This is a genomic window from Phenylobacterium sp. (assembly GCF_036563385.1).
GTDB lineage: Bacteria > Pseudomonadota > Alphaproteobacteria > Caulobacterales > Caulobacteraceae > Phenylobacterium.
Genome location: NZ_DATCML010000011.1, coordinates 1 through 54564, shown reverse-complemented (window position 1 = coordinate 54564; position 54564 = coordinate 1). Strand labels below are relative to the sequence as shown.

Here is a 54564-nt window from a genome sequence, read left to right as displayed (position 1 = left end):
CGCCGCTTTCCCGCGGCATGGGGTAGCCCGCCAGCGGTTCCGTTTGCGGGGGTCCCCCGGCGTGGTTTAGAAGCGACTCCTCGCGTGGGGGCGCGCGTCTGTCCTTTGAGGTGAAGGTGTCTCTGCTTCGCAATTCGTGGGCTCGTCCGGCGCTCGTGGCCGGCGTCTGCGCCCTTGCCCTGACCGGATGCGCCGGCCGCCAGAAGAAGCCGCGTCTCGTCTACGAGGAGCGCCCTGTGGAGCTGCTCTACGCCACGGGCGCCGACCGTCTGGACCGGCGCCAGTGGGACCAGGCGGTCAACTACTTCCAGGAAGTGGAACGCCAGCACCCCTATTCGGAGTGGTCGCGCCGCGCGATCCTCATGCAGGCCTTCGCCCACTACCAGTCCAACGACTACGCCGAGGCGATCGCCGACGCCGACCGCTTCATCCAGCTCTACCCGGGCAACCCCGCGGCGGCCTACGCCCACTACATCAAGTCGATCTGCTACTTCGAACAGATCGTGGATGTGGGCCGCGACCAGGCCGCCACCGGCCAGGCGCTGGCCAATCTGCGTGAGGTGATCCAGCGCTATCCGCGGACGGAATACGCTGCCGACGCCCGGCTGAAGGTGGACATGGTCAACGACCAGCTGGCGGGCAAGGAGATGACCGTCGGCCGCTGGTACCTGCGCAACGGCGACACCCTGGCGGCGATCGGCCGGTTCCGCACCGTGGTCGACCGCTACCAGACCACCAGCCACACGCCGGAGGCGCTCTACCGCCTGGTGGAGGCCTATCTGACGCTGGGGCTGATGGACGAGGCCAAGCGCAACGGCGCGGTGCTCGGCCACAACTTCCCGGGCGACGCCTGGTACGGCGACGCCTACAAGCTGCTTACCTCGCGCGGCCTGCGCCCGGCGGTGGAGCCCACCGGCGCCTCGGGCCGGCGCGGCTTCCTGAAGATCCCGTTCCGCAAGAACAAGTCCGAGACGATCCGGCCGCCGGCCGCCGCCGCCAGCCCGGTCGCGGCCACCTCCACCGACGCCGCCGCGACCGCGGAACCTAAGGCGAACAACTAAGGCTTTCTCGGCGCCTGATTCCGGGCGATCTTCGCAGCCGTGCTCATCGGACTCTGGATCCGCGATGTCGTCCTGATCGAGGCCCTGGACCTGTCCATCGGGCCCGGCCTCACTGCGCTTACCGGCGAGACCGGGGCCGGCAAGTCGATCATCCTCGACGCGCTCGGCCTCGCCACGGGAGCCCGCGCCGACGCCGGCCTCGTGCGCCGCGGCGCGCCCCAGGCGGCCGTCTCGGCGGTCTTCGCGCCGTCGCCGGACCATCCCGTCTGGGACCTGCTGGAGGACAAGGGCCTCTCCTACGCCCGTGACGAGGACCTGGTGCTTCGCCGCACGCTCGCCGCGGACGGCCGCAGCCGGGCCTTCGTCAATGACCAGGCCACCGGCGTGGGCGTGCTGAAGGAGGTGGGGGAGCGGCTGCTCGAGGTCCATGGCCAGCACGAGACGGTGGGCCTGCTGGACGCCCGCACCCACCGCCCGCTGCTGGACGCCTACGGAGACGCAGGTCCCCTGGCCGCCGCCGTGGCCCAGCGCTGGCGGGCCTGGCGCGAGGCCCGCGAACAGGTGGACGAGCTGCGCGCCGTGGTCGCCCGCGCCGCCGCCGAGACCGAGGAGCTGCAGCTGCGCCTCGCCGAGCTCGACCGGCTGGACCCGCGGGAAGGGGAGGAGACCCGCCTCGCGGAGGAGCGCGCGGTGCTGGGCGCTGCGGAGAAGGCGCTCGCCGACATCTCCAGCGCCCGCGACACCTTCGACGGTCTCGGTGGCAAGGTGGCCTCCGCCATCCGCGCCCTCGAACGGGCCCGCGAGCGGGCGGTCACCGCCGGCGCCGCCGCCGACGGCGCGGCCGTCAGCCGCCTGACCCAGGCCGCTGAGGCCCTGGACCGCGTGCTTATCGAGGCCGGGGAAGCCGAGGCGGCCATCGACGCGGCCGCCGAGGCCTTCGAGTTCGAGCCGGACCGCCTGGAGAAGGCGGAGGAGCGGCTGTTCGACCTTCGCGGCCTGGCCCGCAAGCTGAACGTGGCGGTGGAGGAGCTGCCGCTGCTTCGCGTCCGCTTCGCCGAGCGCCTGCGGGCTGTGGAGTCGTCGGAGGACGCGCTCAAGGCCGCCGAGGCCGCCCTGCAGGCCGCGCGCCAGGCCTACCTCGCCGCCGCCGCCGAGCTCACCGCAGTCCGCCGCGGGGCCGGGGTGCGGCTGGCCGAGGCTGTCATGGCCGAGCTCGCCCCCCTCAAGCTTGAGAAGGCCCGCTTCCGCGTCGCCGTCGAGCCGCTGCCCGAGGACCGTGCCGGCCCGGCCGGCCTCGACCGCGTCGCCTTCGAGATCGCCACCAACCCAGGCGCCCCGTTCGGCGACTTGGGCGCGATCGCCTCCGGCGGCGAGCTTGCCCGCTTCGCGCTGGCCCTGAAGGCGGCGCTGGCTGGCCGCGGCGGCGGCCCCCAGCCGCTGATGATCTTCGACGAGGTGGACCAGGGCGTGGGCGGCGCCGTCGCCGACGCGGTCGGCTTGCGCCTCAAGAAGCTGGCCGCCAACGCCCAGGTCCTGGTGGTCACCCACTCGCCCCAGGTGGCCGCCCGCGCCGAGGCCCACTGGCGCATCTCAAAGGCCGGCGACGCCGACCGCATCCGCACGGCCGTGGAGATCCTCTCGCCCGAAGACCGCGAGGAAGAGATCGCCCGCATGCTCGCCGGCGCCCACATCACCGACGCCGCCCGCGCCGCCGCCCGCGCCCTCATCGGGGCCTGAGCTTATTCACGCTGCGGTGCGAGATCGCCGGGGTTGCCGCAGCTTCTCCCTTCCTCCTCGATGGAGGAAGGGCGGGGATGGTGGTGAGTGCAGTGAGCTGAATGTCAGTCTGTTGGGCGCCGCGCCACTCCCGCCACACGACGGCCGCTCTGCGTCCACAACCACCCAACCCTCCTCCATCGAGGAGGAGGGCTTTAGATCATCATCGTCTTCGTGGTTGCCGAGACCGGAAGAACAGGAAGGGCTCCACGTCCTTGCCCGTGCAAGTTAGACCTGCCCCATGGCCGCGACTCCGAAACCCGTCACCGACCTCACCGAAGCCGAAGCCGTCGAGGAGCTGACCCTCCTGGCCGACGAGATCGCGGCGCACGACATCCGCTACCACCAGGAGGACCAGCCCTCCATCTCGGACGCCGACTACGACGCGCTGAAGCAGCGCAATGCAGCGATCGAACAGCGCTTCCCGCACCTGGTCCGCGACAACTCCCCAAGCCTGCGGGTCGGCGCAGCGCGCTCGGAGCAGTTCGCGCCCGTGGAGCATGGCGTCCCCATGCTCAGCCTCGACAACGCCTTCTCCGACGAGGACGCCGCCGAGTTCGACGCACGCGTGAAGCGGTTCCTCAGGCTGGACGAGGATGTCGCCTACACCGCCGAGCCGAAGATCGACGGGCTGTCCTGCTCCATCCTCTACGAGCGCGGCGTGCTGGTTCGCGCGGCCACCCGCGGCGACGGCCGGGTGGGGGAGGACGTCACCGCCAATGTCCGCACCGTGGCCGAGATCCCCAAGCGCCTCTCCGGCTCAGGCTGGCCTGACAGCATCGAAATCCGCGGGGAGGTGTATCTGGCGAACGAGGAGTTCGCGGCCATGAACGCCGCGGCCGAAGCGGCCGGCCAGCGCACCTACGCCAATCCGCGGAACGCGGCCGCCGGCTCGCTGCGCCAGATCGATCCGAAGGTCACGGCCCAGCGACCGCTCCGCTTCTTCGCCTATGCCTGGGGGGCGGTCAGCGCGCCCTTCGCCGAGACCCAGTGGCAGGCGCTGGAGCAGCTCAAGGCCTGGGGCTTCCAGGTCACCCCGCAGAGCCGCCGGGTGGTGGGCGTGGCGGGCCTGCTGGAGGCCTACCGCGACATGGAGGCCGTGCGTCCGAAGCTCGGCTTCGACATCGACGGCGTGGTCTACAAGGTCGACCGCCTCGACTGGCAGAACCGGCTGGGCTTCGTGTCCCGGGCCCCGCGCTGGGGCGTCGCCCGCAAGTTCCCGGCCCAGCAGGCCCGCACGGTGCTGGAGGCCATCGACATCCAGGTGGGCCGCACCGGCGCGCTCACCCCCGTGGCGCGGCTCACCCCCGTGACCGTCGGCGGCGTGGTCGTCACCAACGCCACCCTGCACAACGCCGACGAAATCGCCCGCCTGGACGTGCGTCTCGGCGACACGGTGATCCTGCAGCGGGCCGGCGACGTGATCCCGCAGATCCTGGCCGTCGTGCCGGAGGAGCGGCCGAAGGACGCCACGCCCTACGAGTTCCCGCACGTCTGCCCGTGCCCCCTGCGCACTGAGGTCGTGCGCGAGACCACCTCCTCTGGCGCCGAGACGGTGGTCCGCCGCTGCTCGGGCGAATTCGCCTGCCCGTTCCAGAAGCTCGCCCACCTGCGCCACTTCGTCAGCCGCCGGGCCTTCGACATCGAGGGGCTGGGCGAGAAGCAGCTGGTGCTGTTCAGCGAAAAGGGCTGGCTCAACTCCCCCGCCGACATCTTTCGCCTGCACGAGAAGCGCGACGAACTGCTCGCCCTCGACCGTTTCGGCGAGACCAGCGTCCGTAACCTGCTCGACGGCATCGAGGCCCGCCGCGACATCGCGCTGGAGCGCTTCATCTACGGCCTCGGCATACGGCATGTGGGCGAGACCACCTCGCTCGCGCTCGCCCGGCACTTCGAGACGGTGGAGGCCTTCGTCGCCACCGCCCGGGCCGCCGCCGACCAGTCGGGCGGGGCCATGTACGCCGAGCTTGCGGAGCTGGAAGGCCTCGGCCCGACCGCGCTCGCCGCCGTGCTCGAGTTCGCCCGCGCCCGGCCCGCCCTGCTGATCCCGGCCAACGCCTCGCTGGAAGAGCACCTGCGGCTGGCGATCCCCAAGCTCAACGCCCGGAGCCGGTCGGCGCTGGCCGAGCGCTTTGCCGACTGGCCGACCTTCGAGGCCGCCGCCGCCGAGGCGCTCGCCCAGACCCCGGGCGAAGCCTTCCACGAGCTCTCGTCCATCGGGACGGTGGGGGTGGTCGCCGCCCGAATGATCGCGGCCTTCTTCGGCGAGGCGCACAACCGGACCATGGTCGACAGCCTGCTGGGCGAGCTGCGGGTGATCCCGGCCGAGAAGCCCAAGTCCGACACCGCCGTGGCCGGCATGACCGTGGTCTTCACCGGCGCGCTCGAGAAGATGACCCGCGACGAGGCCAAGGCCCAGGCCGAGCGCCTGGGCGCCAAGGTCTCCGGCTCGGTGTCCAAGAAGACCGACCTCGTCGTCGCCGGCCCCGGCGCCGGCTCCAAGCTGAAGGACGCCGAAAAGCACGGCGTGAAGGTGATCACCGAAGCCAAGTGGCTGGAGATGGTCGGCGGGTAGGGGCGGTCACTCGAGCGGAGGGCCGCGCTAAAAAGCCTTGCCCCCCCAAACCGCTCACCCCGGCGAAAGCCGGGGCCCAAGCGGACTCGGGCCCGCGGCTGGGTCCGTTCCTTGCTCAGCTTGGATCCCGGCTTTCGCCGGGACGAGCGGAGAGAGTGCAGTGGCCCACCGCTCAGTCCGGCGCCTTCAGCTCCGCGCACGCGGCCGGCTCGGCGGTGAACATCAGGCTGGCCACGCGCCAGACGCCGTCCACCTTCACCATGTCGAACACGTCCACCCCGCAGTGCAGCCGCTTGCCGCCCTGCTTGATGTCATAGGGCGCCCAGACCACGGCGATCGGCCCGCGGCGCATGACCTTCGGCGTCCAGATCCGCTCGTCGAGATCGGGGCTGGCCTTGATGCTCTCCAGCCAGGCGGTCACCGGCCGCCGCACGTGCCGCTCGCTGCCGTCCGGCGCGATCCGCACGATGGTCATCACCCCGTCGGCGTAGATCAGCTTCTCCAGCCCGGCCGTGTCCTGCCGTTTCATGGCGGCGAAGAAGCGGTCGATCTGCGCCAGGATGGCCTCCTGTTCCGGGTCCGCCCGCCGCTTGGCGGCGGCAGGGCCCGGGAAGGCCAAGGCCGTGCAGGCCAGCGCTGTGACCAGGATCCTCATGCGGGGTTCCGGGCGGTGACGATCCAGGTGGCGGAGGGCAGCTTCACCCCATCCGGTCCCTCATAGGCCGCCAGCGCGTCGCGCACCGCGGCCACCACCACGTCCCGCTTGTCCGGGTTTTCGCGCAGCATCATCCCGAGCGGCCCGATGCGCAGGGACAGGCCGACGGCGGTGCGCAGGTCCCCGCCGCCGATCGCCTCGTCGTGAGGCGCAAGCGCAACGTCGGCGAAGCCGGCCGCGCCCAGGATGCCGCGCACCCGCTCGGGATCGGCGAAGGCGAAGGGGCCGGGCGCGTGCGGGTCGCCGGGCGGAGCCGGCGGCGGCAGGTGCTGCACGGCCGCGGCCATCGGCGCGGTCATGATCGGGTTCTCCGCCAGAGAACGCCAGCAGACGAAGGCGAGGCGGCCGCCGGGCTTGAGGGCGCGACGGATGTTGCGGAAGGCGGCCGCCGGATCGGCGAAGAACATCACCCCGAAGCGCGAGAAGACTCCGTCGAAACTCGCGGGATCGAACGGATAGGCCTGGGCGTCGGCCTCCAGGAAGCTCACGCCGGCCGGCGCCGGGCGGGCGCGGGCCACGTCCAGCAGGGGCCGGGAGATGTCCACGCCGACCACCTCGCCCCCCGGCGCGGCCGCGGCCAGCTCCAGGGTCGTCTCGCCGGCGCCGCAGCCGATGTCGAGCAGGCGCTCGCCGGGCTTCGGGGCGAGCGCCGCCATGGCGGCACGGCCGAGGGGCCTGAGCTGCCGGTCCAGGGGCTCCTGCATCTCGGCCCAGGTCCGGCCCGCCGCGTCGTTCCAGTAGGCCTGCTGGGCCGCGTTGGGGGCGTCGCTCATCGGGTCAGACCGGCGCGCAGGCCTGCTCGAGCCAGGCGCGGACCTCCGGCTCGACCTGCGGGGCGACCACCTTCAGGACGCGCTGATGGTAGGCGTTGAGCTGGGCGCGTTCTTCCTCGGTGAGCAAGGCGGCCACGATCAGGCGTCGGTCGATGGGCGCCAGGGTCAGGGTCTCGAAGCCCAGCATCGGCCGCTCGCCGCCGGGGACGTCCTGCGGCGGGGTCACCACCTGCAGGTTCTCGATCCGGATCCCGTAGGCGCCTTCCTTGTAGTAGCCGGGCTCGTTGGACAGGATCATGCCGGGGCGCAAGGCGACCGTGTTCGGCGCCTTGGAGATCCGCTGCGGCCCCTCGTGGACGCCGAGGTAGCTGCCGACGCCGTGACCGGTCCCGTGGTCGTAGTCGAGCCCGTAGGCCCACAGCGGCGCGCGGGCGAGCGCGTCGATGGCCGAGCCCGTGGTGCCGGCCGGAAAACGGATGCGCGCCAGCGCCAGGTTGCCTTTCAGCACCAGGGTGAAGCGCTCGCACATCTCGGCGCTGGGCTCGCCGATCGCCACCGTGCGGGTGATGTCGGTGGTGCCGTCCAGGTACTGGGCGCCGGAGTCGACCAGCAGAAGCGAGCCCTTCTCGGCCCGCTTGTTCAGCCGCTCGGTGGGCCGGTAGTGGACGATGGCGCCGTTGCCGGCAGCGCCCGCGATGGTGTCGAAGGACAGGTCCTTCAGCGCGCCGGTCGCCTCGCGGAAGGCCTCCAGCGTCTTCACCGCGGTGATCTCGTCGGGCGGGTTGATCTGGCCCTCGGTGGCGAGCCAGTGCAGGAAGCGGGTGACCGCCGCCCCGTCCCGGGCATGGGCGTTGCGCGCGCCCTGGATCTCCACCTCGTTCTTGCAGGCCCGGGGCAGGGCGCAGGGATCGTCCGCACGGACCACCTCGGCGCCGCCGCCGCTCAGCGCCTCGAAATACCAGGCCGAGGACTGGCCGGGGTCGACCACCACGCGCTTGCCGCGCAGCTCGGCTAGGGCCTGGGGCAGGTCCTCCGGGGTCTCGAGCCGCACCTGGTTGCCGAGCCAGGCCGGCAGCTCCGGCGTCACCTTCTGCGGGTCGAGGAACAGCCGCGCCGTGCCGTCGCGGTTCAGCACCGCCTGGCCGAGCGGCAGGGGCGAGCGGATCACGTCGCCGCCGCGGATGTTGAACAGCCAGGCGATGGAGGCCGGGGCGGTCAGCACCGCGGCGTCAGCGCCGCCCGGCAGGGCCGCGCCCACCCGGGCGCGCTTGGAGGCTGAGTCCTCGCCGGCATATTCCAGCGGGTGCGGGACCACGGGGGCCACAGGTTGCGGCGGCCGCGCCTCGCCCCAGGCCAGGTCCACCGGATTGGGCGTCACCGGGCGCAGCTCGGCGCCGGCGCGGGCCGCCGCCCGCTTCAGGTGCTCCAGGGCGTCGGGGCTGTGCAGGCGCGGGTCGTAGCCGATCTTCTGGCCCCGGGCCGTGGCCGTCTCCAGGTAGGCGGGGACGCCGCCTTCCACGAGGTCGCGGATCTCGAAGGTGGCTTGGTCCACCTGGTCGCGGACCTGCAGGGTGTAGCGGCCGTCCACGAAGACGGCGGCCTTGTCCTTCAGGATCACCGCGGCGCCCGCCGAGCCGGTGAAGCCGGTCGCCCAGGCGAGCCGGTCGTTGGCGGCGGGCAGGTACTCGTTCTGGTGCTCGTCCTCGTGCGGCACGAGGATGCCGTCCAGCCCCTGCTGCGCCATGGCCTGGCGGATCAGCGGGACGTGCTTGGGGCCGAAGGAGCGATCGGTGGTCTCGTCGAAGGTCTGGCGCATGGAATGGATTTAGTCCCTTCCCGCGGCGCGGCAAAGGCGGCTATTATACCCGGGTGAAATAGGAGTTCCCATGGACCGCCAGGCCCGCCGCGACGCCATCCGCGACTACAAGGAGACGAAGCCGCGCTGCGGGATCTTCGCCGTACGCTGTACGCCCACCGGCGAGGCCTGGGTCGGCGCCTCCAAGAACCTCGACCAGCAGCAGAACGCCATCCGCTTCTCCCTGAAGACGGGTCCCGGCGGCCGCCTCCACCCCGACCTGCACAAGGCGTTCCGTGAGTACGACGCCGAGTCCATCGCCTACGAGATCCTCGAAGTGATCGACGACGAGGATCTCGGCGCCTACGGCCGCGACAGCCAGCTGAAGGACCGCCTCGCCCACTGGCTCGCGACCCTGAACGCCCGCAAGATCTTCGGTTAGGCCCGCTTCAGGACCAGGGTGGCCCACGCGTCGCGGTGCAGCCGGCGCACCAGCCGGAAGCCCTTCGAGGTATAGGCCGCGAGCACCCGCCGCTCCTGCGTCCTGAGCAGCCCCGAAAGGATCGCCAGCCCGCCGGGCTTCAGGGCCAGCTTGATGTCGTGGCTCAGCGCCACCAGCGGCGGCGCCAAGATGTTGGCGAACACCAGGTCGTAGGGGGCCTCGCCGCGCACCTTCTGGTCGTTCAACCCGCTTGCATGGACGAACCGCGCCCCCGCGTTGTTCAGCGTCGCGTTCTCGTTCGCGATGCGGACGGAGACCCGGTCGATGTCGGTGCCGATCGCGACCCGGCTGCCCGTCCGCGCCGCGGCGATGGCCAGCACGCCGGTGCCGCAGCCGACGTCCAGCACCTTGTCGAACCTCTGGGCCTTCAGCAGGTCGTGGAAGGCGAGGAGGCAGCCGACGGTCGTGCCGTGGTGCCCTGTGCCGAAGGCGGCGCCGGCTTCGATGCGCAGGTTCACCGTGCTGGCGGGCGCCAGGCCCCGGTCGTGGGCGCCGTAGACGAAGAAGCGGCCGGCGCGGACCGGCGGCAGGCCGGAGAGCGCCATGGCCAGCCAGTCGGCGTCGGCCAGCTTCTCGGTGCTGACGCGGAGCTCGGGATGCCCGGCGAGGACCTCCAGCAGGGCCGCGCGCTCGTCTTCCGAGGTGGGGAAGGCGTCGATCCGCCAGACGTCGTGGTCCTCGTCCTCCTCGAGGATCGAGTAGGTGAGGGTCTCGGTGGCCGGGGTCTCGTCGAGGACGGCGGCGGCGGCTTCGGCGTGCCGGCGAGGGCCGCGGGCGGTGATCTGGAAGGCGTCGTCGCTCATGCCGCGCCGTCTAGCGGGCGGGGGCGGGAAAGGCGAGGGGGATCAGCCGTCGACGGGGCGGGTGTCGCCGGTCGCTTCGGGCATGGCCTCGGCGTCGTACTCGTCCGAGGGGGGCGGGGGCGGGGCGTCGAGGCGCTCTGGGCCATAGGCGGCGCCGCCGGCGAGGGAGGGGAACTGGACCGGCTCGGGCGGCGGTTCGTCCCAGCGGGTCATGGCGTACTGGACGGGTTCGGGGGCCTCCTCGTCGGAGGCGATGTAGTCCGTATACGGAACGGCTTCGATGACGTCGGGCTCTTCGCGCCAGGCGATCTGCTGCTTCCAGTCGGTGCCGACCACGTAGTCGGGGATCTGGCCCTGCCAGTAGGCCAGCGTGAGGCCGTCGTCGAAGGGGCCGGTGGAGCGCGCGCCGGACCAGCCGGTGAAGATCTGCGGGCCCTCGGGGCGTTCGTCGCCGCGCAGGTTGGGCTTCATGGCGCCGCCGAACAGCAGGCCCGCCACGGCCGCCAGACCCACGCCGGAAAACAGCTTCTTGAGATCCACGGCCCTGCGCCTTTGATGTTCCAGTTCCAGGCCGCTAGAGCGCGCGACGGGCGGGTTGGTTCAGGGCCAAGGTGGCGCCATCTCACACCCTGAGCGTTGAGCCCGCGGGAGACGTCGCCATGAGCAAGTACCAACCGCTTTCGGAACGCCTGGCCGGCCACGAAGGTCCGGAATGGCGCGCCAGCTTCGCCGAGATCGAGGAGGTCCTGGGCTTTCCGCTGCCGAAGACGGCGCGCTCGGGGAAGACCTGGTGGTCCGGCGAGGACAAGCCGCACGCCAGGGCCTGGACGCAGCACGGCTTCGCGGCCGAGCCCGATCACGCGGCGGGCCATGTCACCTTCCGTCGCGGGGACATCCCGCCGAGCGCCGTGGAGGCGGTAGGCCAGGCGACCGAGCTGGTGGAACGGCCGGCGCAGGACGAGCCGCCGGCCTCGGCGACAGGCCGGAAGCTCCCGATGGGGGCCCTGGTGGCCGGCGGCGTCGCGGTGGCCGCGGGGCTGGGCGCGGTGCTGTTCCGGACGCTGCGCCGGAAGGGCTAAGGCTCAGCCCTTCTCCACGAAGCTGTCGAGGACCTTCTTCTCGCCGGCCTTGTCGAAGTCCACGGTGAGCTTGTTGCCTTCGACGCTGCGGACCTGGCCGTAGCCGAACTTCAGGTGGAAGACGCGGTCGCCGCGCTTGTAGTCGCTGGCCGCCGAGCTCTCGGACACCGCCACAAGGCGGCCCTCGCCCTCGATGACCTGCTGGCGGCCGGGATGGCTGCCGCGGTAGCCCGAGGCCTGGGCGCGCTTCCAGCCGGGCGAGGAGTAGCCGGCGCCGAACGATGGGCTCTCGTCCCAGCGGCTGCCGTGCTGCTGCATCCCAGGCCCGCCGCCGTAGTAGCCGGTCTCCGAGGAGGCCTCGACGTTGGCCGGCGGCAGCTCGTCCACGAAGCGCGACGGCAGCTGGCTGGTCCAGCGGCCGTAGACCTGGCGGTTGGCGGCGAAGGAGATGCGCGCCTCCTCGCGGGCGCGGGTGATGCCTACGTAGGCCAGGCGGCGCTCCTCCTCGAGCCCCTTCTCGCCCTTCTCGTCCATGCTGCGCTGGGAGGGGAACACGCCCTCCTCCCAGGCCGGCAGGAAGACCAGCGGGAACTCCAGGCCCTTGGCCTGGTGCAGGGTCATCATTTGGACGGCGTCGTCGCCGCTCTCGCGCTCCAGGTCGAGCACGAGCGAGACGTGCTCCAGGTAGGCCTCGAGGGTGTCGTGGGCCTGCATGGAGTTGACCAGTTCCTTCAGGTTCTCGAGCCGGCCCTGGGCCTGCGGGCTGCGGTCGAGCTTGAGCGCGTCGGTGTAGCCGCTCTCCTCCAGCACCTGCTCCATGAGGCGGGCGTGGTGGATGCGCTGGGCGTCGCCCCGCCAGCGGTCGAGGTCGCGCAGGAAGTTCGAAAGCGCCGTGCGGGTGCGGGCGGCGAGCTCGTCGGTCAGCACCACCTGGCGGGCGGCGTGGGTCACCGGCACCCCGTTCAGGCGGGCGATCTGCAGGAGCTTCTGAACGGTGGTGTCGCCGATGCCGCGCTTGGGGGTGTTGACGATGCGCTCGAAGGCCAGGTCGTCGTCCGGCGACTGGATCAGCCGCAGGTAGGCGTGGGCGTCGCGGATCTCGGCGCGCTCGAAGAACCGCTGGCCGCCGATGATCTTCAGCGGGATCTGCAGCAGGGCGAAGCGCTCTTCGAAGGCGCGCATCTGGAAGGAGGCGCGCACCAGGATGGCCATGTCGCGGTAGCGGCGGCCGGCCCGCTTGGCCCGCTCCACCTCGTCGGCGATCAGCCGGGTCTCGGCCTCGCCGTCCCAGATGCCCCGGACGATGACCTTCTCGCCGCCCTCGGCCTCGGTCCAAAGCGTCTTGCCCAGACGGCTCTTGTTGGCCGCGATCAGGCCCGAGGCGGCGGCCAGGATGTGGCTGGTGGAGCGGTAGTTGCGCTCCAGCCGGACCACCTTGGCCCCCGGGAAGTCGCGCTCGAAACGCAGGATGTTGTCGACCTCGGCGCCCCGCCAGCCGTAGATCGACTGGTCGTCGTCGCCCACGCAGCAGACGTTCTGGCGCTTCTGGGCCAGCAGCCTGAGCCACAGATACTGGGCGACGTTGGTGTCCTGGTACTCGTCCACCAGCAGGTAGCGGAAGCGGTCGTGGTACTCGGCCAGCACGTCCGGCTGGCTGGTGAAGATGGTGATGTTGTGCAGCAGCAGGTCGCCGAAGTCGCAGGCGTTCAGGACCCGCAGCCGCTCCTGGTACATGCGGTAGAGCGCCTGGCCGCGGCCGTTCGCGTATTGGGCGCTCTCGGCGGGCGGCACCTGGTCGGGGCGCCAGCCGCGGTTCTTCCAATGGTCGATGAGGCCGGCCAGCAGCTTGGCGGGCCAGCGCTTGGCGTCGATGTTCTCCGCCTCGAGGATCTGCTTGAGCAGCCGCTCCTGATCGTCGTCGTCGAGGATGGTGTAGTTCGACTTGAGCCCCACCAGCTCGGCGTGGCGACGCAGGATCTGCGCGGCCACCGAGTGGAAGGTGCCCAGCCAGCGCAGGCCCTCGGCCTGGCCGCCAATCATGTGGGTGATCCGCTCGCGCATCTCGCGCGCGGCCTTGTTGGTGAAGGTGACCGCCAGCAGCTCCCACGGCCGGGCCCGGCCGGTGGCCAGGATATGGGCGAGCCGCGTGGTGAGCACGCGGGTCTTGCCGGTGCCGGCGCCGGCCAGCACCAGAACCGGGCCCTCCACGGCCTCGACGGCCTCGCGCTGCTCGGGGTTCAGCCCTTCGAGGTAGTCGCCGGGTCGGCCATCAACGCGCGCCAGATCGCTGATGCGGGTGGCGGGCGGCTGGTAATCGGAATGGGATTCGGACGGAGACATCGGCGCCGGTTTAGCACGAAGGACGGCCGACGGCAGCCGGTGCGTTCGCGCTCCGTTCCTCAGCGGATCGCCGCAACCAGCGCGGCCAGGGCGGCGGCGAGGCTGAGCAGGCTCGGGACCAGCAGGCGCTGGGCGAGGGCCGGCGCGGGCGCCGCCTTGGCGACGGCGCCGCGGCGGCGGGCCGGACGATCGGGATAGGACATGGGTGGCTCCTTCGCCGGCGGAGATCGGCGTTCGTGACGCTCCGCGCAAGGGGAGGGCGGCCTCGGGAGGAACTTCGCCGCAGGGGCGCCGTTTGGCTGGCGAACCTAGCGGAGGCGCGAAGGGCCATGGCCGAGACGCAACGGGGGCGCCTGCCCACCTGGGCCGCGGTCCTGGTTGGCGCGGCGGCGGCGTTGTTGCTCGTGGCGCTCTGGACGGGCTGGTCGCGGACCCGCGGCGCGGCCCGGAACCTGGACGTCCGGATGGCGCCCGCCATGCCCGAGCTGCCGAGGCCGACGCTGCCGGACGCGCCGCGCCTGCCCGACGCGCCGCTGCCGACACCGAAGTAGAGAGGGAGAGCCCATGACCGACCACAGCTCCAACGCCGCCCCGAAGAAGGCCAGCCGCCGGATCCCGCCGCTTGTCTGGATCGTGCTCGCCCTGCTGGTCGGCTGGCTGGTGGTGGCGATGATGCAGCGCCAGGGCTCTGATCGGACCCCGCAGGGCGGCTCAACCCCCGCTGCGGCGGAAGGGACCTCGGTGATGCCCGCGGCTCCGGCGCAAGGCGACGCCCCGGCGACGCCGGCCGGTACGGCTAACGGCCCGCAGCAGCCCCCGGCCCAGTAGTCTCCTGGGCGTACCTGAGCGCGGCGACCCGGCAGGCGGAGGCCAGCGGGCGTTCGCCGCGCTGGCCGTCTATGCGGCCGATGAGGCCGGCCAGGCTGGTGGCGCGCGCCTGCGCCATGGCCTCCAGCACCGCCCAGAATTCCGGCTCCAGCGCGATGGAGGTGGCGTGGCCGGAGAGCAGGACTGAACGCTTGCGCAGCACGGGCATAGGCTTTGTTTAGGCCCTCCGGGTAATTCGTCCAGCAGGTCTTGCGCGAAGATGACGCTGTCGTCATTTTCAGCGCCGCAAGTTGACGAGGTTCTTTGATCATGGCGATGACCGCCGACACCATCGACGCGAAGTATGCGCCGCCCCGGGCGTCGACGAAGCTTGACTGGCCGCACGCCATCCGCGCCCTGCGCCGCCTGCTGGCCGACAAGGAAGACACCACGGCCGTCTTCGAGATCATGCGATCGCTGAACGGCGCCTCGACGGCCAAGGGCTACCACCGCCTGCTGCACACCCCGCAGGGCGGACGGATCGCCTACCAGCGCCCCGAGTTCGCCGAGAAGCTGATGGACGACGCCTGGCTGGACAGCCTGCCGGAAGGCTCCGTCGGCGCCGCCTACCGCACATTCGTGCGCTCCGAGCAGCTGTCGGCGGAGGGCCTGGCGGAAGTGAGCCGCAAAGGGCTGTCGCAGATCGAGGAACAGCACCCCTACGCCTGGTTCGGCCGCCGCACCCGCGACGTGCACGACGTCTGGCATATCCTGTCGGGCTACCATCGCGACGCCCTTGGAGAGGCCTGCCTGGTGGCCTTTTCCTACGCCCAGACCAAGGGCCTCGGATGGGCGCTGATCGCCGTGGGCGCGGGCCTGCGCTCCCTGAAGGAGAAGCGCTTCCCCTACCGGGCCGCCATCTGGCAGGGCTACCAGCGCGGCAAGCGGGCAGCGTGGCTTCTGGGCGAGGATTACGAGACCCTGATGGCCGAGCCGCTCGAGGCCGCCCGCCGCCGGCTGAACATCACCCCCGCGACCGTGTACGACTCGATCCCGCCCGAGGCGCGGGACCTGGTGGTGGGGGGCTGAGGCGCCCGAAAGCCCTCCTCCTCGATGGAGGAGGGTTGGGTGCTGGTGTGCACATCGCGTTGCGGCAGGCGGCGCGGGTGGGCGTCGGCGCCTGACGGAGCGTCGCCTTCATTTCATTGCGCACACCACCATCCCCGCCCTTCCTCCATTGAGGAGGAAGGGAGAGCTGCGGCCAGGCCTCGCGCAAATTCTATCCCAGCGGGGGCGGCGGGGCTGAAGCCGGCTCCAAACGCAAGGCGTGGCCGTTCTGGGTGAGCGCGGGCCATGCGGTCCAGGTTCCGAGGGCGTAGACGCAGCCGTAGGCGAGGACGATCGCCGAGCTCCAGACAGCGAAGGCGTCGGTGGGGCGGAACAAGAGAGCTGGGAAGAGCAGCAGGCCGCGGAGCAGGTAAACGGTGCTGATCAGCACCAGGGCCGTGCGCAGGAGCGGCAAGCGAGGGATTAAGCCCGCGCCGGAGAAGGCGTAGGCGGACCAGGCGGCGAGGACCAGGGCGATGCCGGCGGTGATGGCGGCCGGGCGCCACGAGCCACGGGCCGCCGCGTGGGCCATGCCTTCACCTGCGCCGAAGAACCGGTACCAGTCCGGCCCGCCGAAGATCACCGCCACATGCACCGCCGCGGCCAGCGCGCTGAGCGCGCCGCCGAGCACGAGCCACCTGTTCATCCGGCCAGCCTCCGCCCCTGGAGAACATTGGTGTGCAACAGGGCGGCGGCGCCGGCAAGCGGCGATCAGCGGTTCCGCAACTGCGCAGCGCCGCTATGGGCTGGCGGCGGGCGCGGCCGTGCCAGCGCCGCAGGCGCTCCCAGGCCTACGGGGCGGGGCGGTCCCGACAGCCTCGCAGGGCATACCGGCGGAACAAACCCGCGAGCGCACCCTTGTAGCGCCCTGGAGGAGATCGCTCATGAACGCCGTGCCGCGCCTTGAGACGCTGACCAGGCTGGGGTTCGCCGCGCGCGGCGTGCTGTACCTGACCATCGCCTGGCTGGCGATCGAGGCGCACCGGACGACGGGCAGCGCGGGAGCCCTGCGCTCCATGGCCGGCGGCGGGATGAGCCGGGTGGCTCTGGCCGTGATCGCCCTGGGGCTGCTGGCGTACGGCGCCTGGCGCTGCGCCGAGGGCCTACTCGACCTGGAGGGGGCCGGCGATGGCGCCAAGGGCGCACTGGTGCGGCTGGTGCACGGGACAAGCGGCGTACTGCACCTGGTCCTGGGCCTGCTGGCCGGCGCGCTCGCCCTGGGCATGAGCGGGGCCGGCGCGGGGGGCGGCGGCGGGGCGGACAGCGCCACGGGCTGGGTGCTGGGCTTGCCCGGCGGCGGGCTGATCCTGCGACTGGCCGCCCTCGGCTTCATGGCCGGCGGCCTGGCGCAGGGCTGGAGCGCCTACAGGCTGAAGTTTCTCAAGCAGCTGGATCCGCCCGCAGCCGGGCGGCCGTGGATCAAGTGGATCGGCCGGCTCGGCTACCTGGCCCGCGGCGTGGTCTTCGTGCTGATCGGCTGGCTGCTCTGGCGGGCGGCGAGCGCCTCTGATCCACAGCAGGCGGGCGGGGTGGGGGAGGCGCTGGCCTCGCTCTCCGGGTGGATGCGGGTGGCGGTGGCTGGCGGGCTGGGCCTGTTCGGCGTGTTCAGCATCGTGCAGGCGGCCTATCGCCGGATCACCGACCCGCACGTGCTGAGCCGGCTCGCCGCGCGTTCGCCGGCGCACAGGAGCGCGGCCCGAGGCCGAGCAGGTCACTAGCCCCCGCTCGACAGCGGCGCGCGTTTGGGGCACGAGAAGCCGCTTTTCGCAGGGAGGGGCAGTGAACTCTGCCGGGCTCGAGGTGAATGGGCGGTCACGGGGCATCCCGCCGCACCTCGTGCCGATTCTGGTCCTGACGATCGGCCTGCTGGCCAGCGTCCTGGCGGCCTGGCAGGTGGACCGCCTCAGCCGGGCCAAGGACCTGCAGCGCTTCCAGAACGGAGTCGAACGGGCGCACAGCGCGATCTCCGACCGGCTGCAGGCCTACATCAGCGTCCTGCGGGCGACCGCCGGCTTCCTCGCGGCCTCGGAAGGAGAGGTCACCCGGGACGAGTTCCGCACCTATGCCGAGCGGCTTCAATTGCCGCGCATCTATCCCGGCATCCAGGGCATCGGTTTCAGCGCCCCGCTGCCGGGCCTGGACACGCCTGCGACGCGCGCCCGCCTGGCGACGCTCGGGGCGCCCGATGTTTCGGTGAGGCCCCGGACGCCCCGGCCGGAGGTCCACGCCATCGTGCACCTGGAGCCGCTGGACGCCCGCAATCGCGCAGCCCTGGGCTTCGACATGTACGCCGAGCCCACCCGCCGGACGGCCATGAGCCGCGCGCGGGACCAGGCGCGGAGCGCCATGTCCGGCAAGGTGGAGCTCGTCCAGGAGATCGACGCCCAGAAGCAGGCGGGCTTCCTGATCTACCATCCGGTCTACCGGGGCGGTGCGCCGCCGCCGAGCGTGGAGGCGCGGCGTACGGGCTTGATCGGCTTCGCCTACAGCGCGTTTCGGGCCGACGACCTGCTGGCGGGGATACTGGGCCGGGAGGCCGCGCCGCCGATCCACATCGCCGTCTACGACCAGGCCGTCCGTCCGGAGAACCTGCTGCACAAGTCGTTCCCCGGTCCAGTCGACGCCATGGCGCGCGAGGCGCGGCTGAGCGCAACCCATAGGCTGGAGACCGCCGGTCGAACCTGGCAGGTGGTCTACTACGCTGGCCCAGGCTTCGAGCGTGAGCGCACACGCGGGCTGGGCATGGCCTTCTTCCTCGGCGGCGCGGTGGCGAGCCTGCTGGTGGCGACGGCGTCCTGGTGGCAGCTGCGGGCGCGGCTGGCCGCCGAGGCGGAGGTGGCGGCCCGGCGGCGAAGCGAGGAGCAGCGGCTGCTGCTGGTGGCCGAGCTGAACCATCGGGTGAAGAACAGCCTCGCCACCGTGCAGTCGATCGCGGCCCAGACGCTGCGGGAGGGACGCGACATCCGCGAGACCCGGGCCAGGTTCGAGGCGCGGCTGCTGGCGCTCAGCGAAGCCCACAACCTGCTGACGCGCGAGCACTGGGAAGGAGCCGAGCTGGGCGAGCTGGTGAAGCTCGAGCTTGCGCCCCTGGGCGCCGTGCGGGATCGGGTGACGGTCGGTGGCCCGCAGGTGGTGCTGCCGCCCGAGACGGCGCTGTCGCTCGCCATGGCGGTGCACGAGCTCGCCACCAACGCCCTGAAGTACGGCGCGCTGTCGGATTGGCAGGGCAGGGTGACGATCGCGTGGCGCACCTATGAGGCGGCCGGCGCGCCCCGGCTCGAGCTGGAGTGGGTCGAACACGGGGGGCCGCCGGTCAGCCCCCCGCAACAGCGGGGCTTCGGCTCGCGGCTGATCGAAACCGGCCTGCGCCGGCAGCTGCAGGGCCAGGTGGAGCTGCTGTTCCAGCCGGAAGGCGTGTGCTGCCGCATCGACCTGCCGCTTCCGGAGACCCGCGGCGCCTAGTCCTCGCGCTTCGCCTGGTCGTGGAGCCGACGCGCCTTGTCGGCCTCAAGCCTGGAGACCGCCTTCTCCGCCTTGGTGCGGCCGAAGCGGATGCGGTTCTCGGCGGCGGCGGACTTGGCGGCCGCCCTGGCGCGCGCCTTGCGCGCCTTGTTGAGGTTGATCGGCTCGGTCATCGGGGCAGGGTGGCCGCGCCGGCTGCGGCGCGCAACCTCGGCGGCGGTTCCCCGTTTCCCGCCGGCCAACGGAACGAGGACGCGACATGGTGCAGCCGGCGGACATCCACCCGCACATGGAGGTGATCGGCTCGGACGGCGATCACGTGGGCAAGGTGGACCACGTGGTCGGGGACGAGATCGAACTGGCCAAGTTCGACCTGGGCGCTGGGCTGAAGCATCACATGGTGCCGATGAGCTGGGTCGACCGTGTCGAAGACGACAAGGTCTGGCTGAACCGCACCAAGGACGCCGCCAAGGCCGCGTGGAAGATCAGGGTCTAAGGTTTATCGGGATAACGACTGGCGGCGGAGTCTGTTGTCGGGCCTGAAATATACTTAGCGTTATCTTATCATGACCCATCCTCCGCAGTGTCGACTCGGGGGATATCGAAGATGTTCGGGCTGGCCCGGCGCAAGCTGGCGGAAGATGATCGTAGAGCTGACGATCTGGCGGCGCGTTTCGCCGCCCTGAACCGCTCGCAGGCGGTGATCGAGTTCAGGCTCGACGGCACGGTGGTTTCGGCCAACGAGAACTTCCTCAAGACGGTGGGCTATGCGGCCGAGGACATCCTCGGCAAGCACCACTCGATGTTCATGGACCCCGCCGAGGCGGCGGGCGAGGATTACCGCGCCTTCTGGCGGCGGCTGAACGCAGGCGAGTTCATCGCGAGCAAGTTCCGCCGGCTGGCCAAAGGTGGGCGCGAGGTGTGGATCCAGGCCTCGTACAACCCGATCTTCGACGCGACGGGGCGCCCCGTGGGGGTGATCAAGCTGGCCACCGACATCACCGCCGACGAGCAGGCGGCGCGCCAGGCGGAGGCCGCGCGCCGGCATGACGAGGCCGTGCAGGCCCAGGTGGTGGAGGCCCTGGCCCAGGGCCTCAGCCGGCTGGCGGCGGGCGACCTGGGCTGCCGGATCGACGCGGAGTTCGACGGCGGCTACGCGGCGGTGCGCGAGGACTTCAACAAGGCGGTGGGCAGCCTGGCCGAGGCGATGAGCCGCATCTCGGACGCCAGCGGCGCGGTGCGCAGCGGCTCGGGCGAGATTTCCACGGCCGCCGACGACCTGTCCCGACGCACGGAGCAGCAGGCCGCCTCGCTGGAGGAGACCGCGGCGGCGCTCGACGAGGTGACCGCCACCGTGCGCCAGAGCGCCGAGAGCGCGCGCGAGGCGGCCGCGGCGGCCGAGGCCTCGCGGTCGGCCGCCGACACCGCCGGCGCGGTGGTCGGCGAGGCGGTGGGCGCAATGGGCGAGATCGAGCACAGCTCGGGCCAGATCACCCAGATCATCGGGGTGATCGACGAGATCGCCTTCCAGACCAACCTGCTGGCCCTGAACGCCGGGGTCGAGGCGGCGCGCGCCGGGGAGGCGGGGCGCGGCTTCGCGGTGGTGGCCCAGGAGGTCCGCGCGCTCGCCCAACGCTCCGCCGAGGCGGCCAAGGAGATCAAGACGCTGATCGCGTCCTCGAGCGAACAGGTGGCCCGCGGCGTGAAGCTGGTGGGCGCGACCGGCGAGGCGCTGGAGGCCCTGGTGCAGCGGGCCGGCGAGATCGCGGGCCTGGTGTCGGCCATCGCCCGGTCCGCCGAGGAACAGTCGCTCGGGCTGGGCGAGGTGAACAGCGCGGTCAACCAGATGGATCAGGTGACCCAGCAGAACGCCGCCATGGTGGAGCAGACCACCGCTGCGGCCGCCCAACTGCGCACCCAGGCCGAGGCGCTGGGCGAGGCGGTGTCGCGCTTCCGGCTGGGGCGCGCGGAAGGCGCCAACCCGGTGCACGAGGCCCAGGGCCGGCTTCGGCGGGCGGCCGGCGCCTGGTAGGGGGCCGGCGGTCTTAGCGGACCGCGCCGCAGAACCGCTGGATGCGGCGGCAGGCCTCTTCCAGGGTGGCGTTGGCCGTGGCGTAGCTGATCCGGAAGAAGGGCGACAGGCCGAAGGCCGCGCCGTGCACCACGGCCACGCCCTCGGCCTCCAGCAGCTCGTTGGCGAAGTCCTGGTCCGAGCCGATGGTCCGGCCGCTGGGCGCGGTCTTGCCGATCAGGCCCTCGCAGGAGGGATAGACGTAGAAGGCGCCTTCAGGCGTCGGGCAGTGGATCCCGGTGGCCTGGTTCAGCATCGAGACCACCAGGTCGCGGCGTTCCTGGAACAGCTTCTGGTTCGGCTTGATGAAGTCCTGCGGGCCGTTCAGCGCCTCGACGGCGGCATACTGCGAGATGGACGTGGGGTTGGAAGTCGACTGGCTCATCACCTTGCGCATCAGGTTGATGAGCGGCTCGGGCCCGCCGGCGTAGCCGATCCGCCAGCCCGTCATGGCGTAAGCCTTGGAGACCCCGTTCATGGTCAGGGTGCGCTCGTAGAGGCCGGGCTCCACCTGGCAGATGGTGGTGAACTCGAAGTCGTCGAACACCAGGTGCTCGTACATGTCGTCCGTGAGGATCCAGACGTGCGGGTGGCGCAGCAGGACATCGGCCAGTGCGCGCAGCTCGGCGCGGGTGTAGGCGGCGCCCGACGGGTTGGACGGCGAGTTCAGCAGCACCCAGCGGGTCTTGGGCGTGATCGCCGCCTCGAGTTGCTCCGGCTGGACCTTGAAGCCGGCCTCGGCCGTGGTCATCACCGCACGCGGCTCCCCGCCGGCCAGCAGGACGATGTCCCAGTAGCTCACCCAGTAGGGGGTGGGCACGATCACCTCGTCGCCCGGGTTCAGGGTGGCGACCATGGCGTTGTAGATCACCGGCTTGCCGCCGGGCGAGACGTTGATCTGGCTGGGCTTGTAGGTGAGGCCGTTCTCGCGCTGGAACTTGGCGCAGATGGCGTCCTTCAGCTCCGGGATGCCGTCGACGTTGGTGTACTTGGTCTTGCCGTCGCGGATGGCCTTGATGGCCGCTTCCTTGATGTTGTCCGGCGTGTCGAAGTCGGGCTCGCCGGCGGCCAGGCCGATGACGTCGCGGCCCTGGGCCTTGAGCTCGCGGGCTTTCTGGTCGGCGGCAAGGGTGGCGGACGGCTTGACGCGCGACAGGGCGGCGGACTGCAACGACATGGGAACGGGCCCCCTCAAGGCTCAGACTTGCGGATCGGGGGCGGGTTTAACGACAACCCGCCCCCGGGGCAAACCCGCTCTCCAGGGGGTCAGACGAACTTCGGGATCAGATGAAGTTGGTCAGCGAGATGTCGGCCAAGGTGCGGCCCACCAGCACCACGCCGGCGTCGGCGCCATTGGTCGGGTCGCCGTCGGAGTCCACGAAGACGTAGACGTTCTGCCCCACCTGGGCCGCCACGTACTTCGCGCCGGGGCCGGAGATGTGCTCGTTGGCGATGCGGAGCGCCTCGTCGTAGCTGGTCGCCACGAACTCGGAATACTCCAGCGGCAGGATCGAGTGGGCGGCTTCGTCCTCATCGCCGCCGCCCAGCGCATAGATGCTGACCTGCTGGAAGCGCAGCTTGTCGTCGGCGCCGCTCCAGTCGAGGATCGTGTCGTCCTGGCCGGCCGCCGGCCGAGTGTGGCTGACGAACTCGAACACGTCGCGCCCGGCGCCGCCCGAAAGCACGTCCTTGCCGACCGAAACCGAGGTGATGGTGTCGTTGCCGTCCTCGCCGTCGACGATGGCCGAGCCGCCGTAGAAGATGGCGATGCGATCGTCGCCCGCGCCGGCAAGCACCCGGTCCGCGCCGCCGCCGGTCTGGATGATATCGTTGCCCTCGCCGCCCAGCAGGGTGTCGGCGCCGGCTCCGCCGTGCAGCTCGTCGTCGCCGAGGTCGCCCGAGAGGTAGTCGGCGCCGTCGAGGCCCACCAGGAGGTCGTCGCCGCGGCCGCCCAGCAGGGTGTCGCCGCCGCCGCCGCCGAAGATCTCGTCATTGCCGGCGTTGCCGTGGGCGAAGCCGCCGCGGGTCTCGGCGGCGGTGGCCACGTAGATCACGTCGTCGCCCTGGCCGCCGTAGAGGGTGTTGGAGCCCAGATCGCCTTCGAGCCGGTCGTCGCCCGCGTTGCCCTGGATCAGGTCGTCGCCGCGCCCGCCGTTGACGCTGTCGTGGCCGGGGCCGCCATAGAGGCCGTCGCCGTAGACCGAGCCCGCGATCCGCTCGTCCGAGGTATCGCCGACCACCAGCTTGGAGCCGTCGGCGAACTCCGCCTGGCCGTTCTTGGTGACCTGGGTGAAGGCCGTGCCGAATTTCACCGTGCGGCCGTCGAGGGTGACCAGGATACTGGGCACTTCGGGGGTCAGGGCCAGGGGATCGTAGGACTGGTAGACCACGCTGGTCGCATTGGCGCGGCCGGCGAAGGTCACGGTGTCCGCCGCCGTGATCGCGGCGGCCTGGTTGGCGGTGATGGTCTCGAACGCGTAGCGTGCCACAGGCAGCCTCTCCGAACTGGAAGTCCCTCTCGGCCGAAGCCCGGCCTTAGGCTTTAGATCGACCATGTTGCGTAAAAACGCAACATAGAAAAACGCAACATGGCCGCGGCTTGACCGGCCCGGCTTGATCGGCGACCTCAGCGCCGATGCGCCGCCTCTTGCAGTTCCTGTCCGACATGGACGCCAAGGCGTGGCGGGCGCTGCTCGTCTCCTTCGTGCTGTTCGGCGGGGTCGGCGTGGTGTTCGTGTTTGGCGCGCAGGTCCTGGGCTTCGACGGCGAGGCCACGGTGGAGCGCTGGATGGGCGCCGGGGCGGGGCCCTGGTCGCTCCCCGTGGCGGTGGCGGCGTTCGCCCTGCTCGCCTTCGTGGGCGTGCCGCAGTTCATGCTGATCGCTGCCGCCGTGGTGGCCTTCGGCCCCTGGGCCGGCTTCGCCTACTCGTGGATCGGCACCATGGTCTCGGCGATGATCGGCTTCTACCTCGGCCGGGCCGCGGGCGCGCGGACGCTGGACACCTTCTCGGGCCAGGGGCTGCGGCAGTTCATGGAACTCGTGGGCCGCAACGGCTTCTTCGCGAGCCTGATCGTCCGGCTGGTCCCGTCCGCGCCCTTCATCGTGGTCAACATGGCGGCCGGAGTGACCCCCATGCGGATGCGCGACTTCGCGACCGGCACGGCCTTGGGCATCGTGCCGAAGATCGCGCTCACCGCCTTCGCAGGGAATTCGATCATCCAGGTGCTGCGCGGCGAGGGCGGCGGCGGCCACGTGGCGGCGATCGCCGGCGTGGCGCTGCTCTGGCTGGTGATCGGCTGGTACGCCCGCAAGTGGCTGAAGGCGCGCGAGGCGGCCGGCGGCGGCGATCTCGGCTGAGACCAACAGGGGAATGTTCTTGCCCGCAAGCGGTCCTAAGGCCGCGCTTTTGGGAACAGTCTTGCGGCCCAAGGCCGGATTCGGTTAGAAGCCTCGCATGCGTACGCGGCTCGACAGCCTGCTTCTTCTCTCGCTGGGGCTTAGCCGCCCCTGGGCGCCTCTCTAGGCACGCGAGACGCTTCGCGGCCGGGCGCTCAGGGGCTTTCGAACCCCCGCCCGAAGACAGAAACCTCCGCGAAGAGCCTCATCCCATGACGTCCCCGGTATCCGACACCGCCCCGCGTTCCGAAAAAGACCGCGTCATCGTCTTCGACACTACCATGCGCGACGGCGAGCAATCGCCCGGCGCGTCCATGTCGCTGGAAGAGAAGATCGAGCTCGCCAAGATCCTCGAGGAGATGCGGGTCGACGTCATCGAGGCGGGCTTCCCGATCGCCTCGAACGGCGACTTCGAAGCCGTGAAGGCGATCGCCGAGATCGTGACCGAGAGCACCATCTGCGGCCTGGCGCGCGCGGGGATCGCGGACATCGAACGCGCCGGAGAGGCGCTGAAGAAGGCGAAGCGCGGGCGGATCCACACCTTCCTGTCCACCAGCCCCAGCCACCGCGACCACATCCTGCGCGCCAGCCAGGAAGACATCCTGAACATGATCACGGGCTCGGTGACCCATGCGCGCAACCTGTGCGACGACGTGGAGTGGTCGGCTCAGGACGCCACCCGCACCGAGCAGGACTTCCTGCGCCGCTGCGTGGAAGCCGCCATCAAGGCCGGCGCTCGGACGATCAACATCCCCGATACAGTCGGCTACACCTATCCCAGCGAATACGCCGAGGTCTTCGCGGACCTGATCGCCAACGTGCCCGGCGCTGACGAGGTGATCTTCTCCACCCACTGCCACAACGACCTGGGCCTGGCGGTCGCCAACAGCCTGGCCGGGGTGCAGGCCGGCGCACGGCAGGTGGAAGTGGCGGTGAACGGCATTGGCGAGCGGGCGGGCAACGCGGCGCTGGAAGAGATCGTGATGGCGCTCAAGGTCCGCGGCGACCGCCTGCCGTACCACACGCGGATCGAGACCCAGCACATCACGCGGGCCAGCCGCTATGTCTCCGCCATCACCGGCTTCCCGGTGCAGTTCAACAAGGCGATCGTCGGCAAGAACGCCTTCGCCCACGAGAGCGGCATCCACCAGGACGGGATGCTGAAGGACCGCGGCACCTACGAGATCATGACGCCGGAGTCGGTCGGGCAGGGCTCCTCAAACCTGGTCATGGGCAAGCACTCGGGCCGCCACGCCTTCCGCGAGAAGCTGAAGGCCCTGGGCTACGAGCTTGGCCAGAACGCGCTGAACGAGGCGTTCCAGCGCTTCAAGGACCTGGCCGACAAGAAGAAGCACGTCTTCGACGACGACCTGGTGGCCCTGGTGGACGACGCCCTGGCGAGTCAGGCCGACCGGGTTCAGGTGAAGCACCTGCGGGTGATCGCCGGCACCGAGGGGCCGCAGGAGGCGTTCCTGACGGTGACCATCGACGGCGCCGAGAAGTCGGCCAACGCCACCGGCGACGGCCCGGTGGACGCGGTGTTCAACGCCATCCACGAGGTGGTGCCGCACGAGGCCATCCTGCGCCTCTTCCAGGTGCACGCCGTCACCGAAGGGACTGACGCCCAGGCGCAGGTCTCCGTGCGGCTGGAGGAGGACGGCCGGATCGCCACTGGCCAGGCGGCCGACACGGACACCCTGACCGCTTCGGCCAAGGCCTATGTGAACGCGCTGAACAACCTCTTCGCCCGCAAGGAGAAGACCGCGCCCGACGCTCGCGTCGCCAGCGGCTTCTGAGGCGCCGCGCCGCCGCCGGCGGCGCGGTCCCGACGCACATGCTCTGGATCCTTCTGACCGCCGCGGCGGCGCCGCTGCAGGTGGCGCGCAACGCCATGCAGCGCGGGCTGGTCGGCGACGCCGGCCCGTGGGGCGCCACCCTGGTGCGCTTCCTGTTCGGCCTGCCGTTCTCGATCGCGATCTTCACCGTCGTCGCGCTGGCCACCCCGGGCGCCGAGCCGCACCCGACCGCCCGGTTCTGGGTCGGCGCGGTGGCCGGCGCCATCGCCCAGGTGGCGGCCACCGGCGCCCTGCTGATGGCGATGCGTCATTCCGGCTTCGCCGTCGCCACCATGCTCCAGCAGTCCTCGCTGCCGCTGGCGGCGCTCATGGGATGGCTGGTGCTGGGCGACCGTCTGGCGCCTGCCGTCTGGGCCGGCGTTGCGCTCGCGACGGCCGGCTTGGTGGTGCTCTCCTGGCCCAGGGCGGGGGAGGGGCGCGCCGGCCTCGCGGGCGGCCTGCTTGGGCTGGCGGCAGGGGCGGGCTTCGCGGTGGCTTTCAACGGCTTCCGGGCGGCGGGCCAGGCCTTCGATCCGGCGCATCCGATCTTCGCCGCCACGGCCGCACTGGTCATCGCCCAGCTGATGCAATCGGCCGTGCTGACCAGCCTGCTGGCCGTCACCCGGCCGGGCGCGCTCCGGGCGGTGGCCTCGTCCTGGCGCACGTCCCTGGCGGCCGGCTTTTTCGGCTCCGCGGCCTCGGCATGCTGGTTCGGCGCCCTCGCCCTGGCGCCCGCCGCGCCAGTTCGCGCGGTGGGCCTGATCGAGGGCCCGGTGGCGGCCGCCGTCGGCCGGCGCCTGTTCCGCGAGCGGTTGAGCCTCCGCCAATGGGCGGGGGGCGCGATGAGCGCTGCGGGCCTGCTGTTCTGCGCCTTGGGCTGAGCGCTTCCTTCCCGGCGGGGGCTTTGCAATATGGCCCGATGATCGACCGCCGCACCCTTATCGCCGCCAGCCTCGCCGCCGGGGCCCTGCCGACCGCCGCCCGCGCCGCCGCGCGCTGGGAGCCGCGCGCGGAGGTGCCCTGGCCGGTGCAGGAGGTCTACGGCGCGGCGTTCCGCGGCAAGGTCGTAATCGCCGGGGGCATGGCGCCGGGCGCCAACGGGTTGCGCGGCGGGATCAATCCGCAGGACCGCACCGGTATCTACGATCCCGTGGCGAACCGCTGGAGCGAGGGGCCGAGGCTTCCGTTCGCCCGCCACCACCCCGTGCTGGCGACCGCGCGTGACCGGCTCTACGCCTTCGGCGGCTATCGGGTCACCGACGAGGGCGGGTGGGTCGGGGTGCGGGACGGGGTGGCGTTCGATGGGAAGGCCTGGACGGCTGTCGCGCCGATGCCGCAGCTGCAGTGCGAGACCGTGGCCGTGACGCTGGGGGAGCGCATCCACGTGGCGAGCGGCCGCGCCCCGAAAGGGGCCGCCAATCGGGCGTGGACCGACCAGGGCGACGTGGCGCTGCACCAGGTGTTCGACGCCCGCGCCGGCCGCTGGACCACCGCCGCCCCGTGCCCGCTCGCGCGCAACAGCGCCACCGGCGCCGCGGTCGACGGCCTGTTCTACCTCGCCGGCGGGCGCCGCGTCGGCGCCGGCAACTCCGCGCAGCTGGACCGCTACGACCCGAAAACCGATCGCTGGGAGACCCTGCGGCCGATGCCGCGCGCCGCCGGCGGGCTCGCGGGCGCTGCGGCCGGCGGCAAGCTCTATGTCTTCGGCGGCGAGGGCGGCCCCGGCGTGATCCCGGATGCGTGGTGCTACGACCCGAAGGCGGACAGCTGGACCGCGGTCGCCGCCATGCGAACGCCGCGCCACGGCCTGGCCGGCGTCGCGGTGGGCGGCCGCATCTATGCGGTCGGCGGCGGCGCAAAGGAGTCGGGCGGCCAGGTGACCGCGGTCACCGAGGCGCTCATCACCGACTGAAGCGTCTTGGCTTCGGCCGAATCAAAGCTGTAGTAGGCCGAGATGACGTCCCGGCGCGCCATCCTGAAGCTTGCCCTCGCCGCCGCCGTTGCGCCCCGCGCGGCCGCGGCGCAGGCCGTCGCCACGGTGGCGGCGGCTTCGGACCTGTCGGAAGCACTGCCGCTCGTGGCCGCGGCGTTCCAGCGGCGCACCGGCCGCGCTGTGCGGATCGTCTATGGCCCCACGCACGTCTTCACCCAGCAGATCCAGAAGGACACGGGCCGGTACGAGCTCTTCCTTGCGGCGGACGAGTCCTACGTGCGGCAGCTGGAGAAGGTCGGCCTGACGGCCAACACCGGCGCGCTCTACGGGATCGGACGGCTGTGCCTGTATGTGCCCAACGGATCCAAGGTGAGGCTGGACGGCCGGCTGCGGGATCTGGGCGCCGCCACCCGCGACGGGCGACTGCAGAAGCTCGCCCTGTTCAGCACCAACGGACCCTACGGTCGCGCCTCGCGCGAGGCGCTGACGCGAGCGCGGATCTGGATGCCCGTCCAGCCGAAGGTGGCGTTGGCCGAGAACGCCAACCAGATGGTGCAGCTGGCGACCTCGCCTGGCGTGCAGGCCGCCCTCCTGCCGCTCAGCGTGGCGATCATGCCGCGGCTGCGAGCGGCCGGCGCCTACATTCTGGTGCCAGACACCTACCATCGTCCGCTGCGGCACCGCGCCGTCCTGCTGAAGGGAGCGGGCGCGACGGCCGAAGCCTTCTACAGGTTCCTGCGCGATCCGGAGGCCCGGGCGATCATGCGCCAGCACGGGTTCAACCTGCCGGGCGGGCGGTAGGGCTCAGTCGTCCGCCCGCGCGGCGCGAGCCATCCGGCGCTCCAGCAGGAGCATGGCCACGATCACCAGGAAGCCGAACCCGACGAGGGCGCCCGACACCAGGTGCGCCTGCCGCCACTCCAGCGCCTCCACCATGTGGAAGATCTTGATCGACAGGACCTCGGTCTCGCCGGGGATGGCGCCTCCGATCATCAGCACGACACCGAACTCGCCCACGGTGTGGGCGAAGGTCAGGATGGCGGCCACGAAATAGCCGGGCAGGGACAGGGGAAGGGCGACGCGCGTGAAGACCGCCATCGGCGAGGCGCCCAGGGTCGCTGCCGCGTCGAGATTGTGCTGGCCCACCGCCTGGAAGGCGTTGCGCAGCGGCTGGACGGCGAAGGGCAGGGAGTAGACCAGCGAGCCGATCACCAGGCCGGCGAAGGTGAAGGCGAGCGTGCGGACGCCGAACGGCTGGAGCGGCGCCATGAGCGGGCTTTCCGGGCCGAGGGCGATCAGCAGGTAGAAGCCCAGTACGGTGGGCGGCAGCAGGATGGGCAGGCCGACGAGGGCGCCGACCACCTCCCGGGCCAGGCCTTCGCCGCGCGCCAGCCACCAGGCCAGCGGCGTGGCCAGCAGCAGCAGCAGCAGGGTGGTCACCCCAGCGAGCTTCGCCGTGAGCCAAACGACCTCGGCCACGGTCAGGGCGCCCGGTAGCCATAGCGCCGGATGATCCCGCGGGCCTCCGGGGTGCGCAGGAACTGCAGGAACGCGTGGGCCGCCCGATTGGGCTCGCCCGCCTTCAGGAGCACGGCCTGCTGTTCGATCGGGCTGTGCAGGTGATCCGGAACGATCCACCGGGAGCCGCCGCGGGTCTGCGCCACCTGGGACAGGGCGACGAAACCGAGCTCCGCGGCGCCCGATTGCACGAACTGGAAGGTCTGGGTGATCGAGGCGCCCTGAACCAGCTTGGGCCGGACCGGGTCGTAGAGCCCGAGCCGGCGCAGGGTCTCGACCGCGGCAAGGCCATAGGGCGCGGCTCCGGGGTTGGCGATGGCCAACTTTCGGAAGCGGCCCGTCCGCAGGACCGCGCCGCCGGCGTCCACAAGGCCGGGCGTGCGGCTGTAGAGCACCAGCCGGCCGGTGGCGTAGGTGAAGCGCGTGCCTGGGCTGGCCAGCCCTTCGGCCTCGGCCTTCTGCGGCCGCTCGGCGTCGGCCGACAAGAAGACGCCGAACGGCGCCCCGTTGGCGATCTGGGCGTAGAACTGGCCGGAGGAGCCGAAGCTCAGCCGCGCCGTGTGGCCAGTCCGCGCCTGAAAGCGCTCTGCGAGGACGCGTGCGGGCTCGGTGAAGTTGGCCGCCACCGCCACCTGCACCTCGCCGGCGGTCGCGGACGTCGCAACAAGCGACATCAGAAGCGCCAACAGCCGTCCGAGCATGCCCGCCCCTCGTTATGTGGTACGACTACATAACGCCATCCAGCTGGAGTGGGAACCGCATGGCCGACGATCTGAGCGCAAGCCTCACCTTCCGGCGCGGGGCGGCCCGCGTGGGCCTGGAGCGCGTGGCGCTCCTGGAGGCGGTGGCCGAGCTGGGCTCGATCAGCGCCGCCGCCCGCCGGACGGGGCTGAGCTACAAGGCCGCCTGGGACGCGGTGCAGGCCCTGAACAACCTCTTCGACACGCCCCTGGTCGCGGCCGCGCCTGGCGGGAAACGGGGCGGCTCGGCGGCGGTGACGCCTAAAGGGCTCGCGGTGGTGGCGGCCTTCCGCCGGGTCCGCGGCGAGATCGACGCGGCGCTCACGAAGCTCGAGAGCCATGTGGCCGAGCAGCCCGTCGACGATCTGTTCTGGACGCTGGGACTGAGGACCAGCGCGCGGAACGCCCTGCGCGGCCGTGTCAGCGCGGTGCGGGAAGGCCCGGTGAGCGCCGAGGTGACGCTTGACCTGGCGGCGGGGGTCCAGGTCAGGGCCAGTCTGACCCGCCGCAGCCTGGAGGACCTGGAACTGGCGGTGGGCCGGCCGGCGATCGCGCTGGTCAAGGCGAGCTTCGTGCGGCTGGCGCCCGGCGACGACGCGGACCTCAGAGACAACGCCATTCCGGGCCGGGTGGCGCGCCGCGAGGACGGCGAGGGGACCAGCGAGGTGACCATCGACATCGGCGGCGGCAAGACGCTGGTGGCGACACTCGGGCGGCCCGAGGGCCCCGGCGCCTGCCCGGCGGTCGGCGAGTTGGTGACGGCCCGGATCGACCCTGCGCAGGTGATCCTGGCGGTCGAGTAGGCGGACGGCGCCGCATCGTGGCGATTCTCAGGCGAACTGTAGAGGCGAAACTCGCGCGCGACGCGAAGGCGCACACCGCCGTTTCACGCTTGAATTCGCAAATTCCACAGGGCAGAGGGGGGACGAACCTGCCAGCCAATCGGTGCGACTCAGCGCAATCTCAAGCGCAATTCGGGTCGTTCCGGATCGTCGGCGGACCGCACATTTCAGCCCCCATGCCCCAGGGCCTTGCATGATCCAATCCCTCTTCGGCGCGATCTCCAACGACATCGCCATCGACCTCGGAACGGCCAACACCCTGATCTACATGAAGGGCAAGGGCATCGTGCTGAACGAGCCCTCGGTCGTGGCGCTGCGCAACGTGGGCGGCCGCAAGGTCGTGCACGCCGTCGGCATCGAGGCCAAGCAGATGCTGGGCCGCACCCCGGGTCACATGGAAGCCATCCGTCCCATGCGTGACGGGGTCATCGCCGACTTCGAAGTCGCCGAGGAGATGATCAAGTACTTCATCCGCAAGGTTCACAACCGCAAGGGCTTCGTGAACCCCAAGGTGATCGTGTGCGTGCCGTCGGGCGCCACCGCCGTGGAACGCCGGGCCATCAACGACAGCTGCCTGAACGCCGGCGGCCGCCGCGTGGGCCTGATCGACGAGCCGATGGCGGCGGCGATCGGCGCCGGCTTGCCCATCCACGAGCCCACCGGCTCGATGGTCGTCGACATCGGCGGGGGCACCACCGAGGTGGCCGTGCTGTCGCTGTCGGGCATCGTCTATTCGCGTTCGGTCCGCGTCGGCGGCGACAAGATGGACGAGGCGATCATCAGCTACATGCGCCGCAACCATAACCTGCTGATCGGCGAGACCACGGCCGAGCGGATCAAGAAGGAGATCGGCACCGCGCGGGCTCCGGCCGACGGCGAGGGCCTGTCCATCGAGGTGAAGGGCCGTGACCTGATGCAGGGCGTGCCGCGCGAGGTGCGGATCTCCGAGAAGCAGGCGTCGGACGCCCTGTCGGAGCCGGTCGGCCAGATCGTGGATGCGGTGAAGATGGCGCTGGAAGCCACGCCGCCGGAGCTGGCCTCCGACATCGCCGACAAGGGGATCATGCTGACGGGCGGCGGCGCCCTGCTGCGCGGCCTGGACGCCGAAATCCGCGACCACACCGGCCTGCCGGTGACCGTGGCCGATGACCCGCTGTCCTGCGTCGCCCTCGGCTGCGGCAAAGTGCTCGAGCACCCGAAGTGGATGAAGGGCGTCCTGGAATCCACGCTAGCCTAAGCGCTCTTTTCGACTCGGACGCGCAGGGCGGCCGGGGGGCTCCCGCAGACGAGGCTTTAGGTGTCCTTACGGGACAGTCCGCTTGGTGAACTGAAGGTCCCGCTGACCTGGACGGCGGCTGTGGCCGTGATCGTGGCCGGCGTCGCCGCCACGGCGGTGCTGCTGTCCGACCGGCGCGAGACCTTCCAGGCCGAGGCTTATGGCGCGAGCCGGAGCGTCTCGGACCGGGTGCTGACGCCGGTGGGCGACGTGCTCTCCGCCCCCGGCCGCTGGACGGGAGCCGGCGTCGAGGCGATCCGGGGCTACTTCTTCGCGGTCTCCGAGAACCGCCGCCTGAAGGCCGAGCTGCGCGAGATGCGCCAGTGGCGCGACGTGGCGATCGCGCTGCGCGACACCAACGAACGCTACCGCACCCTGCTGGGGCTGAAGACCGATCCGCCGATCCCCATGGTGGCGGCGCGGATCGTCACCGACAGCCGCGGCCCCTACGCGAACACCCGCCTGGCCAACGCCGGCCGCGAGAAGGGCGTGGAACCCGGCAACCCGGTGATGACCGAGCACGGCCTGGTGGGCCGGGTGATCGGCGTCACCGACGGCGCCAGCCGGGTCCTGCTGCTCACCGACATCGCCTCTCGCACTCCGGTGATGATCGACCGCACCAACGCCCGCGCCATCCTCACCGGCGACGGCGGGCCGAACCCCAAGCTCGAGTACCTGCGCGGCATCGATCCGGTGAAGCAGGGCGACCGGGTGCTGACGTCCGGCGACGGCGGGGTGTTCCCGCGAGGCCTGCCTGTGGGCACCGCCGTGAAGGGGCTCGACGGCCGCTGGCGGGTGGTGCTGGCGTCCGACAAGTCGGCCATCGACTTCGTCCGGATCCTGCTGTTCGAGGACTTCACTCAGCTGGTGAACCGGGCCGAGCTGGACAAGACGCAGGTGCCGCCCCCGACCCCCGGCGCGCCGACCCTGCCGCCTCCGGCGCCCGCGCCCAACCCTACGGCGGCGCCGACGCCCGCTGCGGGCGCCGCCGGCGCCCCGGCGACGGGCCAGCCCGCCCGGCCGGCCGCCGCCCCGTCCGTCACCCCCGCGCCGCCGGCGCCTCGGGCGGCCCCGGCCGTTCCGGTCCGTCCGGCCCCAAGCACGCCCGCGCCAAAGTCTGCGGCCACGCCGCCGCCGCGGCCGGCTGCGCCCGCGCCCAAGGCGGGGACCCCATGAGCCAAGCCCGGTCGCTCGAACCCTGGAGATGGCTGGGCGTCCCGATGGTGCAGGTCCTTGCGGCGACGATCCTGTTCGGGATCCCGCTGCGGATCTGGGGCCTGCGGCTGCCGGAGCCGATCTTCCCCATGGCCGTGGTGTTCGCCTGGGCGGTGATCCGTCCTTCGATCCTGGCGCCGCTGCTGGTGCTGGTGATGGGCTTCTTCCTCGACATCTACTGGGGCGGGCCGCTGGGCCTCTGGGCGCTCTGCCTGCTGATCGCCTACGGCGTGGTGCTGGCGGCGCGCCCGATCATGGCCGGCCAGAGCCGTACGATCCTGTGGGCCTGGTACGGGCTGGTGACCGCGACGGCGATGCTAGCCGGCTACCTGTTCGTCTGGCTGGACGTGAAGAACCAGCCGGGGCCGCTGTCGATGCTCTGGCAATACCTCGCCACAATCATCCTTTATCCCTTCACGCACCGGCTGATCGACATGTTCGAGGATGCCGACGTCAGGTTCCGGTAGGGGCGCCGGTAGATGGCCGAACCCGCAATCTATTTCGAGGACGTCAACGAACGTCAGGGCGTGTTCCACCGCCGGGCCTTCCTCATGGGCGGCTTCGCCGGCCTGGGGATCACGGCGCTGGGCGGCCGCCTGGCCTACCTGCAGCTGCTGGAGACCCAGCGGTACGAAAAGCTGTCGGCGTCCAACCAGTTCAACTTCAAGCTGGTCACCCCGCCGCGCGGCCTGATCACCGACCGGAACGGCGAGATCCTGGCCGCCAACCGCCCGAACTTCCGCCTGCTCGTGTCGCGCGACGAGGACATGAAGCCGGAAGAGACGCTGAAGACGCTGGCCAACTTCGTGCCGATCGAGGAGCCGCGGATGAAGCGGCTCGCGCGCGACATCAAGCACGCGCCCAAGCGCTCGCCTGTCTCGGTCATGGAGGACATGACCTGGGAGCAGTTCAGCGCCATCAACGTGCGCGCCCCTGAGCTGCCCGGAGTGACGGCCGACATGGGCGAGGTGCGGGTCTATCCCCACGGCGGCGCCTTCGCCCACGTCATCGGCTATGTGGCCAAGGTGACCGAAAGCGACCGGACGCCGACCGGGCCGAACTCCGATCCGATCATGCTTCACCCGAGCTTCCGGATCGGCAAACAGGGGGTGGAGAAGGCCTTCGACCTCGAGCTGCGGGGCAAGCCGGGCGCGAAGAAGGTCGAGGTGGACGCCAACGGCCGCGAGGTGCGCCACGACCCCAACGGCGACATCCCGGCCGTGCCAGGCCAGGAGATCCAGCTCACCCTCGACGTCGACATCCAGAACCGGGCGCTGGAGGTGTTCGGCCAGGAGAGCGGCGGGGCGGTGATGATCGACTGCCGCACCGGCGACATCCTGTGCATGCTGTCCGCGCCCAGCTTCGACGCCAACCTGTTCGTGCGCGGCCTGCAGGGCGCGCAGTACCGGGCGCTGGCCAACTACGAACGCAAGCCGCTGCTCGACAAGTGCCTGTCCGGCACCTACCCGCCCGGCTCCACCTTCAAGACCATGACCGCGCTGGCGGCGCTGCAGGCCGGGATCGATCCCGACCTCACCGTGTCCTGCGGCGGCGGCATGCAGTTCGGCGGACGCTACTTCCGCTGCCACAAGAAGGAGGGTCACGGGCCGCAGAACATGCGGGACGCAATCAAGAACTCCTGCGACGTCTACTTCTATTCCGTCGCCCACAGGATTGGTCCGGACCGGATCGCCGCTGTCGCCCAGGAGTTCGGCTTCGGCCAGACCTTCGACATCGGCATTCCCGGCCAGAAGAAGGGCACCGTCCCCTCCACCGAATGGGTGCGGAAGAACCGCAAGCGGGACCCCAAGTGGCACCCGGGCGAGTCGCTAAGCTACGGCATCGGCCAGGGCATGCTGACGGCCAACTGCCTCCAGCTGGCGGTGATGACCGCCCGCCTCGCGAACGGGAAGAAGGCGCTCAATCCGCGGCTGATCAAGTCGGTCGGCGGCAGGGAGATGAAGCGCGGGTCAGACGTGCCGGACCTGCCGTTCAGCCAGGAGCACCTGAACTATGTGCGCGACGGCATGGCCGCCGTGACCGAGGCGGGGGGCACCGGCTTCCGCGCCTCGCAGCTCGGCCTCGGCGACATCCTGATGGCCGGCAAGACCGGCACGGCGCAGGTCTACAGCTACAAGGCCGGCGGGACGCGCGGGAAGGGCGGTCCGTGGCGGCTGCGCGACCATGGCCTGTTCGTGGCCTTCGCGCCGCTCGACGCGCCGCGCTACGCTCTGGCGGTGATTGTGCAGCACGGCATGGGCGGGTCGACCGCCGCCGCGCCCCGGGCCCGTGAGATCATGCGGGTCGCCCTGCTGAAGGATCCCGAGCTGGTGGCGCGCATCCAGAAGCCGCTGCCGATGCCGGAGTTGGCGCCCGATCCCGAAGCGGACATCGTCCCGGACGCGCCGCTGATCGGCCAGCCCCAGGTCACCACGGCCGCGGCGCCGGCGCCCGCGGCTCCCGTCATTCCGCCCGCGCGAGGTCCCGCATGACCGTATCCGCGCTGACCCGCCCCGGCGAACGCGACCGGCTCATCGTCAAGCTGAGCGAGATCGACTGGATCTTCGTGCTGACGTTGACCCTGATCGCGACGGCCGGCGGGGTGATGCTGTTCTCCGTGGCCGGCTCGTCCTGGACGCCCTGGGCCATCAACCACGCCACCCGCTTCGGCATCTGCCTGGCGATGATGATCGCCCTCGCGATGATCGACATCCGGGTCTGGTTCGCGCTCTCCTACCCCATCTACGGGGCGGGTCTGCTGCTGCTGGTCGCGGTGGAACTCGTAGGCGACACGCGCCTGGGAGCCCAGCGCTGGCTCTCCATCGGATCGTTCAGCTTCCAGCCCTCGGAGATCATGAAGCTGGGCATCGTGATGGCGCTGGCCCGCTTCTACCACAGCGTCTCGGCCGAGAAGGCGAGGCTGTCGTGGTGGCTGGCGATCCCGGCGGCGATGATCTTCGTGCCCGTGCTCCTGGTGGCGCACCAGCCTGACCTCGGCACCGCCATGCTGATCCTGCTGACAGGGGCCGCGATCGTGGTGCTGGCCGGCCTGGACTGGCGGATCATTGCCGGCGGCGTAGCGGCCTTTGTCGCGATCGTGCCGCCATTCGTGCTGTTCGTGATGCACGAATACCAGCGCCAGCGCGTGCTCACCTTCCTCGACCCGGAAAGCGATCCCTCGGGCTCCGGCTACCACATCCTGCAGTCGATGATCGCGCTGGGCTCCGGCGGCCTGCTCGGCAAGGGCTATGGCCTGGGCTCCCAGAGCCAGTTGAACTTCCTGCCCGAGAAGCAGACGGACTTCATCTTCGCGACCCTCGCGGAGGAGTTCGGCTTTGTCGGCTGCGTCTCGGTGCTGCTGCTCTACGCCGCGGTGATCTTCATGGCGCTGCGCACGGCCTACATCAGCCACAGCCACTACGGCCGGCTGGCGGCCGCGGGCCTGACCTCGACCTTCACCCTCTACGTGCTGATCAACGGCGCGATGGTGATGGGCCTGGCCCCCGTGGTCGGCGTGCCCATGCCGATGCTGTCCTACGGCGGCACGGTCATGCTGACCGTCATGATCGGCTTTGGCCTGGTGATGAGCGTGCGGGTGCACCGCTACTCCGAGATCACCTCGGGCAAGGGCTCGCTGCTCTAGGCGCTCAGAAGGGCTCGAAGCAGTCGTAGTTGCGTTGCCGGCGGATCTTGTCGCCGTCGAACTCGAAGAAGACGGCGAAGCGCGCCTGCATGGTGTCGCCAGGCTTCAGCGTCCGGAGCGGGATCGCCAGCACGCCCTTCCAGACGATCTCGCAGGCGATCACCTCGGCCTGCTCCACGAGGCTGACGATCTCGTAGCTCTCCGAGCGCAGGACGTCCTGGCCCCGCGCGTTGGCGGCCTTCAGGTCGGCCAGGGTTCGCGTCGCGCCGGCGGGCGCCAGCAGGTTGGGGAACTCCTCCTGGACAATGTCGTCAGCGTAGAAGCCGAGCACGTCCTTCCGGAGTTCGATGGCCTTCAGGTAAGCCCGGACGATCGTGGCGCGGCTCATGGCCTGCCGGCTAGACGGAGAAGGCTTGGTCGGTGGCCCGGACTAGGGCGTCGACGATGCCCGGTTCGGTGGAGGCGTGACCGGCGTCCCAGACCACCTCGAACCGCGCTTCCGGCCAGGCGGTCTTCAGCTTCCAGGCGGCCTCCATGGGAGTCACCACGTCGAACCGTCCCTGCACGATCCAGCCGGGAATTCGACGGATGCGGCCGACGTTCTCCACGATCCAGCCGTCGTTCGGGAAGAAGCCGCCGTTGGCGAAGAAGTGGCACTCGATGCGGGCGAAGGCGATGGCGAAGTCGATCTCATTGAACTTCGAGGGCCGCGCCTCGGGACCACGGATGGAGATGGTGTCGCCTTCCCACTGGCTCCAGGCGGCGGCGGCCTCGGCCTGAACGCGCCGGTCCGGGTGGGTCAGCCGCTTGTGGTAGGCGGCGATCATGTCGCCGCGCTCGGCGTGCGGGATCGGCTTGCAGAACCGCTCCCAGGCGTCGGGGAACAGGAAGGAGGCGCCGTCCTGGTAGAACCAGCGCAGCTCGCGCTCGGTCAGCAGGAAGACGCCGCGCAGCACCAGGCTCTCCACCCGGTCGGGGTGGGTGATGGCGTAGGCCAGCGCCAGGGTGGAGCCCCAGGAGCCGCCGAACACGGACCACTTCTCGATTCCGAGGTGCTCGCGCAGCCGCTCGATGTCCTCGATGAGCGTCCAGGTGGTGTTCTCGTCGAGGCTGGCGTTCGGCCGCGAGCGGCCGCAGCCACGCTGGTCGAAGAGCGCCATCCGCCACTTCGCCGGATCGAAGAACCGCCGCATGGTCGGATTGATCGCCCCGCCTGGGCCGCCGTGCAGGATCACGCAGGGCTTGCCGTCGCGCTTGCCGCATTCCTCGAAATAGATCTCGTGGGCGCCGCCGGTCGGCAGCCAGCCGGCATTGAACGGCTCGCTCTCGGGGAACAGTCCGCGCCGGTTGGCGGAGCCGGAGACGGCGGGCGGGGGCGTGCTGCGTTCCATGCGACCCTTCTACTTCGGGAAGCGCCGGTCCATCCAGTCGAGGATCAGCCGGTTGACCTCCTCCGGCTTCTCCTGCTGCGTCCAGTGGCCGGAGCCGCGGACCATGTGCATCGCCAGGTCTCCGACGAGGGTCTTCATGGGCTCAGCCATCTCGGGCGTGAGCACCGCGTCGAGCTCGGCGGTGATCATCAGACAGGGCACGCCGTCCACGCGCTGAGGAAGGCCCTCGGCCCGCTCCCAGTTCCGCGTGAAATTGCGGTACCAGTTGATCGGGCCGGCGAAGCCGGTGCGCTCGAAGGCCTCGACGAAGACGGCCAGTTCGTCCGGCGTGAGCAGCTGCGCGCCATGGTCGCTGTCGTCCCACGCCCGCAACAGATCGCGGAAGGCGAAGGTCGAGCCGCCCTCGGCCGGCTCGGCAGCCGCCTGGAGCCCGCGCGGCTTGCGCATGAAGAAGCGCATCGTCTTGCGGACATCCGCGCCGAGCACCGCCTCGGGCTCGTCAGACGTCTGGAACCAGACGATGTACATGTCCGGCCCGAAACGATGGCGGAAGATGGCGATCGGGTCGGCCGGCGCCCGGGGCAGGAAGGGCGTATTGAGGCCGATCACACCGGCCACGCGCTGCGGATGCAGCAGCGGCATCTGCCACACGACGATGCCGCCCCAGTCATGGCCGCAGAAGATGGCCTTCTCCACGCCAAGATGGTCGAGCAGCCCGGCCAGGTCGCCGGTCAGCTGCTCGATGCCATAGGCCTCGACGCCGGCTGGGGTGGATGACAGCCCATAGCCCCGCTGGTCCGGCGCGATCACCCACCGCCCCGCGTCGGCGAGCGCCCGGATCTGATGGCGCCACGAGAAGGCCAGCTCGGGGAAGCCGTGGCACAGCACAACCGGAACGCCCTTCCGCGGACCGGCTTCGTAGTAGGCGATCTCGACGCCGTTCACCTGCGCACGCTGGACGGGCGGCATCATGGTCTCGAGCGACGACATCTTTGGGCCTCCTGTTGGATGTCCCCCGAACCGGCTGGCGACGGCGGCGCGGAGACAGTAGGCAAGGTTTCGTGACGTCAGCCATCCCCGAACCGCAGACCCGCCCCGCCACAACCCCCTGGGGGCTGGTGGTCCTGCTGGGCTCGCTGACCGCCATGGGGCCGCTGGCGATCGACATGTACCTGCCGAGCCTGCCGGCGATCGCCCAGGACCTTCGGGCGTCACCTGGTCAGGCGCAGACCACGGTCTCGGCCTTCCTGCTGGGCATGGCCGTGGGCCAGTTCTTCTACGGGCCTGCCTCGGACCGCTTCGGTCGCAGGGCGCCGATCCTGCTGGGCGTGGCGATCTTCATCGGGGCCTCGGCGGTCTGCGCCCTGGCCACGAGCCCGCAGGTGCTGATCGCCGCCCGCTTCGTCCAGGCCCTCGGGGCCTGCGCCGGCGGTGTCGTGGCGCGCGCGATCGTCCGGGACCGCTTCGACCACACCGAGACGGCGCGCATGCTCAGCCTGCTGATGCTGATCATGGGGCTGGCGCCGATCCTGGCGCCGCTGCTGGGCGGCGCACTCCTCGGCCTGGGCGGCTGGCCGCTGAACTTCTGGTTCATGCTGGTGTTCGGCGTGCTGGTCGGCCTCGCCACCCTGGTGCGGCTCGCCGAGAGCCGGTCCGATGAGACCTACCGCCAGGCGCGGTCCGAAAACCCGTTCCAGGCCTACGGCGCCCTGCTGCGGCAGCGCCGACTGGTCGGCTACGGCCTGGCGGGGGCGCTGAACGGCGCGACCCTGTTCACCTACATCGCCTCGTCCCCGGATCTGCTGATCGGCGCCTATGGGATCCCCGCGTCGATGTTCGGCCTGATCTTCGGCCTCAACGCGGTCGGGGTCATCGGCGCCAACCAGGTGAACCGCCTGCTCTTGCGCAGGATGACGCCTGACCAGGTGCTGGCCCGGGCGAGCCTCGCCGCGGCGAGCTTCGCGGCCCTGCTGACCGTCGCGGCGGTGACGGGGATCGGCGAGCGCTGGAGCGTGCTGCCGCTGCTCTTCCTGACGCTGGCCAGCTACGGGTTCATGCAGGGCAACACCATGGCGGGCGCGCTCAACGTGGATCCGAGGCGCGCCGGCTCGATCTCGGCCCTGCTGGGCGGGGCCTCCTTCGCAGTGGGGGCGCTCGCTTCCGCCCTGGCCGGGCTGCTGCACGATGGCACGCCGCGGCCGATGGCCGTGGTCATGCTGGTCGCCCTCATCGGCTCGGCCAGCGTCCTGCGGCTGCTCGCCCTGCCTAGGTCGCCGCCGGCCTGAACGCCGTCCAGGCGAGGATCGCCCAGCCGACCATGAAGGCGAGGCCGCCCAATGGGGTGACGGCTCCCAGCATGCGCGGGCCCCCGAGGGCCATGGCGAATAGCGAGCCCGAGAACAGCACCACGCCGGCCAGGAAGACCGGCGGCGCAAGCCGGGCGCCCAGCCATGCCGCGGCGAACACCGCCAGCACGTGGACGAAGCCGTAGAGGGCGCCCGTGCGCAGCCACTCCTGCGCCTTGGGATCGGCGACCCCGTGGGCGCCGAACGCCCCGAAGCCGACGCAGGCGAGGCCGAGGATTGAGGCGACCCCGAGCCAGGCGTTCATCAGCCCCACACCTGCGGCCGCCGGTCTTTCCACGGCGCTTCCTTCTCCAGCTGGGCGGCGAGGCGGAAGAGGGTGGCCTCGTCGGCAAAGCGGCCGGAGAACATCATCCCGATCGGCAGGCCGTCCGCCGATTGCCAGAGCGGCACCGACATCGAAGGCTGCCCGGTGAAGTTGAAGGGCGGGGTGTAGGGGTAGGTCGCCGCCTGCCGCCGATCGAACTCCCGGATGTCCTCCATCAGCGGGTCGAGCCAGTCCGTGCGTGGCGCGGGCGTGGCCATGACCGGCGACAGGTAGACATCGAAGTCTTCGAAGGCGGCGAGGATCTGCCGGTTCATCAAGCGCAGCTGCTGGAAACCCCAGAACGCCTGCTGGCCGGTCACCCGCTTGCCGGCCTCGTAGCCACGGCGGGCCAGCAGCCCGAGTTCGCCGTCCTCCGGCTCGCGGCCGAGCGCCTCGACCCAGCGCTGGACATTGGCCGAGAAGTTGGACGCGCTGGCGAAGCCCTGGGCGCGGTAGAGGATGCGGTAGTCGACGCCCAGCCCCCGCTCGACAAGCTCGTGGCCGAGCCCCTTCAGCAGGTCCACCGTCCTCAGCAGGGCCTGCATCATCTCGTCGGGGATCGGGCGGCCGCTGGGGGTCTCGGCGGACCAGGCGATGCGGAGCCGCCCGGGGCTCCGCTCCAGTTCGGCGAGGTAAGGACCGGCCTTGGCGGGCGCCTGGAACGGATCGTTGGCCTGCGGCCCGTCGGTGGCGTCGAGCATGGCGGCGCTGTCGCGCACCGTGCGGGTGACCACGTGGTGCACGGAGAAGCCCAGGGCGCCGTCGGAGACCTCGCAGATGGGCGTCCGATCGCGGGTGACCTTCATGCCGAACAGGCCGCAGCACGCCGCCGGGATGCGGATCGAGCCCAGCCCGTCGCTCGCGTGGGCCATGGGGACGATCCCCGCGGCGGTCGCGGAGGCCGCCCCGCCGGACGAGCCGCCAGAGATGTGGTCGGGGTTCCAGGGATTGCGGCAGAAGCCCAGACGCTCGGAATTGGTCACGCCGGGGATGCCGAATTCCGGCGTATTGGTCTTGCCGAGCAGGACCACGCCCGCCTCGCGATAGCGGCGGACGAGCTCGCTGTCCTCGACGTCCGCAGCCACCTGGGCGAACAGGCTGCCGGAGGTGCGCGGCCAGCCCTTCACCTGGCCCCGAGATCCTTGATCAGGAACGGGATGCCCTTGAACGGGCCGTCCGGCAGAGGTCCGGACGCCGCCTCGCGCGCCTCGTCATAAGCCTTGTAGACCACCGCGTTGAGGACGGGATTGTGCTCCTCCATCCGCTCGATGGCGGCCTCGACGAGTTCGCCCGGCGTCACCGCCTTCTTCGCCACCAGCTCGGCCAGGCCCAGGCCGTCGTACTCGGAAAAGGTCGTCATCTTGGGCATCAGCGGGCTCCGGCGGAAAGGAAGGCGAGCTTGTCGACGGGCGGGAGACCGCCGGCCTGACGCTTGAGTGCGCCGAAGGCGCCCTCGGCAGCGTCGAGGGCGGCCTCGATGTCGGCCTCGGTCATGGCCGCGCACAGGAACATGTTGTGCCAGGGATGCACATAGACGCCGCGGGCCAGCATCTCGGAGGCGAAGCAGAAGCCCTTGCGCAGGTCCGGATCCTCGTCGAACAGGAAGAGGGGCATGGTCGCCGGCCCTGTCTGCCGGAAACCGAACCCGGCCGCCGCCGCCCGCTCGGCAAGGCCATCGCGCAGCCGCGCGCCGAGCGCCGTGATGCGCTCCAGGTAGTCGGTCTCGCGGATCAACCGCAGGGTCTCGAGCGCGGCGGCCATGGGGGCGGCCTCGTACCAGAAGGAGCCGGTGACATAGACCGAGGCCGCGGCGGCGCGAGCCTTGTCCCCGCCGAGCAGGGCCGAGAGCGCATGGCCGTTGGCCAGGCACTTGCCCCAGGAGGAGAGGTCGGGCTGCACCCCGATGCGGCTCCAGGACACGTCGCGCGTCAGGCGGAACCCCGCGCGCACCTCGTCCACCACCAGGAGGGCGCCGGTGGCGTCGCACAGCTCGCGCGCGCGCCGCGCATAGGCGGGATCGGGGTCGGCCTGGTCGACGAAGGCGTCGTGCCGGAAGGGGGCGGCGAAGATGCAGGCGAGGTCGTCGCCGGCCTGGGCCACGGCCGCCTCGAGGCTGGCGACGTCGTTGTAGTCGCAGAACAGCTGGTGGGCCCGATCGCTGTCGACAACGCCCGCGGGCCTTGGCGTGCACCAAGCGGCGGCCCCGTGGTAGGCGCCCTTGGCGCGGACGACCGTCTTGCGCCGGGTATGCGCGCGGGCGACCACAAGGGCCATGGACGTGGCGTCCGTGCCGTTCTTGCAGAACATCGCCCAGTCGGCGTGGCCGACCATGCCGACCAGCGCCTCGGCCAGCTCCACCATGAGGGGCGTGGGGCCGGTGAGGGTGTCGCCCAGACCCAGCTGGCGGACATAGGCCGCGTCGATCTCGGGATTAGCGTAGCCGAACAGGTTCGGCCCGTAAGCGCACATCAGGTCGAGGTAGCGGCGGCCATCCACGTCCCAGAGGTGGGCGCCTTCCCCGCGGGCGAAGAACTGCGGGTAGTCGTCGGGCAGCAGGGCCACGGATTGATGGCCGTACATGCCGCCCGGGATCACCGCCTCCGCCCGCTCGCGCAGCTCGCGGTCCCGGCTGTTCGCGCCTGTCATCCCAGACCTCCCCCGCGGCGCTTCTCCCCTCGTGGCGTCGGAAAGACGCGGGGGCTTGGGCCGCCCGCGAACGGTAAACCCGGATCCCGTCCGCGACCAAGGAATACCGCGGTGGGCTTGCCTTTCGAGGGGCGCCGGAACGGGCGGTCCTCGCACCGGTTGGGTCAGACTGAGTAAGGCACAGGAGAACGCCATGGCGGGCCAATGGGCGGTGGTGGTGCACGGGGGCTGCAAGCCGATCCGGCCCGAGGAGGTTGAGGCAAACCGGCGAGGCATCTCGGCGGCGGTGCGGGCCGCGGCGGAGGCGTTGCGGTCGGGCGGATCGGCGCTCGACGCCGTGGAGGCCGCGGTCCGGTCCATGGAGGACGACCCGATCTTCAACGCCGGCCACGGCGCGGTCGGCAAGGCGGACGGACGGGTGGAGATGGACGCCTCGATCATGGACGGCGAGACGCTCGACATCGGCGCCGTCTGCGCCCTGCAGAAGGTCGCCAACCCCGTGTCCATCGCCCGCGCCCTGCTCGGCCAGGAAGAGGTGCTGCTGGCCGGGGAGGGCGCCCAGCAGTTCGCCCTGGCGCAGGGTGTGGAGCTCGCCGACATCCCACCGCGTCCGGACCCGCACGCCGCGGGCTGCGACACGGTCGGATGCGTGGCGCTGGATTCCAACGGCGCCATCGCGGCGGCCACCTCCACCGGCGGGCTGAAGGGCGCGCCGGTGGGCCGGATCGGGGACTCGCCCCTGCCGGGCTGCGGCTTCTACGCGGACAGCCGGGTCGGCGGCATCTCGGCCACCGGGGAAGGGGAGCGGATCGCACGCACCACGCTGGCCGCGCGGGTGATCCAGGCGCTGGAGGACGGGGCGGAGCCCCAGGCCGCCGTGGAGGCGGCGTTGAAGCGCCTCGACCGGGTGAGCGGCGAGGCCGGCCTGATCGCCCTCGATCCGCAGGGGCGCATCGGCTGGGCCTTCAACGCCACCCAGTTCGCCGTCGGTTGGGCCAGCGCCGGCGCCGAGGCCCGGGTGGAGATCGCCGGGCTGGAGGGCGCTGGGGGCGGCGGCTCGCGCCTGAGCTGAGCTGGCGCACGAACCGGGGCGGGACCGCTCGGTCCGACTCCCGCTAGGAGACGCCCATGTCGCCGGCGGTCCGCATGGGGCTCTTCTACGGGGCCATCTTCATCGGGACGGGCGCGAGCTCGCCCTACCTGCCGGTGTGGTTCGAACATCGGGGGCTGAGCGGCGCGCAGATCGGCCTGATCCTGTCGCTGCCGATGCTGGCCCGGGCGTTCACCGCCCCGCTGCTGGCGATCTGGGCCGACAGCTTCCGGCTGCGGCGGACGGCGCTGATCCTGATGGGGGCGGTGATCACCGGCCTCTTCGCCCTGATGGCCCTGCCGTTCGGCTTCGCCTGGTGGGCGGTGGTGTGGTTCGCCGCCTCATCAATGTTCTCGACGCTGTCGCCGCTGACCGACGTCATCGTGCTGCGCCGGGCGCAGCAGGACGGCTTCAACTACGGATGGCCGCGCGGCATCGGCTCGGCGGCGTTCATCGTGGCCAACCTGGTGGTGGGCTGGCTGGTGGCCCGCGGCTCGCCCGAGCTGGTGCTGGTCTGGATGGTGGCGGCCGCGGCCGCCGCCAGCCTGGGGGCGCGGCTCTTGCTGCCGCCTGACGAGGTGCACGAGGGCGGCCCAACCCCGGGCTTCGCCGAGCGCATGGCGGGGCTGAAGGGCCTGCTGGCGGACCGGGTGTTCATGACCGCGGTGATGTCGGCGGGCCTGATCCAGTCGGCGCACGCCTTCTACTATTCCTTCTCCGCCCTGACGTGGCGGCGGCAAGGCATCCCGGAGGACATGACGGGCGTGCTCTGGGCCGTCGGGGTGACGGTGGAGATCGTCTTCCTGTGGTTCCTCGAGCCCTGGCGGCGCAGGCTGGGACCCCGGCGGCTGCTGGCGCTCGGCGGGGCTGCAGCGGTGGTGCGCTGGACGATCCTGGCCAGCTCGCCGCCCCTGTGGGCGCTATTCCCCCTGCAGGCGCTGCACGCGCTGAGCTACGCCGCCACCTTCATCGCCTCGCTGCAGCTGGTCCAGGCGCTCTCGACGCCGAAGAACGCCTCGGCGGGGCAGGCCATCAACTCGGCGCTTTCGGCGGGGCTGCTCTCCGGCCTGGCCACCATGGCGTCGGGGTGGCTGTTCGATCGCCACGGGGCGGCCGGCTACCTGCTGATGGGGGCGATGGCGCTGGCCGGCACGATCGGGGCCTTCCGGCTGTTCGGCATGCGCCGCCTGGATCCAGCCTAGATCTGACGTGGGGTGAGCCTTGCCCCAGGGACCTCCGGCGCGCCTAATCCGGCGCAGATCCAGGAGGAGACGGACAGGCATGCGAGCGTTGCGGGTGGCGGAGCCGTGGGGGATCGACCAGGTCCAGGTGGTCGAAGCGGCCGATCCGAGCCCTGGCCCGGGCGAGGTGCTGGTGCGCATGCGGGCCGTGTCGCTGAACTACCGCGACCTGCTGATGATCCAGGGGATGTACGGCCGGGCCGGCCCTACGAGCGGCTCGATCACCCCCTTTTCCGACGGCTGCGGGATCGTCGAGGCCGTCGGCGAGGGCGTGACCCGCTTCCGGCCGGGCGACCGGGTGGCCACCATGTTCTTCCAGGGCTGGATCTCGGGGCCGCCCACCCTCGAGAAGGCGTTGACGGCGCTGGGCCACCCGATCCCGGGAGCCGGGCGGGAACTGGCCACGTTCAGCGAGCAGGGGCTCTCGAAGGTCCCCGAGTTCCTCACCGACCAGGAGGTCGCCACCCTGCCGTGCGCAGCGCTTACCGCCTGGCGGGCGCTGTTCGAGGACGGCGATCTGCGGCCCGGCGACACCGTGGTCCTGCAGGGCACCGGCGGCGTGTCCATCTTCGGCCTACAGTTCGCGCACGCGGCGGGCTACCGGACCCTGATCACCTCCTCCTCGAACGCCAAGCTGGAGCGCGCCCGCGGCATGGGCGCCGATCACCTGGTGAACTACCGCGACACCCCGGACTGGGCGAAGCCGGTGCGCGAGGTGACCGGCGGGCGCGGCGCCGACTTCATCATGGAGGTGGGCGGCGGCGGCACCATCGAGCAGAGCATGAGGGCGGTGCGGATCGGCGGCCACATCTCGATCATCGGGGTGGTGGCGGGCGCCGGCTCCGGCTTCAACCCGGCGGCCCTGATCGGCAACGCCGCCAAGCTGCAGGGCGTGTTTGTCGGCTCGCGCGACATGTTCGAGGCCATGTGCCGGGCGATCGAGCTGCACGGCATCCGCCCGGTGGTCGACAAGGTGTTCCCCTTCACCGAGGCGCAGGCGGCCTTCCGCGCCATGCAGGCGGGCGAGCACTTCGGGAAGATCGTGCTGGAGTTCTGACGCCGGCCGGCCGCCGCCTGAGCAGGACAGCGGGTCATGCCGTCGCCACGCGCGACAGCGCCTCTACACAGGGCAGGTCGGCCAGGCGGCGGGCGAGCAGCTCGGCCCGGGCCGGCTCCAGCCCCTCCACCTCCAGCAGCGACCAGGCGCAGGCGCCCACGTCCACGTGGCTGACCGATCGCAGATGGGCCTGGCTGGTCTGAACGACCCCAAGCACGCGGGTGAGCGCGCCGGGCTCGGGCGCCAACCTCAAACGCAGCAGGGCGGGCGCCGGCGGAAGCGAGCGGCTCATGGCGCAGACCCCGGCGCGAATTCGTGGGCGGCCTGGGCGAGCAGCTCGTTCCCGTCGCCCCAGGCGCAGAGCGTCAGGCGATGGACGCCGTCCGCCGGCGCGCCGGTCAGCCAGACCAGCTCCTGGGCGGCGCGTTCAGGCAGGGCCTCGGCGAGGCCGGCTTCCACGGCGCAGAGCACCGGCATGCCGGAGGCGCCCGCCACTTTCGCCTCCACGCGATGGGCGCGCGCGGGCGCGAGATCCTCGATGAAGCGGCGCGTGGCGGCCTCGACGTCCGCGAGGGGCAGGGGGTGGGTCATGGTCAGGTCTCCTTCCGGGTGGTCCCGGCCGGAGCGCGCTGGTCATGAAAAAACCCCGTCTCCTGGCCGGAGCGGGGTTGCTGGTCATCCGATCGTGCGGTTCGTCAGGCCGCGCGGGATCGCCCCCGTCCGATATGGCGGGTGGTAATCATCATCATCGCGGTGGCGGTGACGCGGCGCATGCCGCTTGCATAGGCGATCCGCATCGGCTTGCCAACCGTGGCCGCGGCCCGCCTTTCCGAAGCGGGCCGACTGGGGCCATAAAGCCGAACAAAGCGGGGGGCGCGAGCATGGCATGGCGGCGATTGGAGGCGTGGGCGGCGGCGCTGGCGATCTGCGCGGCCCACGGCGCCGGGGCGGCCGAGCCGGCGGCCAAGGTGGTGATCTACCAGGGCGCGACCCTGATCGACGGCACGGGCGCGCCGCCGCGCCCGGAGCAGGCTATCGTCGTCGAGGGCGAGCGGATCGCCGCGGTCGGGTCGCTGACCGCCATGTCCCTGCCGGCCGAGGCAGAGACGGTGGACGCCCGGGGGCTGTTCGTCCTGCCCGGCCTGATCGACACCCACGTGCACATGGCGACGCCGCCGAACCCGCCCCGGGCCGAGGCGCTGATGCGCCGCCAGCTCTACAGCGGCGTCACCGCCGTTCGCGACATGGCCGACGACACCCGGTCTGTGGCGGAGCTGCAGCGGCGGGCCCGTGTCGGCGAAATCCCCGCACCGGACGTCTATTTCGCCGCCCTGATGGCGGGGCCGAGCTTCTTCACCGATCCCCGAACCCTCGCGGTGAGCCGTGGCGACACGCCGGGCAAGGTCCCCTGGATGCAGGCGATCGACGAGACGACGGACCTGCCGCTGGCGGTGGCCATGGCGCGCGGCACCTACGCCACGGCGATCAAGATCTACGCGAACCTGCCGGGCGAGCTGGTCAAGCGGATCACCGCCGAGGCGCATCGGCAGGGGATGCGGGTCTGGGCGCACTCGGCGGTGTTCCCGGCCAGCCCCCGGGACGTCATCGACGCCGGCGTCGACGTCAGCTCCCACGTCTGCCCGATCGCCTACCAGGTGTCCGAGAAGATGCCGGCCAGCTACCAGGACCCTACGCCGGTGGACGAGGCCAGGCTCGGTCGCGGCGACCATCCGCAGATGGCCGCCCTGTTCGACGCCATGAAGGCCAAGGGCGTCGTCCTGGATGCGACCGTGCGGGTCTATGCCGAGGGCGAGAAGCGCTGGAAGGCCAATCCCAAGGGCCGGCCGCCGCGCTGCAGCGCCGACACCGCCTACCGGCTGACGTCGCACGCCTTCCGCCGGGGCGTGGAGATCTCCACCGGCACGGACGGCGACACCGACTGGCGCGAGGCCTATCCTTCCCTGCACGAGGAGCTGGAGCTGCTGGCTGGCAAGGCGGGGATGCCGCCGCTGCAGGTCATCCGCTCGGCGACCCTGGTGGCGGCGAAGACGCTGGGCCGCGAGGCCGAGATGGGCACGGTAGCGCCGCGCAAGCTGGCCAATCTGGTGTTCGTGACCAAGGACCCGTCGAAAGACGTCGGCGCCCTGCGCACCGTCGCCTTCACGGTGAAGCGTGGGCAGGTGTTCCGTCGGGTGGACTACCGCCCGATCAGCGAAGCGGAGGGGATCGAGCATGAGTGACGGCAAGGACGGCGTCAGCCGGCGCGCGGTGCTGGCGGCCGTCGGGGCCGCGCTTGGAACGCCGGCGGTCGCGGCCGTCGATCCGCGGCCGTGGAAGGATGCGGTGATCGTCAACGCCCTGGGCGGGCTCGACAACCCGAACATCCAGGACGAGGGGGCCGAGAGCAATGTCTCGCGCGGGGCGCGAAGGTCGCTGCGGCTCGACGCCCGCACGCTCGCCGACGCACGGGCGTCCGGGGTGACGGCCGTGAACTGCACGATCGGCTACGTCGCGGGCGAGGGAGACCCCTTCGAGGTGACCGTTTCCGACATCGCCCGCTATGACCGCATGGTGCGCGACCACGGCGCTCACCTGCTGAAGGTGCTGAACGCCGCGGACATCCTGCGGGCCAAGCGCGAGCGCAAGATCGGGCTGATCTACGGCTTCCAGAACGCCGTGCAGGTGGGGCGGAACCTGGAACGGGTGGACGTCTTCGCCGACCTCGGCGTGCGGGTCGTCCAGCTGACCTACAATCCCGCCAACCCCCTCGGCGACGGGGCGACGGCGCCTCAGAACCGGGGGCTGACGCCGTTCGGGCGAGAGGTGGTGGCGCGGCTGAACGCCAACCGGATCATGGTCGACCTCAGCCACAGCGGCGAGCGGACGTGCCTGGACGCCATCGAGGCGTCCGCCCAGCCGATCTCGATCAATCACACCGGTTGCCGGGCGCTCGTCGACCTGCCGCGCAACAAGACCGACCTCGAGCTGCGGCGGGTGGCCCAGAAGGGCGGCTTCGTCGGCATCTATTTCATGCCGTTCCTCAACGCCGAGGGGAAGGTCAGGGCGGCCGACGTGGTCCGGCACATCGAACATGCGGTGAATGTCTGCGGCGAAGACGCCGTGGGCCTCGGCACCGACGGGCCGATCACCCAGATCGACGACCTGGACGGCTACAAGGCGGCCCTGGCCAAGGAAGTGGCCGACCGCAAGGCGCGCGGCATCGGGGCGCCGGGCGAGGGGCCGGAGACCTATCCCTTCGCCGTGGATCTTCGCGGCCCCACCCAGTTCTTCGACCTCGCCGGGCGGCTGAAGGCGAGGGGGCATTCGACCGCACGCATCGAGAAGATCCTCGGCGGCAATTTCGTGCGCTACGCCCGCGACGTCTGGGGAGGCTGAGGTGATCGTCATCAGCCGCGAGGCGGTCCGGACGCACCTGACCTACGAGGCCTGCATTCCCCTCGTGCGCGAGGCGATGGTCGCCCTGTCTCGCGACGTGACCCGGCAGATCCCGCGCCAGATCATCGACCTCGAGGGCGGGCGCGCCTTCGGCGTCATGCCTGGGGCGCTTGGGCCCGGCGCGGTGTTCGGGGCCAAGCTGATCAGCGTCTTTCCCGAAAACTTCGAGAAGGGGCTGCAGTCGCACCAGGGGCTGGTGGCTGTGTTCGACCCCGCCAGCGGCGCCCTGGCCGCCATGGTGCACGCCGGCGAGGTGACCGCGATCCGCACGGCCGCGGCCTCGGCGGTGGCGACGGACGCGCTGGCCCGGCCGGAAGCGGCGACGCTGGCGATCCTCGGCTACGGCGAACAGGCGCACACCCACGCTCATGCGATGACCAAGGTGCGCCAGGTTTCGGAGGTGCGGGTCTGGGGCCGCTCCTCAGAGCGCGCCGCCGCCTTCGCCGCCCGCCTGGAATCCGAACTCGGCCGGCCTGTGCGGGCCTGCGCCGACGCACGAGAGGCGGTGGACGGAGCCGACCTCGTCTGCACCACCACCGCGGCCGCGGAGCCCGTGCTGCTTGGCGAGTGGATCACGCCCGGCGCGCACCTGAACCTGGTGGGATCGAGCCGCGCCGGCCCCGCGGAGGTCGATGTCCAGCTTGTCGCCCGCAGCCGCTTCTTCGCCGACCATGAGCAGGGCGTGCGCCTGCAGGGGGCGGAGTGGCTGAACGCGCTTGCCGCGGGCGTTGTGGGCGAGGACCATCTGCTGGGCGAGATCGGCCAGGTGCTGGATGGCGCCCTCGTCGGCCGGACCACGCCGCGCGACATCACCGCCTACAAGTCCCTGGGCAGCATCGTTCAGGACCTTGCGGCCGCGGGCTGGCTCGCCGAGCAGGCGCGGAGCCTGGGCTTCGGCGTCGAGGTGGCGTTTTAGGCAGGAAAAAGCCCGGCGGCCGGAATGCGGTGACCGCCGGGCTTCAACTCGAGGGCTTCGTACCGACCTTCGCCGGACCGCGGCTTAACAGTCGCGAAGCGCGGCAGTTCCGGCCGCCGCGTCACGAAAGCTTGAGCGGTCAGATGCCGGGGTGGAAGCCAGCCTCCAGCACGTCGAAGATCCTCTGGGCCGCCTCCTCCGGCGTCAGCGACGTTGTGTCGATGCGGATCTCGGGGGTCTCTGGCGGTTCGTACGGGCTGTCGATGCCGGTGAAGTTCTTGAGCTCGCCGGCGCGGGCCTTCTTGTAGAGGCCCTTCACGTCGCGCTTCTCGGCCTCGGCCAGCGGGGTGTCGACGAACACCTCCACGAACTCGCGGTCCTCCAGCAGCTCGCGGGCCATGCGCCGCTCCGCCCGGAAGGGGGAGATGAAGCTCACCAGCACGATCAGGCCAGCGTCGACCATCAGCTTGGCCACCTCGGCGACGCGGCGGATGTTCTCCACCCGGTCCTCCTCGGTGAAGCCGAGGTCCTTGTTGAGGCCGTGGCGGACGTTGTCGCCGTCCAGCAGGTAGGTGTGGCGGCCCTCGGCGTGCAGGCGCTTTTCCACCAGGTTGGCGATGGTCGACTTGCCCGCGCCCGACAGCCCGGTGAACCAGACCACGCGGGCCTTCTGGCCCTTGGCGGCCGAGCGGGCGGCCTTGTGCACGTCCAGCGCCTGCCAGTGGATGTTCTGGCTGCGGCGCAGCGCGAAATGCAGCATGCCCGCGCCGACCGTGCGGTTGGAGATCCGGTCGATGAGGATGAAGCCGCCGAGGTCCTTGTTCTCGGCGTAGGGGTCGAAGGCGATCGGGGCGTCGAGGGCGAGGTTGCAGACCCCGATCTCGTTGAGCTCCAGGCGGGTGGCCGCCAGGTGCTCCAGGGTGTTCACATTGACCTTGTACTTGGGCTCGGTGACCTGGGCCGAGACGGTGCGGGCGCCGAGCTTCATCAGGTACGGCCGCCCCGGCAGCATCGGCTCGTCGTCGAACCAGACCACCGTGCTCTCGAACTGGTCGGCCACCGCCGGCGGCTCGCCCGAGGCGGCGAGCACGTCGCCGCGGGAGACGTCGATCTCGTCGGCCAGCGTCAGGGTCACCGACTGGCCGGCGACGGCCTGGTCGAGGTCGCCGCGCATCGTCACGATGCGGGCCACCGTGCTCTCGCGCCCGGACGGCAGGGCCTTCACCCGGTCGCCGGGCTTCACGACGCCCGAGGCGATCAGGCCCGAGAAGCCGCGGAAGTCGAGGTTCGGCCGGTTCACCCACTGGACCGGCATGCGGAAGGGCTTTTCCTGCAGGTCGTCCTCGACCGGGGCTTCCTCCAGCCAGCGCATCAGCGGCGGGCCGGCGTACCAGGCCAGGTTGGCCGACGGCTCGGTGATGTTGTCGCCCTTCAGGGCCGACATGGGGATGGCGGTGAAGGCCTTCAGGCCGATCTGCTCGGCGAAGGCGCGGTAGTCGGCGACGATCTCGTCGAAGCGGTCCTGGTCCCAGCCGACCAGGTCCATCTTGTTGATCGCCAGGACCACGTGGCGGATGCCCAGCAGGCTGACCAGGTAGCTGTGCCGGCGGGTCTGGGTGAGCACGCCCTTGCGGGCGTCGATCAGGATGATGGCGGCGTCGGCGGTGGATGCGCCGGTGACCATGTTGCGGGTGTACTGCTCGTGGCCCGGCGTGTCGGCGACAATGAACTTGCGCTTGTCGGTGGAGAAGAACCGGTAGGCGACATCGATGGTGATGCCCTGCTCGCGCTCGGCGGCGAGGCCGTCCACCAGCAGGGCGAAGTCGATCTCGCCGCCCTGGGTGCCCACCTTCTTGGAGTCGGCTTCGAGGGCCGCCAGCTGGTCCTCGAAGATCATCTTGGAGTCGTAGAGCAGCCGCCCGATCAGGGTCGACTTGCCGTCGTCCACCGAACCGCAGGTGAGGAAGCGCAGCAGGGACTTGTGCTCGTGGGCCTCGAGGTAGGCCTCGATGTCCTCGGCGATGAGTGCGGATTGATGGGCCATCAGAAATAGCCCTCCTGCTTCTTCTTCTCCATGGAGGCGGCTTGGTCGTGGTCGATCTTGCGGCCCTGGCGCTCGCTGGTGGTGGTGAGCAACATCTCCTGGATGATCTCGGGCAGGGTCGCGGCGGTGCTCTCCACCGCCCCGGTCAGCGGGTAGCAGCCGAGGGTTCGGAAGCGCACCGACTTCATCTGCGGGGTCTCGCCCGGGTTCAGGCGGAAGCGGTCGTCGTCGACCATGATCAGGGCGCCGTCGCGCTCCACCACCGGCCGCTCCTCAGAGAAGTACAGCGGCACGATGGGGATGTTCTCCAGGTGGATGTATTGCCAGATGTCCAGCTCGGTCCAGTTGGAGATCGGAAAGACGCGGATGCTTTCGCCCGGGTTCTTGCGGGTGTTGTAGAGCCGCCAGAGCTCCGGCCGCTGGTTCTTCGGGTCCCAGCGGTGCTGGGCCGAGCGGAACGAGAAGATCCGCTCCTTGGCGCGGGACTTCTCCTCGTCGCGCCGGGCGCCGCCGAAGGCCGCGTCGAAGCCGTACTTGTCGAGCGCCTGCTTCAGCCCCTCGGTCTTCCAAAGGTCGGTGTGCAGCGCGCTGCCGTGGTCGAACGGATTGACGCCACGGGCCAGCGCGTCGGGGTTCTTGTGCACCAGGAGCTCGAAGCCGAGCTCGCGGGCCATGCGCTCGCGCATCTCGTACATCGCCTGGAACTTCCAGGTGGTGTCCACGTGCAGCAGGGGGAACGGCGGCTTGGACGGATAGAAGGCCTTGGCCGCCAGATGCAGCATCACGGC

General features: G+C 71.1%; 55 protein-coding genes. 30 read left to right on the top strand and 25 right to left on the bottom strand.

The window, feature by feature from the left end; genetic code table 11:
- Nucleotides 1-122: 122 nt before the first annotated feature.
- The 3 genes from VIL67_RS08440 (at nt 123) to ligA (ending at nt 5412) form a co-directional block, all read left to right on the top strand.
- Nucleotides 123-1061: an outer membrane protein assembly factor BamD gene (locus tag VIL67_RS08440; RefSeq protein WP_414696202.1), complete on the top strand. Its 939-nt coding sequence runs from the start codon at nt 123-125 to the stop codon at nt 1059-1061.
- Nucleotides 1062-1100: 39 nt separating this feature from the next.
- Nucleotides 1101-2798, top strand: coding sequence for a DNA repair protein RecN (gene recN / locus VIL67_RS08435; RefSeq protein WP_332048432.1), 1698 nt, complete (start codon nt 1101-1103; stop codon nt 2796-2798).
- Nucleotides 2799-3078: 280 nt separating this feature from the next.
- Nucleotides 3079-5412 carry an NAD-dependent DNA ligase LigA gene (gene ligA / locus VIL67_RS08430; RefSeq protein WP_332048431.1) on the top strand — a complete coding sequence of 778 codons (2334 nt, stop codon included), beginning with the start codon at nt 3079-3081 and terminating at the stop codon, nt 5410-5412.
- 172 nt (nt 5413-5584) lie between these two features.
- On the opposite strand, the gene VIL67_RS08425 is transcribed toward ligA, so the two are convergent.
- From VIL67_RS08425 to VIL67_RS08415, 3 genes are read right to left on the bottom strand one after another with little or no spacing between them, the layout of a single operon-like run.
- Nucleotides 5585-6067: a nuclear transport factor 2 family protein gene (locus VIL67_RS08425; RefSeq protein ID WP_332048430.1), complete on the bottom strand. Its 483-nt coding sequence runs from the start codon at nt 6065-6067 to the stop codon at nt 5585-5587.
- Nucleotides 6064-6900 (bottom strand): class I SAM-dependent methyltransferase, encoded by an 837-nt coding sequence (locus tag VIL67_RS08420; protein ID WP_332048429.1) that lies wholly within the window; start codon nt 6898-6900, stop codon nt 6064-6066. The genes VIL67_RS08425 and VIL67_RS08420 overlap by 4 nt, the downstream gene beginning before the upstream one ends.
- Nucleotides 6901-6904: 4 nt before the next feature.
- Entirely contained in the window at nt 6905-8716 is a 1812-nt protein-coding gene (locus VIL67_RS08415) for an aminopeptidase P family protein (RefSeq protein WP_332048428.1), read from the bottom strand.
- A gap of 70 nt (nt 8717-8786) precedes the next feature.
- Between VIL67_RS08415 and VIL67_RS08410 the strand changes: the two genes are divergently transcribed.
- Nucleotides 8787-9137, top strand: coding sequence for a GIY-YIG nuclease family protein (locus VIL67_RS08410; protein ID WP_332048427.1), 351 nt, complete (start codon nt 8787-8789; stop codon nt 9135-9137).
- On the opposite strand, the gene VIL67_RS08405 is transcribed toward VIL67_RS08410, so the two are convergent.
- Entirely contained in the window at nt 9134-10000 is an 867-nt protein-coding gene (locus VIL67_RS08405; protein ID WP_332048426.1) for a 50S ribosomal protein L11 methyltransferase, read from the bottom strand. The genes VIL67_RS08410 and VIL67_RS08405 overlap by 4 nt on opposite strands.
- Before the next feature lie 42 nt (nt 10001-10042).
- Nucleotides 10043-10540, bottom strand: a complete 498-nt coding sequence (locus tag VIL67_RS08400) for a hypothetical protein (protein WP_332048425.1) — start codon at nt 10538-10540, stop codon at nt 10043-10045.
- A gap of 119 nt (nt 10541-10659) precedes the next feature.
- On the opposite strand from VIL67_RS08400, the gene VIL67_RS08395 reads away from it, so the two are divergent.
- Nucleotides 10660-11079 carry a DUF7662 domain-containing protein gene (locus tag VIL67_RS08395; RefSeq protein WP_332048424.1) on the top strand — a complete coding sequence of 140 codons (420 nt, stop codon included), beginning with the start codon at nt 10660-10662 and terminating at the stop codon, nt 11077-11079.
- Between the two features lie 3 nt (nt 11080-11082).
- Here the strand turns inward: VIL67_RS08395 and VIL67_RS08390 are convergent, their stop codons facing one another.
- Both VIL67_RS08390 and VIL67_RS08385 read right to left on the bottom strand, forming a co-directional pair.
- A complete protein-coding gene (locus VIL67_RS08390; RefSeq protein WP_332048423.1) occupies nt 11083-13419 on the bottom strand; it encodes a UvrD-helicase domain-containing protein in 2337 nt (778 codons plus the stop codon).
- A gap of 59 nt (nt 13420-13478) precedes the next feature.
- Entirely contained in the window at nt 13479-13622 is a 144-nt protein-coding gene (locus VIL67_RS08385) for a hypothetical protein (RefSeq protein WP_332048422.1), read from the bottom strand.
- Nucleotides 13623-13748: 126 nt separating this feature from the next.
- Here VIL67_RS08385 and VIL67_RS08380 point away from each other — a divergent pair, with 126 nt between their 5' ends.
- Together VIL67_RS08380 and VIL67_RS08375 are read left to right on the top strand one after the other, a co-directional pair.
- Nucleotides 13749-13970: a hypothetical protein gene (locus VIL67_RS08380; protein ID WP_332048421.1), complete on the top strand. Its 222-nt coding sequence runs from the start codon at nt 13749-13751 to the stop codon at nt 13968-13970.
- 13 nt (nt 13971-13983) lie between these two features.
- The gene (locus VIL67_RS08375; protein WP_332048420.1) at nt 13984-14247 is read left to right on the top strand and encodes a hypothetical protein; all 264 of its coding nucleotides are present in this window, start codon (nt 13984-13986) and stop codon (nt 14245-14247) included.
- Here the strand turns inward: VIL67_RS08375 and VIL67_RS08370 are convergent.
- Entirely contained in the window at nt 14216-14455 is a 240-nt protein-coding gene (locus VIL67_RS08370) for a ribbon-helix-helix domain-containing protein (protein WP_332048419.1), read from the bottom strand. The genes VIL67_RS08375 and VIL67_RS08370 overlap by 32 nt on opposite strands.
- 101 nt (nt 14456-14556) lie before the next feature.
- On the opposite strand from VIL67_RS08370, the gene VIL67_RS08365 reads away from it, so the two are divergent.
- A complete protein-coding gene (locus VIL67_RS08365; RefSeq protein ID WP_332048418.1) occupies nt 14557-15315 on the top strand; it encodes a Coq4 family protein in 759 nt (252 codons plus the stop codon).
- A 190-nt stretch (nt 15316-15505) separates the two neighbouring features.
- On the opposite strand, the gene VIL67_RS08360 is transcribed toward VIL67_RS08365, so the two are convergent.
- Complete coding sequence (locus VIL67_RS08360; RefSeq protein WP_332048417.1) at nt 15506-15979, bottom strand: hypothetical protein; 474 nt, start codon at nt 15977-15979, stop codon at nt 15506-15508.
- A gap of 238 nt (nt 15980-16217) precedes the next feature.
- On the opposite strand from VIL67_RS08360, the gene VIL67_RS08355 reads away from it, so the two are divergent.
- Together VIL67_RS08355 and VIL67_RS08350 are read left to right on the top strand one after the other, a co-directional pair.
- Nucleotides 16218-17051, top strand: coding sequence for a DUF1206 domain-containing protein (locus VIL67_RS08355; RefSeq protein ID WP_332048416.1), 834 nt, complete (start codon nt 16218-16220; stop codon nt 17049-17051).
- A gap of 61 nt (nt 17052-17112) precedes the next feature.
- A complete protein-coding gene (locus tag VIL67_RS08350; protein WP_332048415.1) occupies nt 17113-18795 on the top strand; it encodes a CHASE domain-containing protein in 1683 nt (560 codons plus the stop codon).
- On the opposite strand, the gene VIL67_RS08345 is transcribed toward VIL67_RS08350, so the two are convergent.
- Nucleotides 18792-18968: a DUF4169 family protein gene (locus VIL67_RS08345; protein WP_332048414.1), complete on the bottom strand. Its 177-nt coding sequence runs from the start codon at nt 18966-18968 to the stop codon at nt 18792-18794. The two genes, VIL67_RS08350 and VIL67_RS08345, sit on opposite strands and share 4 nt — an antisense overlap.
- Nucleotides 18969-19054: 86 nt before the next feature.
- On the opposite strand from VIL67_RS08345, the gene VIL67_RS08340 reads away from it, so the two are divergent.
- Nucleotides 19055-19291, top strand: a complete 237-nt coding sequence (locus VIL67_RS08340) for a DUF2171 domain-containing protein (RefSeq protein ID WP_332048413.1) — start codon at nt 19055-19057, stop codon at nt 19289-19291.
- A 111-nt stretch (nt 19292-19402) separates the two neighbouring features.
- A complete protein-coding gene (locus VIL67_RS08335; protein ID WP_332048412.1) occupies nt 19403-20827 on the top strand; it encodes a methyl-accepting chemotaxis protein in 1425 nt (474 codons plus the stop codon).
- Between the two features lie 13 nt (nt 20828-20840).
- Here VIL67_RS08335 and VIL67_RS08330 read toward each other — a convergent pair whose 3' ends face one another.
- Both VIL67_RS08330 and VIL67_RS08325 read right to left on the bottom strand, forming a co-directional pair.
- The gene (locus VIL67_RS08330) at nt 20841-22043 is read right to left on the bottom strand and encodes a pyridoxal phosphate-dependent aminotransferase (RefSeq protein WP_332048411.1); all 1203 of its coding nucleotides are present in this window, start codon (nt 22041-22043) and stop codon (nt 20841-20843) included.
- A 106-nt stretch (nt 22044-22149) separates the two neighbouring features.
- Nucleotides 22150-23355, bottom strand: coding sequence for a calcium-binding protein (locus VIL67_RS08325; RefSeq protein WP_332048410.1), 1206 nt, complete (start codon nt 23353-23355; stop codon nt 22150-22152).
- Between the two features lie 146 nt (nt 23356-23501).
- Between VIL67_RS08325 and VIL67_RS08320 the strand changes: the two genes are divergently transcribed.
- From VIL67_RS08320 to modA (VIL67_RS08300), 5 genes are all read left to right on the top strand, one after another.
- Nucleotides 23502-24224 carry a TVP38/TMEM64 family protein gene (locus VIL67_RS08320; protein ID WP_332048409.1) on the top strand — a complete coding sequence of 241 codons (723 nt, stop codon included), beginning with the start codon at nt 23502-23504 and terminating at the stop codon, nt 24222-24224.
- Between the two features lie 251 nt (nt 24225-24475).
- Nucleotides 24476-26059, top strand: a complete 1584-nt coding sequence (locus tag VIL67_RS08315) for a 2-isopropylmalate synthase (protein ID WP_332048408.1) — start codon at nt 24476-24478, stop codon at nt 26057-26059.
- Between the two features lie 38 nt (nt 26060-26097).
- The gene (locus VIL67_RS08310) at nt 26098-26979 is read left to right on the top strand and encodes a DMT family transporter (RefSeq protein ID WP_332048407.1); all 882 of its coding nucleotides are present in this window, start codon (nt 26098-26100) and stop codon (nt 26977-26979) included.
- Nucleotides 26980-27017: 38 nt separating this feature from the next.
- The gene (locus VIL67_RS08305; RefSeq protein ID WP_332048406.1) at nt 27018-28010 is read left to right on the top strand and encodes a Kelch repeat-containing protein; all 993 of its coding nucleotides are present in this window, start codon (nt 27018-27020) and stop codon (nt 28008-28010) included.
- A 42-nt stretch (nt 28011-28052) separates the two neighbouring features.
- Entirely contained in the window at nt 28053-28832 is a 780-nt protein-coding gene (modA, locus tag VIL67_RS08300) for a molybdate ABC transporter substrate-binding protein (protein WP_332048405.1), read from the top strand.
- Between the two features lie 3 nt (nt 28833-28835).
- Here modA (VIL67_RS08300) and modB read toward each other — a convergent pair whose 3' ends face one another.
- Nucleotides 28836-29510, bottom strand: coding sequence for a molybdate ABC transporter permease subunit (modB, locus tag VIL67_RS08295; RefSeq protein WP_332048404.1), 675 nt, complete (start codon nt 29508-29510; stop codon nt 28836-28838).
- Nucleotides 29511-29512: 2 nt separating this feature from the next.
- Complete coding sequence (gene modA / locus VIL67_RS08290) at nt 29513-30223, bottom strand: molybdate ABC transporter substrate-binding protein (protein WP_414696192.1); 711 nt, start codon at nt 30221-30223, stop codon at nt 29513-29515.
- Nucleotides 30224-30309: 86 nt separating this feature from the next.
- Here modA (VIL67_RS08290) and VIL67_RS08285 point away from each other — a divergent pair, with 86 nt between their 5' ends.
- The 6 genes from VIL67_RS08285 to rodA all read left to right on the top strand — a co-directional run bounded on the left by VIL67_RS08285 (nt 30310) and on the right by rodA (nt 37265).
- Nucleotides 30310-31092, top strand: coding sequence for a TOBE domain-containing protein (locus VIL67_RS08285; RefSeq protein ID WP_332048402.1), 783 nt, complete (start codon nt 30310-30312; stop codon nt 31090-31092).
- 232 nt (nt 31093-31324) lie between these two features.
- On the top strand, nt 31325-32368 hold the full coding sequence (locus tag VIL67_RS08280; protein WP_257818622.1) for a rod shape-determining protein: 1044 nt from the start codon (nt 31325-31327) through the stop codon (nt 32366-32368).
- A gap of 60 nt (nt 32369-32428) precedes the next feature.
- Nucleotides 32429-33583 carry a rod shape-determining protein MreC gene (gene mreC / locus VIL67_RS08275; protein ID WP_332048401.1) on the top strand — a complete coding sequence of 385 codons (1155 nt, stop codon included), beginning with the start codon at nt 32429-32431 and terminating at the stop codon, nt 33581-33583.
- Nucleotides 33580-34089, top strand: coding sequence for a hypothetical protein (locus tag VIL67_RS08270; RefSeq protein ID WP_332048400.1), 510 nt, complete (start codon nt 33580-33582; stop codon nt 34087-34089). The genes mreC and VIL67_RS08270 overlap by 4 nt, the downstream gene beginning before the upstream one ends.
- A 12-nt stretch (nt 34090-34101) precedes the next feature.
- Nucleotides 34102-36114, top strand: coding sequence for a penicillin-binding protein 2 (mrdA, locus tag VIL67_RS08265; protein WP_332048399.1), 2013 nt, complete (start codon nt 34102-34104; stop codon nt 36112-36114).
- Nucleotides 36111-37265 (top strand): rod shape-determining protein RodA, encoded by a 1155-nt coding sequence (rodA, locus tag VIL67_RS08260; protein WP_332048398.1) that lies wholly within the window; start codon nt 36111-36113, stop codon nt 37263-37265. Before mrdA ends, rodA begins: the two co-directional genes overlap by 4 nt.
- 4 nt (nt 37266-37269) lie before the next feature.
- Here the strand turns inward: rodA and VIL67_RS08255 are convergent, their stop codons facing one another.
- Genes VIL67_RS08255 through VIL67_RS08245 form a run of 3 tightly spaced genes read right to left on the bottom strand, consistent with a single transcriptional unit; the run spans nt 37270 to nt 39646 of the window.
- Nucleotides 37270-37653: a nuclear transport factor 2 family protein gene (locus tag VIL67_RS08255; protein WP_332048397.1), complete on the bottom strand. Its 384-nt coding sequence runs from the start codon at nt 37651-37653 to the stop codon at nt 37270-37272.
- Between the two features lie 10 nt (nt 37654-37663).
- Entirely contained in the window at nt 37664-38656 is a 993-nt protein-coding gene (pip, locus tag VIL67_RS08250) for a prolyl aminopeptidase (RefSeq protein WP_332048396.1), read from the bottom strand.
- A gap of 9 nt (nt 38657-38665) precedes the next feature.
- A complete protein-coding gene (locus VIL67_RS08245; RefSeq protein WP_332048395.1) occupies nt 38666-39646 on the bottom strand; it encodes an alpha/beta fold hydrolase in 981 nt (326 codons plus the stop codon).
- 71 nt (nt 39647-39717) lie between these two features.
- On the opposite strand from VIL67_RS08245, the gene VIL67_RS08240 reads away from it, so the two are divergent.
- Nucleotides 39718-40941 carry a multidrug effflux MFS transporter gene (locus VIL67_RS08240; protein WP_332048394.1) on the top strand — a complete coding sequence of 408 codons (1224 nt, stop codon included), beginning with the start codon at nt 39718-39720 and terminating at the stop codon, nt 40939-40941.
- Here VIL67_RS08240 and VIL67_RS08235 read toward each other — a convergent pair.
- Genes VIL67_RS08235 through VIL67_RS08220 form a run of 4 tightly spaced genes read right to left on the bottom strand, consistent with a single transcriptional unit; the run spans nt 40922 to nt 43972 of the window.
- On the bottom strand, nt 40922-41266 hold the full coding sequence (locus VIL67_RS08235) for a DUF423 domain-containing protein (protein WP_332048393.1): 345 nt from the start codon (nt 41264-41266) through the stop codon (nt 40922-40924). The two genes, VIL67_RS08240 and VIL67_RS08235, sit on opposite strands and share 20 nt — an antisense overlap.
- A complete protein-coding gene (locus VIL67_RS08230; RefSeq protein WP_332048392.1) occupies nt 41266-42453 on the bottom strand; it encodes an amidase in 1188 nt (395 codons plus the stop codon). The genes VIL67_RS08235 and VIL67_RS08230 overlap by 1 nt, the downstream gene beginning before the upstream one ends.
- Complete coding sequence (locus VIL67_RS08225; RefSeq protein ID WP_332048391.1) at nt 42450-42695, bottom strand: hypothetical protein; 246 nt, start codon at nt 42693-42695, stop codon at nt 42450-42452. Before VIL67_RS08225 ends, VIL67_RS08230 begins: the two co-directional genes overlap by 4 nt.
- Complete coding sequence (locus VIL67_RS08220) at nt 42695-43972, bottom strand: aminotransferase class III-fold pyridoxal phosphate-dependent enzyme (protein ID WP_332048390.1); 1278 nt, start codon at nt 43970-43972, stop codon at nt 42695-42697. Before VIL67_RS08220 ends, VIL67_RS08225 begins: the two co-directional genes overlap by 1 nt.
- A 193-nt stretch (nt 43973-44165) precedes the next feature.
- Between VIL67_RS08220 and VIL67_RS08215 the strand changes: the two genes are divergently transcribed.
- From VIL67_RS08215 to VIL67_RS08205, 3 genes are all read left to right on the top strand, one after another.
- Nucleotides 44166-45044, top strand: a complete 879-nt coding sequence (locus tag VIL67_RS08215) for an isoaspartyl peptidase/L-asparaginase family protein (protein ID WP_332048389.1) — start codon at nt 44166-44168, stop codon at nt 45042-45044.
- A gap of 56 nt (nt 45045-45100) precedes the next feature.
- On the top strand, nt 45101-46264 hold the full coding sequence (locus VIL67_RS08210) for an MFS transporter (protein WP_332048388.1): 1164 nt from the start codon (nt 45101-45103) through the stop codon (nt 46262-46264).
- A gap of 79 nt (nt 46265-46343) precedes the next feature.
- Nucleotides 46344-47360 (top strand): zinc-dependent alcohol dehydrogenase family protein, encoded by a 1017-nt coding sequence (locus VIL67_RS08205; protein WP_332048387.1) that lies wholly within the window; start codon nt 46344-46346, stop codon nt 47358-47360.
- A gap of 34 nt (nt 47361-47394) precedes the next feature.
- On the opposite strand, the gene VIL67_RS08200 is transcribed toward VIL67_RS08205, so the two are convergent.
- The gene (locus VIL67_RS08200; RefSeq protein ID WP_332048386.1) at nt 47395-47652 is read right to left on the bottom strand and encodes a hypothetical protein; all 258 of its coding nucleotides are present in this window, start codon (nt 47650-47652) and stop codon (nt 47395-47397) included.
- Nucleotides 47649-47951 (bottom strand): hypothetical protein, encoded by a 303-nt coding sequence (locus VIL67_RS08195; RefSeq protein ID WP_332048385.1) that lies wholly within the window; start codon nt 47949-47951, stop codon nt 47649-47651. Before VIL67_RS08195 ends, VIL67_RS08200 begins: the two co-directional genes overlap by 4 nt.
- A gap of 290 nt (nt 47952-48241) precedes the next feature.
- Between VIL67_RS08195 and VIL67_RS08190 the strand changes: the two genes are divergently transcribed.
- The 3 genes from VIL67_RS08190 to VIL67_RS08180 are packed head-to-tail and all read left to right on the top strand — an operon-like array spanning nt 48242 to nt 51732.
- Nucleotides 48242-49600 (top strand): amidohydrolase family protein, encoded by a 1359-nt coding sequence (locus VIL67_RS08190; protein ID WP_332048384.1) that lies wholly within the window; start codon nt 48242-48244, stop codon nt 49598-49600.
- Nucleotides 49593-50756, top strand: a complete 1164-nt coding sequence (locus VIL67_RS08185) for a dipeptidase (RefSeq protein WP_332048383.1) — start codon at nt 49593-49595, stop codon at nt 50754-50756. Before VIL67_RS08190 ends, VIL67_RS08185 begins: the two co-directional genes overlap by 8 nt.
- 1 nt (nt 50757) lies before the next feature.
- The gene (locus VIL67_RS08180; RefSeq protein WP_332048382.1) at nt 50758-51732 is read left to right on the top strand and encodes an ornithine cyclodeaminase family protein; all 975 of its coding nucleotides are present in this window, start codon (nt 50758-50760) and stop codon (nt 51730-51732) included.
- A 139-nt stretch (nt 51733-51871) separates the two neighbouring features.
- Here the strand turns inward: VIL67_RS08180 and cysN are convergent, their stop codons facing one another.
- The gene (gene cysN, locus VIL67_RS08175; protein ID WP_332048381.1) at nt 51872-53776 is read right to left on the bottom strand and encodes a sulfate adenylyltransferase subunit CysN; all 1905 of its coding nucleotides are present in this window, start codon (nt 53774-53776) and stop codon (nt 51872-51874) included.
- Nucleotides 53776-54564: sulfate adenylyltransferase subunit CysD (cysD, locus tag VIL67_RS08170; protein ID WP_332048380.1), on the bottom strand; the 789-nt coding region annotated here is incomplete at its 5' end. The genes cysN and cysD, both read right to left, overlap by 1 nt.

Coding starts and splice junctions, on each gene's coding strand:
- ligA (WP_332048431.1), top strand. CDS start 3,079: ATGGCCGCGACTCCGAAACCCGTCACCGACCTCACCGAAGCCGAAGCC.
- VIL67_RS08425 (WP_332048430.1), bottom strand. CDS start 6,067: ATGAGGATCCTGGTCACAGCGCTGGCCTGCACGGCCTTGGCCTTCCCG.
- VIL67_RS08420 (WP_332048429.1), bottom strand. CDS start 6,900: ATGAGCGACGCCCCCAACGCGGCCCAGCAGGCCTACTGGAACGACGCG.
- VIL67_RS08415 (WP_332048428.1), bottom strand. CDS start 8,716: ATGCGCCAGACCTTCGACGAGACCACCGATCGCTCCTTCGGCCCCAAG.
- VIL67_RS08410 (WP_332048427.1), top strand. CDS start 8,787: ATGGACCGCCAGGCCCGCCGCGACGCCATCCGCGACTACAAGGAGACG.
- VIL67_RS08405 (WP_332048426.1), bottom strand. CDS start 10,000: ATGAGCGACGACGCCTTCCAGATCACCGCCCGCGGCCCTCGCCGGCAC.
- VIL67_RS08395 (WP_332048424.1), top strand. CDS start 10,660: ATGAGCAAGTACCAACCGCTTTCGGAACGCCTGGCCGGCCACGAAGGT.
- VIL67_RS08390 (WP_332048423.1), bottom strand. CDS start 13,419: ATGTCTCCGTCCGAATCCCATTCCGATTACCAGCCGCCCGCCACCCGC.
- VIL67_RS08385 (WP_332048422.1), bottom strand. CDS start 13,622: ATGTCCTATCCCGATCGTCCGGCCCGCCGCCGCGGCGCCGTCGCCAAG.
- VIL67_RS08380 (WP_332048421.1), top strand. CDS start 13,749: ATGGCCGAGACGCAACGGGGGCGCCTGCCCACCTGGGCCGCGGTCCTG.
- VIL67_RS08375 (WP_332048420.1), top strand. CDS start 13,984: ATGACCGACCACAGCTCCAACGCCGCCCCGAAGAAGGCCAGCCGCCGG.
- VIL67_RS08370 (WP_332048419.1), bottom strand. CDS start 14,455: ATGCCCGTGCTGCGCAAGCGTTCAGTCCTGCTCTCCGGCCACGCCACC.
- VIL67_RS08365 (WP_332048418.1), top strand. CDS start 14,557: ATGGCGATGACCGCCGACACCATCGACGCGAAGTATGCGCCGCCCCGG.
- VIL67_RS08360 (WP_332048417.1), bottom strand. CDS start 15,979: ATGAACAGGTGGCTCGTGCTCGGCGGCGCGCTCAGCGCGCTGGCCGCG.
- VIL67_RS08355 (WP_332048416.1), top strand. CDS start 16,218: ATGAACGCCGTGCCGCGCCTTGAGACGCTGACCAGGCTGGGGTTCGCC.
- VIL67_RS08345 (WP_332048414.1), bottom strand. CDS start 18,968: ATGACCGAGCCGATCAACCTCAACAAGGCGCGCAAGGCGCGCGCCAGG.
- VIL67_RS08340 (WP_332048413.1), top strand. CDS start 19,055: ATGGTGCAGCCGGCGGACATCCACCCGCACATGGAGGTGATCGGCTCG.
- VIL67_RS08335 (WP_332048412.1), top strand. CDS start 19,403: ATGTTCGGGCTGGCCCGGCGCAAGCTGGCGGAAGATGATCGTAGAGCT.
- VIL67_RS08330 (WP_332048411.1), bottom strand. CDS start 22,043: ATGTCGTTGCAGTCCGCCGCCCTGTCGCGCGTCAAGCCGTCCGCCACC.
- VIL67_RS08320 (WP_332048409.1), top strand. CDS start 23,502: ATGCGCCGCCTCTTGCAGTTCCTGTCCGACATGGACGCCAAGGCGTGG.
- VIL67_RS08315 (WP_332048408.1), top strand. CDS start 24,476: ATGACGTCCCCGGTATCCGACACCGCCCCGCGTTCCGAAAAAGACCGC.
- VIL67_RS08310 (WP_332048407.1), top strand. CDS start 26,098: ATGCTCTGGATCCTTCTGACCGCCGCGGCGGCGCCGCTGCAGGTGGCG.
- VIL67_RS08305 (WP_332048406.1), top strand. CDS start 27,018: ATGATCGACCGCCGCACCCTTATCGCCGCCAGCCTCGCCGCCGGGGCC.
- modA (WP_332048405.1), top strand. CDS start 28,053: ATGACGTCCCGGCGCGCCATCCTGAAGCTTGCCCTCGCCGCCGCCGTT.
- modA (WP_414696192.1), bottom strand. CDS start 30,223: ATGTCGCTTGTTGCGACGTCCGCGACCGCCGGCGAGGTGCAGGTGGCG.
- VIL67_RS08285 (WP_332048402.1), top strand. CDS start 30,310: ATGGCCGACGATCTGAGCGCAAGCCTCACCTTCCGGCGCGGGGCGGCC.
- VIL67_RS08280 (WP_257818622.1), top strand. CDS start 31,325: ATGATCCAATCCCTCTTCGGCGCGATCTCCAACGACATCGCCATCGAC.
- VIL67_RS08270 (WP_332048400.1), top strand. CDS start 33,580: ATGAGCCAAGCCCGGTCGCTCGAACCCTGGAGATGGCTGGGCGTCCCG.
- mrdA (WP_332048399.1), top strand. CDS start 34,102: ATGGCCGAACCCGCAATCTATTTCGAGGACGTCAACGAACGTCAGGGC.
- rodA (WP_332048398.1), top strand. CDS start 36,111: ATGACCGTATCCGCGCTGACCCGCCCCGGCGAACGCGACCGGCTCATC.
- VIL67_RS08255 (WP_332048397.1), bottom strand. CDS start 37,653: ATGAGCCGCGCCACGATCGTCCGGGCTTACCTGAAGGCCATCGAACTC.
- pip (WP_332048396.1), bottom strand. CDS start 38,656: ATGGAACGCAGCACGCCCCCGCCCGCCGTCTCCGGCTCCGCCAACCGG.
- VIL67_RS08245 (WP_332048395.1), bottom strand. CDS start 39,646: ATGTCGTCGCTCGAGACCATGATGCCGCCCGTCCAGCGTGCGCAGGTG.
- VIL67_RS08235 (WP_332048393.1), bottom strand. CDS start 41,266: ATGAACGCCTGGCTCGGGGTCGCCTCAATCCTCGGCCTCGCCTGCGTC.
- VIL67_RS08225 (WP_332048391.1), bottom strand. CDS start 42,695: ATGCCCAAGATGACGACCTTTTCCGAGTACGACGGCCTGGGCCTGGCC.
- VIL67_RS08220 (WP_332048390.1), bottom strand. CDS start 43,972: ATGACAGGCGCGAACAGCCGGGACCGCGAGCTGCGCGAGCGGGCGGAG.
- VIL67_RS08215 (WP_332048389.1), top strand. CDS start 44,166: ATGGCGGGCCAATGGGCGGTGGTGGTGCACGGGGGCTGCAAGCCGATC.
- VIL67_RS08210 (WP_332048388.1), top strand. CDS start 45,101: ATGTCGCCGGCGGTCCGCATGGGGCTCTTCTACGGGGCCATCTTCATC.
- VIL67_RS08205 (WP_332048387.1), top strand. CDS start 46,344: ATGCGAGCGTTGCGGGTGGCGGAGCCGTGGGGGATCGACCAGGTCCAG.
- VIL67_RS08200 (WP_332048386.1), bottom strand. CDS start 47,652: ATGAGCCGCTCGCTTCCGCCGGCGCCCGCCCTGCTGCGTTTGAGGTTG.
- VIL67_RS08195 (WP_332048385.1), bottom strand. CDS start 47,951: ATGACCCACCCCCTGCCCCTCGCGGACGTCGAGGCCGCCACGCGCCGC.
- VIL67_RS08190 (WP_332048384.1), top strand. CDS start 48,242: ATGGCATGGCGGCGATTGGAGGCGTGGGCGGCGGCGCTGGCGATCTGC.
- VIL67_RS08185 (WP_332048383.1), top strand. CDS start 49,593: ATGAGTGACGGCAAGGACGGCGTCAGCCGGCGCGCGGTGCTGGCGGCC.
- cysN (WP_332048381.1), bottom strand. CDS start 53,776: ATGGCCCATCAATCCGCACTCATCGCCGAGGACATCGAGGCCTACCTC.